Below are 57,671 nucleotides of genomic sequence, written 5' to 3'. Positions count from 1 at the left end.
CCTCGCGTCGCGTCGGCGGGTGCTGACCGTGGTCAAGGACAAGGACGTGGTCTACGCCCTGTTCGACCAGATCGCGCCGCGGTACGCCAACCGGCCCGGCGGCTACACCCGGATCGTGAAGACCGGTCCGCGCAAGGGTGACGCCGCGCCGATGGCGATCATCGAGCTGGTCGAGGAGCTTCAGGTCGCCGAGCCGAAGGTGAACCAGAAGACCGCCGCCCGCAAGGCCGCGCAGCAGGACAAGGTCGAGGCGCTGGCCCCGACCGACGAGGCCCCGGCGAACCGGTCGGACGACCAGGACGCCGAGCCGCCGGTGTCGGCGTCCGGTGACACCGCCGCTGCCCGCGAGGACAGCGACCTGGCCACCGAGGAAGGCAAGGCCTGAGTCAGGCCGTCGTCGGGCCCGGCATCCCCACGGGGGTGCCGGGCCCGACTCGTCGAGGAGGTACGACGTGGAGGAGCGCACCCGGCTGCGGCTGGACGTCGCGTACGACGGGACCGGCTTCTCGGGGTGGGCCGCCCAGCCGGAGCGGCGCACCGTCGCCGGTGTGCTGGTCGAGGCGCTGGACCTGGTGCTCGGGGCCGGTGTCGCGGCCGGGCTGACGGTGGCCGGACGCACCGACGCCGGGGTGCACGCCACCGGGCAGGTCTGCCACGTCGACGTGCCCGGCGAGGTGTGGCGGGCGCACGATGGCCGCCTGCTGCGTCGGCTGGCCCGGCTGCTGCCGGGTGACGTGCGGGTGCGGGCGATGAGCGTGGTGCCGGAGAGCTTCGACGCGCGCTTCTCGGCGACCTTCCGGCGCTACGAGTACCGGGTGACCGACGCGCCCTGGGGCGCCGAGCCGCTGCGCCGGCACGAGATCCTGGCCTGGCCGCGCGCGCTCGACGTCGACCGGCTCGCCGCCGCGGCGGCCGGGTTGGTGGGGGAGCACGACTTCGCCGCGTACTGCCGGCGGAAGGAGAACGCCACCACGCTGCGGGAGGTGACCCGACTGGAGTGGCGACGCGAGGCCGACGACGTCCTGGTCGCCACCGTGCAGGCTGACGCGTTCTGCCAGGCGATGGTGCGCAGCCTGGTCGGCGCGATGCTGGTCGCCGGGGACGGGCGTCGTCCGGTCGAGTGGCCGGCCGGCCTGCTCACGCGGCGGGAGCGGTCCAGCGAGGTGACGGTGGCACCGGCGCACGGGCTGACCCTGGTGGCGGTCGGCTACCCGGACGATCCGGCCGAGTACGCCCGCCGGGCCGAGACCACCCGACAGCTGCGGGTGCCGGCCGAGGCCTGAGCCGCTTCCTTAGTTTCCGTTGTCGGGGCCCTGGTCGCCGGTGTCGTCGGTGGGCGTCGGGTTCGGCTGGGTGGCCGTTCCGCCGGCCGCCCGCCGCTCCAGCACGTCGCGGCTGAGGTGCATCTCCAGCATGTCGAAGAGGATCTCGCGGACCGTGGTGTCGCCGGAACGGACCGCCGCGCCGTCGGTGCGAACGACCACCGCGTAGCCGAGGTAGTGGCCGCGTACCTGCCAGCCGACCCGGGCGGGCGCGGAGGTGATGACGTCGGTCCCGTCGCCGGCCGACATGCCCCGGAACCGGCCCTGCCGTGCGTCGAGCGCCTGCCGGATGCGGTCCCGGGCCCGTTCCGCGCTGGACCGGTCGGTCAGGTTGAACAACCCGGTGGTGACCAGGTGCTCGCCGTCGGGCGTGCGCAGCGTGGCCCGGACCACCTGGTTACAGCCGAGCAGGGTCAGGGACTCGGCGACCTCGCCGGTGGCCGCGACCGCGCAGCTCGCGCTGGACTGGGTGCGCAGTACCTCGTAGCCGGCGGTGCTGCCGTCGATCGACAGGGTGCTGGCCGGGAAGACCTCGCGGGCGGACAGCGGCGCGGAGTCGGTGTCCCGGGAGTCCAGGTCGCTGGCGGCGGGCTCGGTGCCCTGGGTGTCCTGCGACTCGGGGGTGGGTGCCGCCTGCTGGCCGATGAGTTGTCCACCGTCCATCAGGGCGCCGGCGGTGAGGCCGCAGAGCCCGAGCAGCACGAGCGCGGCGGCACCGCCGATCAGCACCTGCCAGGTGCGGTTGCCGCCGACGCGCGGCGGCGGCGGGCTCACCGGTGTGGACGGTGGCGCGGCGGCGGTCGGCTCGTACCCGGTGAGAGACGTCGAGGCCGGTGCGGCGGTGCTCGACGCGTACACCCCGGAGGGCAGGGCCGGGTCGGGCTCCGGCGGGTGGGGCGCCTGCGGGCCGATCGGCTCCGGCGGTGTGGCCAGCTCGGGCGGAGGCGAGGGTTCCGCGTCGGGGGACGTTGCCGCCGAGGGCAGCAGGAGCTGGTTGGGGCGCGCCAGCGACGGTGTGGGGAAGCGCGACGGGGAGGGACCACCCGGACGGCGGGCGTCGCCGGCCGGGACTGACTCGGCATCGTCGTCGCCGTACTGGAGGTATGCGTCCTCATCGGAGTCGTACCGATACATGGTGACCAGAGTAAGGATTTTTACCCCATTAGTGGGCGTTTTGCCGGATGTGCCGACGGTACGGGCCACTCCCGTCGGTCCGGTCGGTTCCGGCTCGGTGCGAGAATGGCCGGCGTGACCGGGGACCACTACTTCACCGCCGAACCGAGCACGCCCGCCCAGGCGCGCGAGGTGCAGTTCAGCGTCGCCGGCCGCGACTACGCCCTGGCGTCGGCGGGCGGGGTGTTCTCGGCCACCCGGCTGGACCCCGGCACCGCCGTGCTGCTGCGCAAGGCCGAGCTGCCGACGTCGGCCGCCGGTCCGCTGCTCGACCTCGGCTCCGGGTTCGGGCCGATCGCCTGCGTCCTGGCCAGCGTGGCGCCCGAGGCGACCGTCTGGGCGGTGGACGTCAACGAGCGGGCCCGGGAGCTGACCGCCGGGAACGCGCAACGGCTCGGCGTCGCGGACCGGGTACGGGTTGCCGCTCCCGAAGACGTGCCGGCGGACCTCGACTTCGCGCAGATCTGGTCCAACCCGCCGATCCGGATCGGCAAGGAGGACCTGCACCAACTCCTCGGCCGCTGGCTGCCGCGACTGGCCCCGGGCGGGGTGGCCTGGCTGGTGGTGGCCCGTCACCTCGGCGGCGACTCGCTGCACCGCTGGCTGGTCGAGCAGGGCTGGCAGGTCGAGCGGCACGCCAGCCAGAAGGGCTTCCGGGTGCTCCGCATCACCCGCTGACCGTTCGGCGCGACTAATCGGTTGGCCACCCGGCCCCGCTCCGGCAGGATGCCGGCGTGGGATACGTCGACGTGGCAGCGGTCGGACACGTACTACCGGACGGGCGGGAACTCTTCACCGACGTGTCGTTCCGGGTCGGTGAGGGCGCCAAGGTGGCACTGGTCGGGCCGAACGGCGCCGGCAAGACCACGCTGCTGCGGATGGTCGCCGGTGACCTGCCGGTCCGCACGGGCACCATCGCGCGAGCCGGTGGCCTGGGCGTGATGCGCCAGTTCATCGGCATGATCGGCGACGAGTCGACGCTGGCCGACCTGGCCCTGTCGCTGGCTCCGCCGCCGCTTCGGGACGCGGGCCGCCGGCTGGCCGAGACCGAGGCGGCCATGCGCGCGGCCGAGCTGCGCGGCAAGTACAGCACCACCGCGGGCAAGGCCCAGCTCGCGTACGCGGACGCGCTGGCCGCCTGGGGTGAGACCGGCGGGTACGACGCCGAGGTGCTGTTCGACACCGTCGCCACCATCGTGCTCGACCTGCCGTGGGACACCGCCCGGCAGCGTCCGGTCCGCACCCTCTCCGGTGGACAGCAGAAGCGTTTCGCGCTCGAACTGCTGCTGCGCGGCCCGGAGGAGGTGCTGCTGCTCGACGAGCCGGACAACTTCCTCGACGTGCCCGCCAAGCGCTGGCTGGAGGCGCGGCTGCGGGAGTCCGCCAAGTCGGTGCTCTACGTCTCGCACGACCGGGAGCTGCTGGCGCACACCGCCGACCGGGTGGTCGCGGTGGAGGGCGGCAGCGCCTGGGTGCACCCGGGCGGCTTCGCCAGTTGGCACGAGGCTCGGGTGGCCCGCCACGCCCGCCTCGACGAGCTGCGCAAACGGTGGGACGAGGAGCACCACAAGCTGCGCGAGCAGATGCTGATGTACAAGCAGAAGGCGGCGTACAACTCGGACATGGCCTCCCGGTACCAGTCGGCGCAGACCCGGTTGCGCAAGTTCGAGGAGGCCGGGCCGCCGCCCGTACCACCGAAGGACCAGGACATCCGGATGCGGCTGGCCGGCGGCCGGACCGGCAAGCGGGCCCTGGTCTGCGAACAGCTCGAGATCGACGGCCTGACCTACCCGTTCGACCTGGAGGTCTGGTATGGCGACCGGGTGGCGGTGCTGGGCGCCAACGGCACCGGCAAGTCCCACTTCCTGCGCCTGCTGGCCCGAGGGGGCACCGACCCGGACCCGGCCAACGGCCCGGTCGACGGGGCGGCGGCGCTCGCGCCGGTGGCGCACGACGGGACGGCCCGGCTCGGTGCGCGGGTGCGTCCCGGGCACTTCTCGCAGACTCACGACCGGCCGGAGCTGATGGCGAAGACACTGGCCGAGATCCTGTGGCGGGGCGACGAGCACCGCGCCGGCATGGACCGGCACGCGGCCATGGCCGCGCTCAGCCGGTACGAGTTGGCCGGGCAGGGCGACCAGCGCTTCGGCACACTCTCCGGCGGCCAGCAGGCCCGTTTCCTGGTGCTGCTGCTGGAGTTGTCCGGGGCGACCCTGCTGTTGCTCGACGAGCCGACGGACAACCTCGACCTGGCCTCGGCCGAGGCGTTGGAGGCCGGGTTGGCCGCGTTCTCCGGCACCGTGCTGGCGGTCACCCACGACCGCTGGTTCACCCGGACCTTCGACCGCTTTCTGCTGTTCAGAGGTGACGGTGAGGTGGTGGAGACGCCGGAGCCGGTGTGGGAGGTCGGGCGATCGACATAGGGTTGATCTCGTGACTGAGATGACCTATCGCCGGTTGGGCGACTCCGGGCTCGTGGTGTCCGTCGTGGGGATCGGCTGCAACAACTTCGGCCGCAAACTCGATCTGGACGGCACCCGCGCGGTGGTCGACGCCGCCCTCGACGTCGGGATCAACTTCTTCGACACCGCCGACATCTACGGCGAGCCGCACGGCGCGTCGGAGGCTCAGCTCGGCGCGGCCCTCAAGGGCCGTCGCGACGACGTGGTGATCGGGACCAAGTTCGGCATGTCGATGGGTGGCGACAACGGGCGCGACTTCGGCGTGCGCGGCTCGCGGCGGTACGTCATCCGGGCGGTGGAGGCGTCGCTGCGTCGCCTGGACACCGACTACATCGACCTGTACCAGTTCCACGAGCCCGACCCGGGCACCCCGATCGAGGAGACGCTCGCCGCCCTGGACGACCTGGTCCGCGCCGGCAAGGTGCGCTACCTGGGCAACTCCAACTTCGCCGGCTGGCAGATCGCGGACGCCGACTGGACGGCGAAGACCCGGGGGACCGCCCGCTTCGTCAGCGCCCAGAACCACTACAGCCTGCTCAACCGGGACGCCGAGATCGAGGTGCTGCCCGCCTGCGAGCGGTTCGGCCTCGGCATGCTGCCGTTCTTCCCGCTGGCCAACGGGCTGCTCACCGGCAAGTACAAGCGTGGCGAGGCGCCGCCGGCCGGCAGCCGCCTCGCCGGTGGCGGCCGGTACGCCCAGCGGCTCGCCGCCGCCGACTGGGACACCATCGAGGGCATCGAGGCGTACGCCGCCGAGCGGGGTGTGTCGATGCTGCACGTGGCGATCGGCGGACTGGCCGCCCAGCCGGCGGTGACCTCGGTCATCGCCGGAGCCACCACGCCGGACCAGGTGCGCGCCAACGCCGAGGCGGGCAACTGGCAGCCGGGTGAGGCGGACCTCAAGGCGCTGCGCGCGGTGCTCGACCGGTAGGGGGCAGCGCACGCGAAGGGGCCCCGCCCGGCGGACAGCCGGACGGGGCCCCGAGAACTCGCTTACAACTTCCGGCCGGGCGCGAGCCGGGTGGGATCGCCACCCAGCCGTCCGGTGCCGGCGACGGACTCGCCGTCGTTGGCGCGTACGCCCGCCTTGCTGGCCGTGCCGCCGAGCCGGACGATCATGGCATCGGTGTCCCGGACCAGCACGTCCCGGATCTCCGCCTCACCGACGAGCGTGGCGTCGGCGGCCAGCCCCCGGAACGCGGTGAGCTGGTTGATCGCCCGCTGGTCGTTACCGGCGGCCTCCGCCGTACGGGCGTTGGAGAGCCGGTTCGACAACTGGGTGTGCGCCCGAGCGGAGAGCCGACCCGTCGCCTTGAACCGGTCCAGCAGGTTCTGCATGTCCCGGAACGAGGTGGTGACGAAGAACCGGACCGTCGTGGTGGTGGCGTTGCCTGCCTTGTCGGTCGCGGTCACGGTCAGCTCGTGCAGCCCCAGCGGCAGCTCGTACATCGCCTGGAGGGTGCCGCTGACGTACGGGCGGTCGTCGAGCCGGCCGACCACGGTGGCGATCCCCGAGGTCGGGTCCACCGCCTGCCAGGACACCCGAACGTCCTGGCTGTCGCCGTAGAGCTGGCCGTCGGCGATGCCGGAGACCAGCAGCGTCGGCTTGGTGCCGTCGATCCGGACCACCGCCGACTTGAGCGTCTCGGCGTTGCCGACGTTGTCGGTGGCCCGGTAGAGCAGCTCGTGGGCCCCGTCGCCGCTGATCTCCACCGGCTCGGTGTACGGCGTCCAGTCGCCGCCGTCCAACGACCACTCCAGCGACCTGACCCCGGACCCGGCGTCGGTCGAGGAGAGCACCACCGGAACGGTGCCGTCGTGCCAGCCCGCGTCGTTCGCCGGGGCGAACGCCGCGGTGCTCACCGGCGCGGTGGTGTCGATCCGGACGTCGACCGTCCGGGTCTCCTCCACGTTGCCGGCCTCGTCGACCGAGCGGAACCGCAGCTCGTGCTCGCCGTCCCCGGAGACCGCCACCGGAGCCGTGTAGGCGGTCCAGGTGTCGGCGTCGTCGAGCTGGTACTCGGTGCGGGCCACCCCGCTGCCGCCCTCGTCGGTGGCGGTCAGCGTGACCGTGGTCGGGCCGGTGTACCAGCCCTCCACCGGCGTACCGGCGACCTCGGCGGTGGTCACCGGCGCGGTGTCGTCGACCGTGCCGGTGCTCAGCCGGAAGTAGTCGAACGACACCTGCTTCGAGGCGGTCTGGTTGCCGCCGAGGGAGAACAGGCCGACCTTCGGGGTCGGTCCGACCGCCGCGTTGGTCAACTCGGTGAGCGTCGTCCAGGTGGTGCCGTCCGCCGAGTACGACGCGGTGAAGGTGTCACCGCTGCGGGCCAGCCGCAGGTGCCACACCGACTCGGTCAGGCCCTCCGCGCCGGGCTGCGGGTTCTGCACCGCCCCACCGATCTCGCTGCGGAACTCGATCCGCCGCGACACCGGTGATCCGGCCTGGTTGTCCACGATGAAGTCGAACTTGACGTAGTTGTCGTCGTCGCCGTGCACGATCAGGCCGGCCTGCTGGTACTGCTCGTTCAGCAGGCTGCCGTCGACCTTCGTCTCCAGCGTCCAGTCGCCGTTCGGCGCGTTCTGCAGGATGAAGTTCGTCGGCCCGGTGTTGTCGGTGCCGTAGATGTCACCGTTGGGTACGTCGATGCGCAACGCCCCGTCGGCCACCAGGTACGCGGTGGCGTCCTCCCGCAGGATCGCGTTCCACCGGCACTTGTCCAGCGCGGTGCCGGTGAACTCGTCGGACGGGTCGACCGGCCCGGCCGGCTCGTCCGGCGTCACCTGGAACCAGTCGAACGCGGCCTCGACCACCGGCGCGGTGGTGCCGCCGTTGAGGGCGAACAGACCGATCCGGGGGTTCTCGATGCCCTCCAGCGCCGCCGCCCGACCGACCGGGGTGAAGGTCAGCCCGTCGGACGAGAGCGCGGCGGTCAGGCTGGTGCCGTCGCTGCTGATCCGCAGGTGGACGGTGTCACCGGCCGGAGCCGCCGTGCTGTCGGCACCCTCGTTGCGGGGCGTACCCGCGGTCTCCCGGAGGAACTCCACCCGCCGGCTGCCGTTGTAGAGCAGGTCCAGCTTGGCGTAGTTGTCGTCGTCGCCGTAGACCAGCAGACCGGCCTGCTGGTAGTCGGCCGTCACCGGCAGGGTCACCTTGGTGGTCGCCGACCATGCACCCGACGGTGCCGGCTGGAGCACCAGGTTGGTGGCGTCGTTGCGGCTGCCGTACAGGTCACCGGCCGAGGTGGGCAGGCGCAGCGCGCCGTCGCTGACGGACAGGAGCTGGTTCTCCCGTACCACGCTGGTCCAGCGCTCCCGGTCCAGGGTGGTGCCGCCGAAGTCGTCCGAGCGCGTGCCGACGCAGGAGGTGTTGGGCGCGTCGACCCGGACCGGCACGGTGGCGTACGAGAACGCGCCCCGGCTGTCCGTCACCGTCAGGGTGGCGGTGAAGTTGCCGGGCCGCTCGTACGTGTGCTCCGCCTGGAGCGTGTCGGCGGTGCCACCGTCGCCGAAGTCCCACTCGTACGTCAGCGGGGTGTCGCCCTCCGGGTCCACAGCCGTACCGCCGAACGCGATGGTGACCGGCGCGGTGCCGCTGCCCGGCGTGGCGGTGGCGGTGACCGTCGGCGGGGCGTTGTCGGTGACGCCCTTGCCGACGAAGTCCGCCCAGTTGACGTTGAACAGCGAGCCGGAGCCGCCGCTCGGGTGCCGGGCCACGAAGAACAGCGATCCGCTCGCCGGCCCGGTGACCTCGGCGGTGACGTCGGTGTACGTCTGCCAGTCACCGGTGCCCGGGACGGTGGCCGTGGCGACCACCGGTCCGTCGACCGCACCGGCCCGGACCTCGATCACACCGCCCTGAACGCCCGAGGAGGCGCGGAACCGGATCTCGTCGATCTCGGTCAGGTCGGCCGGGTCCACCGACCACCAGTCGCCGTCCTCGATGAAGCTGATGTTCTCGCCGCCGCCCGCAGTGTCGCCGGTCGTCTCGCGCTGCACGCCGGGCTCACCGCCGCCGGTGCCGTCCGCGGTGCGGCCGGTGTCGCTGAAGTACTCGGCCTGCTTGCGCTTCGGCTGGAGGATCTCGATGACCCGGCCGGTCAGCGGGCTGGCGCCGCCGGAGCCACCCTTGTCGGTGTAAGTCGCCTCCAGGACGGTGAAGACGTCCGCTTCGGCGCCGTGACCGGCGGCGAGCTGGGTCTGCACCGTGCCGCTGCACCCGGTGTGCTGCTCCAGCGGGTGCGCGTGCTCGTCGTGTCCGAGCAGCACCTGGAGCTGCACGTCGGCGCAGTCGATCTCGCCGTCCTCCGGGTCGGTCACCTTGATCGAGTACTTGACCTGGTCGCCCCAGTTGAAGAAGCCACCGTTCGGCGGGAACTCGATCTCCACCGTCGGCGCGGTGTTGCCCACGGTCACCGGGACGTTCGCCACCGCCGTACGGCCGTTGGGGTTGGTCACGGTGAGCTGGGCGGTGTAGTTGCCGGCCTCGGCGTACGTGTGGGTGGGGTTCGCCTCGGTGGAGGTGCCGCCGTCGCCGAACGCCCAGGAGTACGTCAGCACGCCGCCGTCCGGGTCACGTGACCCGGCACTGGAGAACTCGACGGTCAGCGGCGCCGGACCGGAGGTCGGCTCGGCGGAGGCCACTGCGATCGGGGCCCGGTCACCGGCGATGTAGTCGATCCGGTAGACGCCGGAGTTGTCGTTGTTGCCGCCGAAGCCGCTGCCCCACTCGATCAGGTACATCGCGCCGTCGGGGCCGAACTCGAAGTCCATCGGCCGGATGAAGGTCATCCCGGTGAGCAACTGGTTGATGTCGACCAGTTCCCGCCCGTCGGCGCTGACCTGCATCGTGTACATCTTGGACTGGTTCCACTCGCCGAGCAGCGCCTTGCCGTCGTAGTACGCCGGCCACTTGCGGTCCGAGTCGAGGTCGGCGTCGTACCGGTAGACCGGGCCGCCCATCGGCGCGCCGCCGCCACCGATCTCCGGGAACCGGGGGTCACCCGCGTAGCCGTAGTCGACGGTGGCCGCGATGGCCGGCGGCAGGTTGGTCAGGCCGGTGTTGTTCGGCGAGTTGTTCACCAGGGCGGCGCAGTCGAACTTCGGCCCGCTCGGGCCGGACGGGAACTGGTAGTCGTTGTACGCCTGGTTCCCGCCGTGGCAGTACGGCCAGCCGTAGTTGCCGGCCTCGGCCACGATGTTCCACTCGACCAGACCGGCCGGGCCACGGTTCGGGTTGGCCGAAGCGGCGTCCGGACCGTAGTCGGCGACGTAGAGGGTGTCGGTGGCCGGGTCGATGCCGATCCGGAACGGGTTGCGGAAGCCCATGCCGTAGATCTCCGGCCGGGTCTTCTCGGTGCCCGGCGGGAACAGGTTGCCCTCCGGGATGGTGTACGTCCCGTCGTCCTCCGGGTGGATTCGCAGGACCTTGCCGCGCAGGTCGTTGGTGTTGCCGGAGGTGCGCTGCGCGTCGTAGTCTGCACGGCCCGGACGCTCGTCGATCGGCGTGTACGCGTCCGACTGGAACGGGTTGGTGTTGTCCCCGGTGGCCAGGTAGAGGTTGCCGGCCGAGTCGAACGTCATGGTGCCGCCCGCGTGGCAGCAGGTGTTGCGCTGGGTGTCGACCTGGAGGACGACCTTCTCGGAGGCCGCGTCGATCGCGTCACCGCTCACCGTGAACCGGGACAGCACGTTGCGCGCCACCCCGTCGTTCGGCGCGTAGTAGAGGTACACCCAGTTGTTCGTGGCGAAGTCCGGGTCGAGGCGGATGCCGATCAGCCCGTCCTCGTTGCCGGTGAAGACGTCGAGGTCGATGGCGGTGACCGTGTTGCCGGTGTCCGGCTTGACGATCTGCACCCGGCCGTCGCGCTCGATGTAGAAGACCCGGCCGTCCGAGGCCACGTCCAGCTCCATCGGGTTGCTGGTGTTGCTGTCCAGCGTCACCTTCTCGAAGCTGGCGGTCAACGAGGCGCCACAGTCGGCGTCCTGCACCCCGGCCGCGGTCCGGATGCCGCCGAGCAGGTGGCCGAGGAACTGCGGCTCCGCGTACGACTCGTTGGTGTGGCCGCCACCGGTGTACCAGGCCCGGCCGCCGTCGTAGTCCTGGCACCAGGCGATCGGGTGGTCGTGACCCATCGCGCCCGAACCGGGGGAGTAGCTGGTCTCGTCCAGCGTGGCCAGCACGTGCACCTTGCCGCGCGGGTTGGTCCGGTAGTTGTACCACTCGTCGAACCGGGACCAGCGATCCGGCAGATCCGCCGTGGACGGGTGCGCCGGGTCCTCCACCTTGACCGTGGCCTGCTGGTTGGCCGGGTGACTGTTGAAGTACGCCCCGACCAGACCGCCGTACCACTCCCAGTCGTACTCGGTGTCGGAGGCGGCGTGGATGCCGGCGTACCCGCCACCGGCTCGGATGTAGCGCTCGAACGCCGCCTGCTGGTCGGCGTTGAGCACGTCACCGGTGGTGGAGAGCCAGATCACGGCCTGGTATCCGGCGAGGTTCTGGTCGGTGAAGGAGGTGCTGTCCTCGGTGGCGTCGACGGTGAACCCGTGTTCCGCGCCGAGCTGCTGGATGGCGGCGATGCCGACCGGGATCGAGCCGTGCCGGAAGCCCGCGGTCTTGGAGAAGACCAGCACCGAGAACGGGTCGGCGTCGGCCTGCGGCGCCGGTGCCTGGGCGACCGGGACGGTCCGGGCGGGGGCGGCCTGGGCGGCGGGTGCGCCGGCGAGCGTGGTCGCGGCCAGGCCGAGGGTGAGAAGGGTGGCGGTCAAGGGCACGCGCGTACGGCGTGGTCGGAACACTCCGGTCTCCTTTGTCCTTGCCGGACAGGGGTCGCGGGGGCCGGCTCGCCGAAGACCGTCCCTGATGGAGCCGCAGCCGGAGGGCCGTGCCAGGGCTTCCGTTGCGGCATTATGTCGAATCGCTGAACAAATTAATTCCGGTGAATCGGTTCATGGCAAGGTTTCGATGGATAACGTTTCGGCATCGGTGGGCTGTAATTACCGTTTATGTGTGCGAAGCACGCGTTTCCCGGGTGTAAGGAGGGGTCCCCTGCTAACGCCTGCGGTATAGGAAGGGACCCCTGCTAACACCTGAGGCAGAGCCGTCGTCCCTGCGGGACGCACCTTGGCAGGTCAGCGGATCTGTCGTACGGTGGCCACGCAAGTGACCCACGGGAGCCCGGTCGACCGGGCTGAGAGGGGGGCTGTGAGCCCCCGACCGTCGAACCTGATCCGGGTAATGCCGGCGCAGGGAGGAGAGTTGCCGTGCCGTCCCTGGGACGACTGCATCTGATCACCGACACCCGGCCCGGGCGGGATCCGCTCGCCGTGCTCCGGGCCGTACTCCCGGTGGCGCGTACCGAACTGCTGGTGCAGGTCCGGGTGGAGGACTCCGCCACCGACCGCGAGGCGTACGACCTGACCCGACGGGTGCTCGCTCTCTGCGCGCCGTACGCGGTCGAATGCCTGGTCAACGACCGGCTGCACGTGGCGTTGGCCACCGGTGCGGCGGGTGGCCACGTGGGTGCGGACGACCTGCCGGTCGCGGCGGCGCGGCAGGTGCTCGGCCCGGCCGCCGTGCTGGGCGCCACCGCCCGCGAACCGGCGACGGCAGCCGAGGCGGTCGGTGCCGGCGCGAGCTACCTGGGCGTCGGACCGTGCCGGGCCACCACCACCAAGGACGGGCTACCGCCGGCGATCGGCGTCTCCGGAGTACGGGCGGTGGCCGAGGCGGTCACCGTGCCGGTGATCGCCATCGGCGGGGTGACGGCGGCGGACGTGCCCGCGCTGCGCGCCGCCGGGGCGTACGGGGTGGCGGTGGTCGGTGCGCTCTCCGCCGCCGCCGATCCCGGCCGCGTCGCGGGCGAGCTGATCGGGGCGTTGACGTGTTAACAGGGGGCCCTTCCTATACCGGAGGCGTTAACAGGGGGCCCTTCCTTACACCCGACGTAGCGGTGATCGGCGCAGGACCGATCGGGCTCGCGATCGCCTGGCGGTGCGCGGCGCGCGGGTTGCGGGTGGTGGTGCACGATCCCGCGCCGGGCTCGGGCGCCTCGCACGTCGCCGCCGGGATGCTCGCGCCGGTGGCCGAGGCGTACTTCGGCGAGCACGAGCTGACCGCCCTGCTCACCGAGTCGGCCGCCCGCTGGCCGGCGTTCGCCGCCGAGCTGACCGGGGCGACCGGCGTCGACATCGGCTACCGCACCGAGGGCACGCTGATGGTCGGGCTGACCGCAGACGACCTCGCCGAGGCGCGTCGACTCTGGGCGTACCAGCAGGAACTGGGGTTGCCGGTGACGCCGCTGCGCCCCTCGCAGCTTCGCGACCGTGAGCCGGCGCTCGCCGTCCGGGTCCGGGGCGGTGCCTTCGCCGCTACCGATCACCAGGTCGACCCGCGCCGGTTGGTGCCGGCGCTGCGGCTCGCCGCCGAGCGGGCCGGTGCGACGCTGGTCCCCGAGCCGGTGCGGACCCCGGCCGACGCCGGGGCCCGGGTGACCGTGGTCGCCGCCGGCTGCGGCTCGGCCGCGCTCACCGGGCTACCGATCCGCCCGGTCAAGGGCCAGGTGCTGCGGCTGCGCGCGCCCGACGGCGGTCCGCCGGGCTTCCGGCACGTGATCCGGGGGTACGCCGACGGCGAGCACGTCTATCTGGTGCCCCGCGCCGACGGCGAGGTGGTGGTCGGGGCGACCGTCGAGGAGCGCTCCGACCTGGCGGTCGGTGCCGGCGCGGTGCTGCGGCTGCTGCGGGCCGCGATCGACCTGCTGCCGGAGCTGGCCGAGTACGACCTGGTGGAGGCGATCGCCGGGCTGCGCCCCGGCACCCCGGACAACGCCCCGATCCTGGGTCCGTTGCCGGGCCGGCCGGACGTGCTGGTCGCCACCGGCCACCACCGGCACGGGATCGTGCTCACCCCGGTGACCGCCGACCTGATCGCCGACCTGGTGACCGGCGGTTCCCCCGACGCGATCGGCAGCCCGTTCCGCCCCGAACGCTTCGTCACCGACGCTGCTGCCGACGTCGCCGCTGCCGACGCCACCGCCGCCGCCGATGCGATCGGCAGCCCGTTGCGGCCCGAGCGCTTCGTCGCCGCCGGATCGGGCGAGGGCTCCGGCGCGTCCGGCGACGCCACCCGACCCATGCAGTGAACGGAGGATGCCTGATGGAGTTGACGGTGAACGGTGTCGGGCGCAGCGTGCCGGACGAGGTCACGGTCGCCGAGCTGGTCCGGGACGTGACCCCGCAGCAGCGCGGTGTGGCGGTGGCGGTCAACGGCGAGGTGGTGCCGCGTACCGACTGGCCGGCGATGGTGCTGCGGGGCGGCGACCGGGTCGAGGTGCTCAGCGCCGCCCAGGGCGGGTGAGCGGGATGGACCGCACACCGTCGATCGACGGGCACGAGACGGACTCCGGGACGAAGGGCTTCGAGCTGGGCGGCGTCCGGTTCTCATCCCGACTGGTCCTCGGCACCGGCGGAGCCGCCAACCTGCACGTGTTGGAGCAGGCCATCCGCGCCTCCGGCACCGAGCTGGTCACGTTGGCGTTGCGCAGGGTGGACACCGTGGCGGTCGGCTCGGGTGGCCTGCTCGACCTGCTGGACCGCTGTGGCGTACGCCTGCTGCCGAACACGGCCGGCTGCTACACGGCAGGTGAGGCGGTGAAGGTGGCCCGGCTGGCCCGGGACGCGTTCGACACCGACTGGGTCAAACTGGAGGTGATCGGCGACGAGCGCACGCTGCTGCCCGACGGGGTGGAGTTGCTGCGCGCCGCCGAGGAACTGGTCGACGACGGGTTCACCGTGCTGCCGTACACGTCGGACGATCCGGTGCTGGCCCGGCGGCTGGCCGACGTGGGCTGCGCGGCGGTGATGCCGGCCGGCGCGCCGATCGGCTCCGGGCTGGGCGTCAACAACCCGCACCACATCCGGCTGATCCGTCAGGACGTGACGGTCCCGGTGATCCTGGACGCGGGCATCGGCACCGCCTCGGACGCGGCCCTGGCCATGGAGCTGGGCTGCGACGCGGTCCTGTTGGCCAGCGCCGTGACCCGGGCCGCGGACCCGGTCGCGATGGCCACCGCGATGCGGTACGCGATCGAGGCGGGCCGCCTCGCGTACGGCGCGGGACGCATCCCGCGTCGCTTCCACGCGCTTGCCTCCACCCCCGACGACGGTCGACCCGACCTGTGACCCGCCACCTCGCCGATCTCGGTGCGAAACCGCCCCTCCAGGGGCCGTTTCGCACCAGGATCCAACCGGTCTCGGGTGTGGTGCTGCTGACGGATCGTCGGGCGGTGCGGGGGGACCTGTGCGATGCGGTGGCGCAGGCGGTGGCCGGGGGAGTGCGGTGCGTGGTGCTGCGCGAGAAGGACCTGCCGCGCGCCGAGCGCCTGGTACTCGCCGCCGAGCTGCGACCGATCCTGGCCGAGGCGGGCGGCACCCTGATCGTCGCCGGCCCCGACCCGCTCCTGCCCGAGACCGAGCCCGCCCCACGGATCCCCAGCACCTTCGGCGGGGCATTCGTCGCGCTCCACCTTCCGGCCGCCGGTCCGTACCCGCCACCCGTCGCCGACCTGGTCGGCCGCTCCTGCCACGACGAGGCGGAGTTGGACCGACTCACCACCGAGGACTATGTGACCCTGTCACCGGTCTTCCCCACCCGCAGCAAACCCGGCTACGGCCCACCGCTGGGCCCCGACGGTCTGGCCGCCTTGGCGAGTCGCAGCCCGGTGCCCGTTCTCGCTCTCGGCGGCATCGAGACTCCCGCCCAGGTCCGCGCCTGCGTGAGGGCCGGCGCCACCGGCGTGGCCGTCCAGGGCGCCATCATGCGCGCCCGAAATCCCCACCAGGTCGCCACCACCCTCACCACCGCCCACCACGAGCTTCTCCAGACGAGTTCGCCCCAGACCCCCCACCGCACCGGCGCCGCCCACGGCGGCACCTCCCAAAGCCCCGCCCCCACCATCCCGGCCAAGCGATGACCCCCACCCCGCCGGCCACCCCCACCGCGCCACCCGATGCCCCCACCAGCCCCTCGACGGGCGTCGCCCACGAAGCCCCACCCCGCCGCCTTCCCCAGGGCAGGGCACCCGAGCCGCCACCAGCCCTTCGACAGGCGTCGCCCACGAAGCCCCACCCCGCCAGCCTTTCCCAAGGCAGGGCACCCGAGCCGCCACCAGCCCTTCGACGGGCGTCGCCCACGAAGCCCCACCCCGCCGCCTTCCCCAAGGCGGGACACCCGAAGCCGCCACCGATCCGTCTCGACGGGCGACGACCACGACGGGGCTGCGGCCGACCGTGCCCACGCAGGGATCAAGCCTGACCGCCCGGAGTGGGCACGGTCGGCCGCAGCCCCAAACCGCAACCCCGAACAAGCAAGAACAAACAAGAACAAACAAGAACAAGCCAAGAGGAGACACGTGAGAACCCCAACGACCGTCCTCACCGTCGCCGGTTCGGACTCCGGTGCCGGTGCCGGCATCCAGGCCGACCTCAAGGTCTTCGCCGCGCTCGGTGCGTACGGCACGAGTGTGCTCACCGCCGTGACCGCGCAGAACACCCGGGGGGTGGACGCGGTGCTGCCGTTGCCGCCGCAGACGGTCAGCGACCAGTTGGACAGCGTGTTGTCCGACTTCACCGTGCGCGCGGTCAAGACCGGGATGCTCGGTACGCCGGCCGTGGCGGGTGCGATCGCCGAGGCGGCGGCGGCCGGTCGACTGCCGCAGCTCGTGGTCGATCCGGTGCTGGTGGCCACCAGTGGACACCGACTCGGGGTGGTGGAGGCGGTGGAGCGGCTGCTGCCGTACGCCCGGGTGGCGACGCCGAACAGCGCGGAGGCCGCCGCCCTCACCGGGGCGCCGGTGACCGGCGTGGCGGAGATGACGGCGGCGGCGCGGGCGCTGGCGGCGGGCGGGGCCGAGTGGGTGATCGTGACCGGCGGTGACGTGGACACCGGCGACGAGGCGGTGGATGTGCTGCACGGCCCGGACGGCACGACGGTGCTGCGGGCCCCCCGGGTGCCGACCCGGCACACGCACGGCACCGGTTGTTCGTTCTCGGCGGCGACCGCCGTGCGGCTGGCACTGGGCGATCCGGTGCCGGTGGCGGTCGCCGCCGCCAAGGAGTACGTGACCCGCGCGCTGGCCGGTGCGCGGGACTGGGAGTTGGGCGCGGGACGCGGCCCAATGGACCACTTCGGCTGGTCCGCTTAGGCGAGGGAGGCTGTCATGCAGGCACGTCGCAAGGTCTATGTCGAGGGTTCACGACCGGACGTCCGAGTGCCGTTCGCGGAGGTCGAGCTGACCGGGGACAACCCGCCGGTCCGGCTCTACGACACCGCCGGGCCGGGCTCGGACCCGGAGGTCGGCCTGCCGCCGCTGCGGGGGCCGTGGATCGCCGAGCGGGGAGACGTGGCCCCGGTACGCGGTGCCGGCACCCCGTTGGGCGGGGTGGAGGGCAAACGGCCGACGCAGCTCGCGTACGCGCGGGCCGGGGTCGTCACCCCCGAGATGGAGTTCGTGGCGATCCGGGAGGGGATGGCGCCGGAGTTCGTCCGGGACGAGATCGCTGCGGGTCGGGCGGTGCTGCCGCTGAACATCAACCACCCGGAGTGCGAGCCGGCGATCATCGGCAAGGCGTTCCTGGTCAAGGTCAACGCCAACATCGGCACCTCGGCGGTGACCTCCTCGGTGGCCGAGGAGGTGGAGAAGCTGACCTGGGCCACCCGGTGGGGCGCGGACACCGTGATGGACCTGTCCACCGGCAAGCGGATCCACGAGACCCGCGAGTCGATCGTGCGCAACTCGCCGGTGCCGATCGGTACGGTGCCGATCTACCAGGCGTTGGAGAAGGTCGGCGGCGACCCGGTGAAGCTGACCTGGGAGGTGTTCCGGGACACCGTGGTCGAGCAGGCCGAGCAGGGCGTGGACTACATGACGGTGCACGCCGGGGTGCTGCTGCCGTACGTGCCGCTGGCGGTCGACCGGGTGACCGGCATCGTGTCGCGGGGCGGTTCGATCATGGCGGCCTGGTGCCTGGCGCACCACGAGGAGAACTTCCTCTACACGAACTTCCGGGAGTTGTGCGAGATCCTGGCCCGCTACGACGTGACGTTCTCGCTCGGCGACGGGTTGCGGCCCGGTTCGATCGCGGACGCCAACGACGAGGCGCAGTTCGCCGAGCTGCGGACGCTGGGCGAGCTGACCCGGATCGCCTGGGAGTACGACGTGCAGGTGATGATCGAGGGTCCGGGCCACGTGCCGATGCACAAGATCAAGGAGAACGTGGACCTGCAGCAGGAGTGGTGCCACGAGGCGCCGTTCTACACGCTCGGTCCACTGACCACCGACATCGCGCCCGCGTACGACCACATCACCTCGGCCATCGGCGCGGCGATGATCGGCATGTTCGGCACCGCCATGCTCTGCTACGTCACGCCGAAGGAGCACCTGGGGCTGCCGGATCGCGACGACGTCAAGGCGGGGGTCATCGCGTACAAGATCGCGGCGCACGCGGCGGACCTGGCCAAGGGGCACCCGGGTGCGCAGGCCTGGGACGACGCGCTCTCCAAGGCGCGGTTCGAGTTCCGGTGGGAGGACCAGTTCAACCTCTCGCTCGACCCGGAGACGGCACGGTCCTACCACGACGCCACGCTGCCCGCCGAGCCGGCGAAGACCGCACACTTCTGTTCGATGTGCGGGCCGAAGTTCTGCTCCATGAAGATCAGTCAGGACCTCAAGGAGTACGCCGCCCGGGGGATGCAGGACAAGTCCGAGGAGTTCGTCGCCTCCGGCGGGCGGGTCTACCTGCCGTTGGCCTGACGGTCGCGGCCGGCTACTCCCGATGGTGCCGGCCGGTCGACCGCAGCCGTCGGCGCAACTCCTTCGGGAGCGGCTCGTCGTCGGACGACGGGCGGCCGAGTCCGGCCACCCAGTCCACGTACTCCTCGTCCTGCTCGGCCAGCGGTTCCTCCTGCTCCGCGGGGTCGGTCTCCGCGGGGCGGGGCCGGCTGCGCCGGAACAGGCCCCGCCGGCCCTTCTCACGGTCGTGCTTCTGCGGGGTCGGCTCGGCGCGCGGGGTCGGCGGTTTGGTGAACGCGGCCGTCAGGTCACGGGCGGCCGTCGCCGGGTCGGTGGAGACAGCCGGTGCCGAGCTGGCGAAGGCCGCCGAGACGTCCTGGGCGGCGGTCGCCGGGTCGGGGCCGGCGCTCGACTCGACCCGGTCGGTGTCGCCGTCCGCATCCGACGGTCCGTCGGTACCCGGCCCGGTCGGTGACGCGGCCTCGTCCGCCGGGTCGGGGCGGCGGGCCGTCGCGAAGGCGTTCCAGGTCTCCGTCGTGTTGAGGTCGGGCATCGGGAGCCGGTGCCGCGGCCAGGGCGCGGTCTCCGGCCCTTCGACGGGACGGGCGGCCGGTGCCACGGCGCTGCCCGGCAGACCGCCGCTGCCCGGCGCGTCGTCGTGGACAGCCGGACCGGGATCGGTTCCCGGGGGTACGGGCGTGGCGTCGGCGGCATCCGTACCCCCGGCCTGACTGGGTACCACCGAGGTCCGGTCCGTGTGCTCGGTCGGGCTCGGAGCGTCGAACGGGCTCGGCGATCGGGTCTGGTCGCCGGCCCGGGTCGCGGGCCCGGCCCGGTGCGGCGCCTCGACCAGGGGGCGCGTTGTGCGGGTACGCCGGGGTGCCCGTTCCGCCGTGCCCGTCGCCGGGGTGAGGTCACCGCCGTCGCCTACCGGGTCGGGTCCGGTCGCACCGTTCGCCGCCGGGTCCGTCGCCTGCACCGCGAGGGCCGGCGTCCCGACGACGGCGGGACTGACAGTGTCGGGGCGGACAGTGTCGGGGCCGCCGACGGTGGGCCCGCTACCGGTTGGTCCGGCGGCGGTGGGTCCAACGGCGGTGGCTCCGACGGCGGTGGGTCCGACGGCGGTGGGTCCGACGGCGGTGGGTCCGACGGCGGTTGGGCCGGTACCGGCTGGTCCGACGGCGGTGGCCGTGTCGAGATCAGAGGTCGTGGCCGCGTCGTGGTCGGTGGTGTCTGCGGCGCTGGTGGCGGAGCCGGGGTCAGCGGCGGGGGAGGTGCCGGACGCGGTGTCGACGGAGGCGGGGTCGGCCGCAGTGGGACCGGCGTCGACGTCCGACTCGTCCGGTCCGCTGACGCCCTTGTTCGGGGCGCCGGTGAGCGAGTCCTCGGATGCCGCGAGGGAAGCGGTGCCGTCGACGGCCGGTGCGACGTCACCGTCGATGGTCGGGCCGGTGGCGAGCGGGAGTCCGGGCCCCGGCGCGGTTTCGGATGCCGGGGTGATCGGCACGCTGCCCGGCGCGGCGGGCACGGGGGGAGCCGGCTCGCCGGGCCAGTGCCAGTGGGGCGGCGACGTGTCGCCGGTGCCCGGCAGGTCGGGGCTGGTGTGCGTACCGCCGGGCCGGTCGTCCACCACGACGGCACCGGCACCGGCAGCGGCACCTGTGCCGGCCGGGCGGTCGGCCGACGTCGGCAGGGTGGGGGAGGCCGGCAGGGGCTGGAGGATCGCGGTCGGTTCGATGGCGGTCCCGGCGGTGTCGCGGTCGAGGGCGGTGTCGCGGTCGAGGGCGGCGACGGGGAGCAGCGCGGCGGCGGCCGACCCGAGGGCACCGACCGCGACCGCGATCAGAGCGCCGTAGTAGGGCGCGAGCTGGTACCGGTCGCTCGCGTCACCGGGCCCGGCGGCCAGGTAGGCGAACGCCACCAGGATCGGCCCGGCCACCCCGCTCGGCCCGCTGATCAGCGGCGGCTGGCCGCGCCACCGGGCCAGGGCACCGGTCGCGGCACCGGCCAGCAGGCTGAGCAGCGGCAGGAGCAGCAGGGCCAGGCGCTGCGCCGCGTCGGCGGAGAGCCAACTCGGTTCCAGCACGCCGAGGCGTATCGGGGTCAGTGGCCCGGTCGCGGCGAGCGACGGTGCGACGGACAGCAGCGCGAGCACCCAGACCGTGCCGGCGATGCCGGCCATGTTCCAGGCGAAGGCTCGCCGGAGCAGGGCGGCCAGCGCGGCGCCCGCGCCCACCACCGCACCGAGGACGGCGCAGATGGCGACGGCCCAGACCGGGTCGACCGAGACGAGTTCGACAGCGCGGGCCGGTCGCATGCACAGCGGTGCCACCACGACGGCGCCGAGCGCGGCGCTGCACGCCACGGCCAGTTGGCGATGCGTACCGGTGAGCCCACCATGGCGCTCGGCGAGACGTTCGGTGAGTACCGCTCCGACGACGGCGGCGTTCGCCGCGAACCAACCGGCCCAGACGAGTTGAGCCGGCCACTGGTTGACGGTGGCGCCGGTGAAGGTGCCGGTGAGTCGGAGGATGCCGAAGCCGAAGGCGACTCCCAACTGACCGGCGGCGGCCAGCAGGCTGACGCCGAACGCCGTGAGCAGTAGCCGGCTCAAGGTCCGATGGGCCATGGTCGGCACGTTACGGTCCGTGGCGACCGATCGCCACCGGCGCGCCGTGGGACGGCTGCTACCTGCGCCCGGCGGGTCTACTTGAGCTCGACCAGGTGGGCCGGGTATGTCGGGTCGCCGACGTTGGTCAGCATGTGCGGCGCGCCCGGGTCGCGGGAGACCACCCCGCCGGTCGGCTCGTCCGCGTCGATCCTGCGCGGGTCGAGGGGGGTCTCGGTCATCGGGTTCCGGCCAGTCGGGGCAAAACCTCGGCCGCGATCAGCTCCAGGTGGTCCAGGTCGTCGAGGTCGACCAGCCGCAGGTGTACGCGGGTGGTGCCGACCGCCGCGAACTCGCCGATCCGGTCGACCAGTCGTTCCGGCGAGCCGACCACCGCCTCCTCGGGCGGCAGGGCGCTGGTCACGTGCAGCGGTGCCGCCCGTCGCCGGGCCTGGGCGTCGGTGCGTCCGATCGCCACCGCGATGCCGGCGGAGAGCACCAGCGGTGCCCGTCCGGTGTCGGCGCGGTCGACCCGGTCGCACGCCTCGCGTACCCGCTCGTAGGCCTCTGCGGTCCGGGCGACGTCGGTGAAGGGCACGTTGAACTCGTCGGCGAAGCGGGCCGCCAGGTCCGGGGTGCGCTTGGGGCCGCGTCCGCCGATGATGATCGGCGGCCCCGGGGTCTGCACCGGCTTCGGCAACGCCGGGGCGTCCATCAGCCGGTAGTGCTGCCCGGTGTAGCTGTACGTGCTGCCCGACGGGGTGCGCCACAGTCCGGTGAGTACGTCGAGCTGCTCGGTGAGCCGGTCGAAGCGTTCGCTGGTGTTGGGGAACGGGATGCCGTACGAGGTGTGCTCGCGGGCGTACCAGCCGGCGCCGATGCCCAGCTCGACCCGGCCGCCGCTCATCTGGTCGACCTGGGCCACCAGCACCGCGAGCGGACCGGGCAGCCGGAAGGTCGCGGAGGTAACCAGGGTGCCGAGTCGGATCCGGCGGGTCTCCCGGGCGAGCGCGGCGAGCGTCAGCCAGGCGTCGGTCGGGCCGGGCAGCGCCGGACCGTCGCTCATCGACTGGTAGTGGTCGGCGCGGAGGAAGCCCTCGAAACCGCCGTCCTCGGCGAGTCGGGCGAAGCGGAGCTGGTCGTCGTAGCTGGCGCCCCGGTGCGGCTCGGTGAAGACGGTGACCCGCATGGCTACCTCGGCGTGCCGGCGGTCGCCGGGTGGTCCCGCTCCATGAGTAGCTCGTGCAGGTCGGCGCTGACCTGGGCGACCTCCGCCAGGTGCGCGTTGCGGCCCAGCGTACGGGGGCGGGGGATGGCCACGTCGACGATCTTGCGGACCCGGCCGGGGCGCGGGCTGAGCACGATCACCCGGTCGGCCAGCAGCACCGCCTCGTCGATGGAGTGGGTGACGAAGACGATGGTGGCCCGGTTGCGCATGTGCACCCGCTGCAACTCGCCGGACAGCTCCTCCCGGGTGAGCGCGTCCAACGCCGAGAAGGGCTCGTCCATCAGCATCACGCGGGGGTCGCCGATCAGGGACCGGCACAGCGAGACGCGCTGCTGCATGCCGCCGGAGAGTTCGTGCGGGAGCCGCTTCTCGAAGCCGGCCAGCCCGGCCACGTCGAGTAGTTGCCGGGCGCGCTCCCGGTAGTCGTTCCGCTTCCAGCCGAAGATCTCCACCGGCAGCAGGACGTTGTCCAGCACCGTGCGCCACGGCAGCAGGGCCGGCCGCTGGAACAGCATGGCGATGTCCCGGCGCGGGCGGGTGACCGTCTCGCCGCCCACGGTGATCTCACCCGAGGTGACCGGGATCAGTCCGGCGATCAGTCGGAGCAGGGTCGACTTGCCGCAGCCGGAGCGGCCGAGTACGGCGATGAACTCGCCGTCGGCCACGTCGAGGTTGATGCCGCGCAACGCCTCTACGCGGCCACTACGGCCGTCGAAGGTGCGCGACACCTCGGACAGGCGGATCATCTCCGGCGGCCTCCCTGAGTGGGTAGTCAGGATTCGGCCCCAAAGGTTAGCGGTCTCCACCGTTATCTCACCGTCCGGGGTGGAGATGAGTTGTTTCCGTTCCGCAACCCGGTATGCCTGGCGTCGCAAAGGTGGGGTTCTCGTACGCTGTGCCCGCGAAGAGTCCCCTCGATACGCGGTGTCGGCTTCCGTCCCAGGCTGCCGGTACCGCCCCAACATCCCCTCCCGGAGGCCCGCGACGCCCCGGTGGGAAAGGACAAGGTGTACTGATGAGAAGGCTGACCCGTACGGTCGCCGCGGCCACGATGGCCACCGCGCTCGCCCTGGTCTCCGCGTGCAGCAGCGGCTCGGACGATGCCGACGAGAATGTCGGGTCCTCGCTGGAGCAGGTGACCTACCTCACCTCGTTCGGCAACTTCGGGCGTGACTCCTACGCCTGGGTGGCGAAGGAGAAGGGCTTCTTCAAGGACGCCGGTTTCGACGTCGAGATCAAGCCCGGCCAGGGCACCAACGGCGTCATCCAGACGATCGTCGGCGGCCAGGCACAGTTCGGTCCGATCGACCTGACCGGTGGTCTGCTCGCGCTCGGCAACGGCCAGGCCAAGGACTTCGTCGCGGTGGCGGCGATCCAGCAGCGCACGATGGCCGCCATCGCGACCGTCGAGGGCACCGGCATCAGCACGCCGAAGGACCTGGAGGGCAAGAAGCTCGCCGACACCCCCGGCTCGGTCGTCCGGAACCTGTTCCCGACGTACGCGCGCCTGGCCGGCATCGACTACAACAAGGTGACCTGGGTCAACGGTGACGCGCAGACCCTGATGGGCACGCTGGCCTCCGGCTCGGTCGACGGCATCGGCCAGTTCGTGGTCGGCCAGCCGACCATCGAGGCGGTGACCAAGAAGAAGGCCGTCCTGCTGCCGTACAGCAACGTCATGCAGGACCTCTACGGCATGGTGCTGGTCACCTCGAAGCAGATCGCCGCCGACAAGCCGGACATGGTCAAGCGGTTCACCGAGGCGCTGCTCAAGGGCCTGGAGTACGCCCTGGAGAACCCGCAGGAGGCCGCCGAGATCCTGGCCAAGAACGTCGAGGCCGTGGTGCCCGCCGCAGCCGCCGCCGAGCTGCAACTGATGGCCGGGTACGTCCGCTCCAGCAACTCCGGCACTGCCCTGGGCGCGCTGGACAGCGGTCGGGTGGCCAAGAGCATCGCGATCCTGCGCGGTGCCGGTGCCCTGGAGTCCGACCTCACCCCGGACCAGATCGTCGACTTCAACCTGGCCCCCAAGGCCTGACTCCAGTTCACACCAGTTCCACCGCGGGGTACGCCGTGCCGGTCAGCCGGTACGGCGTACCCCGATCCCGCGTCTGACCACCCGAACCGCAGGAGGATCCGATGACCGACGTCCGCTCACGGCAGCCGGAGGCGGCACCCGCCCCGGAGCCGGCCCCGGCCGCACCGCGGGGCCGGCGGTGGCGGCCGGCAGACCTGCGGGACGGCGTGACGGCCGCGCTGCTGCCGGCCGCCGGCCTGCTGATCGCGTTCAGCGTGTGGTGGCTGGTCGCCCGGCTGGAGCTGGTCCACCCGGCCGCCCTGCCGCCGCCCGGCGACGTGCTGACCGCCTTCCGGCTGGGCCAGGACCGGCTGCTCGAACACACCGTCACCACCACCGGCGAGATCCTGCTCGGCTTCCTGCTCTCGGCGGTGGCGGGTGTGCTGATCGGCCTGTCGCTGGCCGCCTCGCGGACGGTCGAGCGGATGTTCACCCCGCTGCTGGTCGCCGTCAACGCGGTCCCGAAGATCACCCTGGGCCCGCTGTTGGTGGTGGCGCTCGGTTGGGGTCAGAAGCCCATCCTGACGATGGTCTTCCTGCTCTGCTTCTTTCCGATCGTGCTCTCCACCGCGACCGGCCTGACCACCACCTCGGCCGAGTTGGCCGAACTGGTCCGTTCCTGGAACGCCTCCCGCTGGCAGGCGTTCCGCAAGGTCCGCTTCCCGGCCGCGCTGCCGCAGATCTTCGTCGGGCTCAAGGTCGCCATGCCGCTGGCCGCGATCGGCGCGGTGATCGGCGAGTTCCAGGCCGGTGAGGGTGGTCTCGGCTTCGTCATCCAGCAGTACGCGGGCATCGGCGACACCGCCACGGCGTGGGCGGCGATCATCCTCGTCGCCCTGGTCAGCATCCTGCTTTACGCCGTGCTGGTGCTCGTTGAGCGGCGCAGCCTGCCGTGGGTGCGCGAGACCACCTCCAGCCGCTGAGCGAGATCAACCCGCCAGGCGCCACCGGCCGTTACGGGCGACCAGCGTGGTGAGCGCCTGCGGCATCAGCCCGGAGTGGTTGTCCGGCGTCATCCGGATCGGTCCGGACAGGCCGTCCAACTGGGACGTCTCCAGCACGTCGCGGAGGCCCTCGCGGTCGACCTGTCCGGCCGGTCCGCCGGAGCGCAGTTCGGCGTCGGCGATGAGCTGGACGGCGTCCGCCGCGAAGGACGACGAACCGTGGTAGCCGCCGAAGCGGGCGGTGTAGTCCTGGAACCACTGGCGGCGGGCCGCCTTGGCCGGGGTGGTGGCGATGACGTCGTCGATCACCATGGTCTGGGTGAACACCAGGGTCGCCCGCTCCGCCGCCCGGGAGGCCGACCCGAGGAAGAGGTCGCCGGCAGCGGCGGCGTCGAGGTACAGCGCCCCGGTGAAGTCGGCCCGCTTCACCGCTGCGGCGGCGAGCATCGCCTGCTCCGGCGAGGTCCAGATGATGACCCCGTCCGGGTCGGCCGCGGCCAGCGTGGCGGCCTGCCCGTCCACATCGGTGTCCGTGCCCCGGACCGAGGCCTGGGCTACCACCCGGATACCGGCGTTGTCGAACTCGCGCTGGAGCGCGGCGACGCCCTCCCGGCCGTACGTGTCCTCGGTGTGCAGAATGCCGACCGTTTCGATGTTCCGCCGACTCAGTTCGACGGTGAGCGCGTCGGCGCTGTCCGCTGCGTTCGGTGCCAATTTGAACACGTACCGTCGTTCTGCGACCGGACTGGTGATGGCACCGGCGGCAGCGAGCGCGATGGTCGGGATCTGCTTTTCGTTGATGGTGCGCACCGCGCCGACCGCACATTCGTTGCAGCCGCCCATGATGATGGCGCTGACCGCCGAATCGTTGCTGAAGTCCGCGATGTTTCGCAGCGACTCGCTGGCGTCGGAACGATTGTCCTTCACCCGCAGATCGATCGAACGGCCGTTCAACGCACCCGACGCGTTCAACTGCTCGACCTTGAGTTCCAGCGCCTGCCGGTACGCCTTGCCGACTCCGGCCGCCGCTCCGGAGAGCTCCAGGTCGGCGGCGATGACGATCGGGCTCGTGTCCGTTGCCTCCCCGCCGAACTGGCAGCCGGCGAGCAGGGAAGCCAGCAGGGTGGATGCGAGCGCCGTGGCGGTCGCGGAGCGGAAGGGGGTCAACTCAGTCCTCCTGGTGTGGCGCGGGCGGGGCCCGGTCACTGGTGGCGGCGACCGTCCACAGTGGATAATTGGGAAGGGTCTGCCGTACCGTGTGCGCGAAGCCTGCAAAACCTTGCCAATGCCGGGCGCTGCGGTCAAGCGGGACCACTGGAGGCGTTTCGGGACGCCGATCCCACATGTTGGGGTAACCAGATGTTTTCCGTTGCTCACTGTGGCGACATGCTTCGCCACTCTGGAGTTACATGCCCTGTTCAGGGCGCTGTGGAAATGTAGGTATTAGTTGACCGGATCACGGGATGCGCGACGTCCGACCGATTCCTGCCCGCCTGCGGCTTCCCAAACACGATCTCGTCTGATGAAATCGCGGCCGTGCCGCGCGTGGCGCTGGCCGTCGCTCCATGCACGGATCGACGGGCCAGGCGTGGAGAAAACGACGGAGGCGATGTCGTGAGCACCGGACCGACGACCCTGCCCGCCAGCGGTGACGCCGTGCCGAAGGCGCCTCGCCGCCTGTTCCGGCTGCGTGACGCGCGGATCCGGTCCAAGCTGGCGCTGATCCTGGTCGTGCCGGTCGCCGCGGTCATCGCGCTGGCCACCGTCCGACTCGTCTCCGTCGGCGAGGGCGCCTACGACGCCACCCAGGCGCGGTCGCTGACCGCACTGTCCATCAACATCTCCGCGCTCACCAACGACCTGCACGCCGAACGGATGGCGGCGGCGGCCTATCTGGCCCAGCCGCAGCCGCAGGCCGACGCGTACAACCTGCGGGTCCGTCAGACCCAGCAACGGATCGACGCGTACCGCGCGGAGCGGTCCAAGATCGGTGAGGTGCCCAGCGCGGTCGGCGACCGCCTGCGGACCATCGACACGCACCTGGACACCCTGGACGGCACCCGGCAGGAGGTGCTCGACCGCTCCCAGATGGAGGTCGCCGAGGCGGCCCTGCGGTACGGCGTGGTCCTGGCCGACCTGGTCGCCTACGGCGACGGCCTGGCCCAGCTACCGGGCGAGGAGCAGTTGGCCGACAGCCGCCGCGCGGTGGCCGCCTTCGCCCGTGCGAAGGCCGCCGTCGCCGAGGAGCAGTCGATCGCGTTCACCGCGTTGAGCCGGGGCCGGCTCGACAACGAGCAGTTCTCCGCGTTCGTGGCCACCCTGACCGGGCAGCAGGAGGCGCTACTGGCCTTCTCGCTGGCCGCCGACCCCACTCAGCGGGCCCTGGTCGAGACCACCGTCTCCGGTGACGCGGTGGTGCTGGCCGACCGGATCGCCACCGACATCAGCCGCTCGGTGGGCAACCGCTCGCCGATCAGCGCCCAGGACGCCACCGCGGCGATCGGCGCCGTCAACGAGCTGATGCGATGGGCCGAGATCGAGCTCCAGGACCGGCTGCTCGCCCAGGCCGAGCAGGCTCGTACCGGCGTCATCCGGCAGGCCATCGTCGAGTCGACGCTGGTCCTGCTCACCCTGATCATCGCGGTGACGCTGGCCGTGGTGCTGGCCCGTTCGCTGAACCACTCGCTGCGGCGGCTGCGTGAGGGCGCGCTCTCGGTGGCCAACCACGACCTGCCCGAGGCGGTGCGCCGCCTCCAGGGCATGGGCAACGTCAGCGACGGCAGCGTCGACGAGATCGTCCGCGAGGTACGGGACCCGATCCAGCTCAACAACCGCGACGAGGTGGGGCAGGTCGCCCTGGCCTTCAACGTCGTACACCGGGAGGCGGTCCGGGTCGCGGCCGAACAGGCGGCCCTGCGGACCAGCGTCTCGGCGATGTTCCTCAACCTGGCCCGGCGTAGTCAGACCCTGGTCGACCGGATGATCGGCGAACTCGACGCGATCGAGCGTGGCGAGGAGGACCCGAAGCGGCTCGCCCAGCTCTTCGAGCTCGACCACCTCGCCACCCGGATGCGCCGCAACGACGAGAACCTGCTCGTGCTGGCCGGCGCGGACTCGGCCGTGCCGCGTCGCGACGACGCGTTGCTGGTGGACGTGCTGCGCGCCGCGCAGTCCGAGGTGGAGCTCTACAACCGGATCGAGTTCGGCACGGTCGACACCGACGTCTCGGTGGCCGCGCACGCGGTCAACGACGTGGTGCGGCTGGTGGCCGAGTTGCTCGACAACGCCACCCGCTTCTCGCCGCCGAACACCACCGTGGTCGCCGACGGCCGCCGCATCCGCGACTACGTGCTCATCCAGATCGAGGACCGGGGCCTGGGCCTGAGCGACGAGCAGCTCGACTCGCTCAACCGGCGGCTCGCCGCACCGTCGACCGTCGACGTGGCCGCCTTCCGGCTGATGGGTCTCGCGGTGGTCAGCCGGCTCGCGGCCCGCTACAACATCCGGGTCGAGCTGCGCCGCAACGTCGAGGGCGGCACCGTGGCGCAGATCACCCTGCCGGCCTCGACGGTGATCCTGCCGAGCCTGCGGGGCCGCGACCAGATCAACCGGCCGCGTCAGCCGCTCGCCGTCGAGCAGACCCCGACGACGCCACCGGCGGCCCCCACCGAGCCGCTCACCGGCGCCGGTCGCAGCAACCTCGCCACGTTGACGACCGAGCGGTGGCGCGACAGCACCCCCTCGTCGGCGCCGTGGCCGGCCGCGAACCCGGCCCCGACACCGGAGCCGCCCGCTCCGCCGGCCCGTACCGCGCCGCCCGCCTTCGCCGGTGGCTTCAACGCCGGTACGCCGACAGTCGCCCAGCCGTCGCTGGACCCGCTGCCGCAGCGCAGCGCGCCGCCCGCCGCCCGACCCGAGCCGGTGCTGCCGGCCGGTCCGGTCGCCGGAGCGCCGATGAGCGCGCCGACCGCGTTCGGTGTGGGTGCCACCCCGCAGTCCGAGACGCCCTTCCGTGGCCTGGGCGCCAGCCTGGCCGCCACCGCGCCACAGGCCACCGCGCCGATCACCGCCCCGCCGGAACCCCAGGCCGAGGCGCCGATCTTCCGCGAGATGGAGGCGGTCTGGTTCCGTTCACACGGCAACGACGCCACCGCCATCTTCAGCCGACCGCAGTTCGACGAGCCGCCGCAACCGGCTGCCGGCCCACCCACGCCGGCTGTCGAGCCGACTCGGGGACGGAGCCCGTTGCCCACTCGTACACCCGGTGCGGCAGCCGCCGCGCAGCCCGCGCCACCACCCCCGTACCAGTCGTCACCGGCTGCGGCGACCGCCGCGACCACGCAACTGCCCACGGTGACTCCGGCCGCCGCGCCGCCACCGCCGACGCCGCCGCGCGCCGCGCCGGCCACGCCGCCCCCGGCGGCGCCCCCCGCGGCGTCCCCGGCACCGGAGTCCGACGCCTGGCGGACCGCGGCCGACGAGGGCTGGACGCGGGCCAGCAAGGCGGCCGAGCCGACCCCGGCCGGCACCACCCGGTCCGGACTGCCCAAGCGGGTGCCGCAGCAACAGCTCGTCCCCGGTGGGATCGAGCCCCGGAGCGGACGTGAGCGCAGCCGCCGTACGCCGGACGAAGTACGCGGTCTGCTCTCGGCCTACCACCGTGGCGTGCAGCGCGGACGGACGGCCGGAGCGAGTCAGGACAGCACCTCGACCAAGGAGACGAGCCGATGAACAGGCCAGCGGCCATGCAGGACATGGGTTGGCTGCTCACCAACTTCGCCGACAGCGTGGCGGGTATCGCCCACGTGGTGGCGGTGTCCGCCGACGGACTGCTACTCGCTTCCTCCCGCGACCTGCCGGGGGACCGGGCGGACCAGCTCGCTGCGATCACCTCCGGCGTGGTGAGCCTGACCGAGGGTGCCGCGCGGATGTTCAGTGCCGGCGGGGTGCTGCAGACGGTCATCGAGATGGACAGCGGCTACCTGTTCCTGATGTCGATCAGCGACGGGTCGTCGATGGCCGTGCTCGCGGCGCGTAGCTGCGACGTCGGGCAGGTGGGTTACGAGATGGCACTGCTGGTCGAGCGGGTCGGAGCAGCGCTGGTGCCGCTGCCCCGGGACGCGGTGCGGTCATAACAGGGACAGCACCGGCGCAATCCCGCGTCGGTACGGAGGAGATCCGGTGGCGACATGCCGGCGGAGGGGAGAGGAGGTGATCGCGGATGGAGCAACACCGACGTGACCCGCGTGGTGCACTGGTGCGGCCGTACGCGGTCACCCGGGGACGGACCGAGCCGCGGCAGGACATCGCCTTGGAAGCGGTGCTGGTAGCCAGCCCCACCCAGATCGCCGAGTCGCGGTTTGCCGGGCATGACAAGCATCGCATCGCCATGGTCTGCGAGAGCCGGCCCGAATCGCTGGCGGAGATCGCCGCGTACACCCGGCTACCGCTGGGTGTCGCCCGGGTGTTGGTCGCCGACATGGTGGCCGAGGGCCTGTTGACGCTTCAGACGGCCGCTCCCGCCACAGGTTTCGAGGAGCGGATGGAAATGCTGGGAAGGGTGCTGAGTGGACTTCGCGAGCTATGACCCCGCCGGGGCCCGCCAGAGCCGGGGAATCATCTCCGCGAAGATCGTCGTCGCGGGTGGCTTCGGTGTCGGCAAGACCACGTTGGTCGGCGCGATCTCGGAGATCACACCGCTGACCACCGAGGCGGTGATGACCGCGGCGGGCGTCGGGATCGACGACCCGTCCAAGGTGCCGGGCAAGGAGACCACCACGGTCGCCATGGACTTCGGCCGTATCACCATGGCGCAGGACCTGATCCTGTACCTCTTCGGCACACCCGGGCAGACCCGGTTCTGGTTCATGTGGGACGAGATCATTCGGGGCGCGGTGGGTGCCACGGTGCTGGTGGACACCCGCCGGATCACCGACGCGTTCGCTCCGCTCGACTACTTCGAGAGCCGCCGGCTGCCGTACGTGGTGGCGCTGAACCGGTTCGACGGCGCGCAGCAGTACGAACTGGAGGAGGTCCGCGAGGCGCTGGCCATCTCGCCGGACGTACCGCTGGTGCTGACCGACGCCCGGCAGCGCGACTCGGTCAAGCGGGTGCTGATGACCGTCGTCGAGCACGCCATGGCGCGGTTGCAGGCCGAGCACGACCGGGGCTTTCCGACCCCGGTCGGCTGAGTGTCGGCGGGAGCCCGTCGGTGGATCTCCACCGGCGGGCTCCTTCGTGCGGTCAGTGCGGCAGTGCGGTCAGTGCGGTCAGTCGACCCGCAGCCGGTAGCCGCGTTTGACGACCGTCTGCACCACCCGGGGGGCCTTGAGGCCGGCGCGCAGTCGGGCCACCGCCATCTCCACCGCGTGCTCGTCGGCGCCGCGCGGCAACGTCCGCAGCAGGGCGGTACGCGACAGCACCCGGCCCGGCGTCTGGGCCAGCGCCCGCAGCACCGCCATCGGCGCCGGGGCGAGCGGTCTCAGCTCGCCGTCCATCACCGCCGCGTGTCCCCGCAGGGTGAGCAGGTGTCCGGCGGCCTTGATGGTGACCGTCCGGCGGGGCAGTTCGTCGACGATGGTGCGGACCAGCGCACCCAACCTCGCCCGGCTCGGCGCGCTCACCGGCACGCCCCGGCGCACCAGCGGCTCGGCGGTGACCGCGCCGACACAACTGGCCAGCACGTCACCGCGCAGGGCCTCCAGCACCGTCTCCGTGCGGTCACCGGCGGCCCGCAGCAATGCCTCCGCGGCCGGTGCCGAGGTGAACGTGACCGCGTCCACCAACCGGCCGGCCACCAGGTCGACCAGCCGGTGCAGCGGGGCCGGGTCGGTCGGCGGGGCCCACCGGTAGACCGGGATCTCGATGACCGTGGCCCCGGCGTCCTCCAGCGCGCGGGTGCACTCCGGTTGCCGCTCGCCGTGCAACTGCATGGCGATCACCTGCCCGGCCACGCCCCGCCGACGCAGGTGGTCGACCACCTCGTCGCAGCTCTCCGACTCCGGGGACCACTGGTCGTGCAGCCCGGCGGCCCGGATCGCGCCCCGGGCCTTGGGGCCCCGGGCCACCACGTACGCGCCGCCGAGCACCGAGCGCAGCGGCTCGGCCAACCCCCAGCCCTCGGCGGCCTCCAGCCACCCGCGCATACCGATCCCGGTGTTCGCCATCAACACGTCCGGTGGACGGTCCAGACAGGTCCGGGTCGCCTCGCGCAGCTCGGTGTCGTCGGCGAGCGGCACGATCCGCAGGGCGGGAGCGAGCACCACCCGGGCACCGCGCCGTTGCAACAGCGCGGCGAGTTCGTCCCGCCGTCGGTCGGCGGTCACCCCGATGGTGAAGCCGGCCAGTTCCTCGCCCATTCACCCCTCCTGTCGCAGCCGCACCTCGACCATGCCGTCCCGGCAACGGATCTCGTGCCGGGCCACGGCGACGCCGGGCAGGTCGAGACAAACCCCCGTACGCAGGTCGTACACCTGCTTGTGCAGCGGCGAGGCGACCGTGGGCACGCCCTGCCGGCTGCCCACGATGCCCCGGGACAGCACGTACGCCTCGGCGACCGGGTCGCGGTTGTCGATCGCGTACAGCCCGTCCTCGGTGCGGAAGAGCGCCACCTGCACCCCGTCGACGAGGGCGGCGACGCCCCGGTCCGGGTCCAGCCGGTCCAGCGGGCAGACCGCGTGCCAGCGCCGCGTCGTCGTCGCGATGCTCATCGCCGCACCTCCGGCAGTCCGAGGGTGACCGGCTGGCGGGCGTCGGATGCGGGTGATCGGCCGCCGACCGGGACGGGTTGTCCGCGTTCGGTCGCGAAGGTGATCGACGGGTCGGGTACGTCCGGCGCGTTGACGAAGGAGGTGAACCGGCGCAGCCGGTCCGGGTCGTCGAGCACGTCCCGCCACTCGTCCGAGTAGGACGTGACGTGCCGGGCCATCGCGGCGTCCAGGTCCGCGCAGAGGCCGAGCGAGTCGTCCACGATCACCGACCGGAGGTGGTCGAGTCCGCCCTCCATCGCCTCGATCCAGGCGGCGGTGCGTTGCAGCCGGTCGGCGGTGCGGACGTAGTACATCAGGAACCGGTCGATCGTCCTGATCAGCGCCTCGGTGGACAGGTCGGTGGCGAACAGGTCGGCGTGCCGGGGCCGGAAGCCTCCGTTGCCGCCGACGTAGAGGTTCCAGCCGGTCTCGGTGGCGATGATGCCGAAGTCCTTGCTGCGTGCCTCGGCGCACTCCCGGGCACAGCCGGAGACCGCTGACTTGATCTTGTGCGGGGCGCGTAGTCCCCGGTAGCGCAGCTCCAGGGCGACGGCCAGGCCGACCGCGTCCTGTACGCCGTACCGGCACCAGGTGGAGCCCACGCAGGACTTCACCGTCCGCAGCGCCTTGCCGTACGCGTGCCCGGACTCGAAACCGGCGTCGACCAGTCGACGCCAGATCTGCGGCAACTGGTCGACCCGCGCGCCGAACAGGTCGATCCGCTGCCCGCCGGTGATCTTGGTGTAGAGCCGGAAGTCGCGGGCCACCTCGCCGATCACGATCAGCTTCTCCGGGGTGATCTCCCCGCCCGGGATCCGCGGTACCACCGAATAGCTGCCGTCGCGTTGCAGGTTCGCCAGGAAGTGGTCGTTGGTGTCCTGCAACGACGCCTGCTCGCCGTCGAGGATGTGCCCGTTGCCCAGCGACGCGAGGATCGAGGCGACGACCGGTTTGCAGATGTCGCAGCCCCGCCCCCGACCGTGCTCGGCGATCAGCCGGGAGAACGTCCGGATGCCGCGTACCCGGACGATGTCGAACAGCTCCTGCCGGCTGACGTCGAAGTGCTCGCACAACGCCCGGGACTGGACCACACCGGCCGCGTCGAGCAACTGCTTGAGCATCGGCACGCACGAGCCGCAACTGGTGCCGGCTCGGGTGCACGCCTTCACCGCGGGCACGTCCGCGCAGCCGGCCGCGATCGCCGCGTCCACGTCGCCCCGGGTGACCGCGTTGCAGGAACACACCTGGGCGGACGCGGGCAGCGCGCTCGCCGCCGCACCCGCCGCCTGCTCGGGGGCGAGCAGCGCCAGCGGCGCGGCCGGCAACGGCCCGCCGACGCTGGCCCGCAACGTCGGGTACGCCGACGCGTCGCCCACCAGCACCCCGCCGAGCAGCGTCGTCGCGTCGTCGGAGAGGACCAGTTTGGCGTAGACCCGGGTGGCCGGATCGGTCCAGGTCACGTCCAGGCACCCGGGCGTGGTGCCGTGCGCGTCACCGAAGGAGGCCACGTCGACACCGAGCAGCTTGAGCTTGGTGGCGGTGTCCGCACCCGGGAAGGTGGCCTCCCCGCCGACCAGCCGATCGGCCACCACCTCGGCCATCGCGTACCCGGGGGCGACCAGCCCGTAGCAGGTGCCCTGCACCGCCGCGCACTCGCCGACCGCGTAGATCCGCTCGTCGGAGGTCCGGCACGCGTCGTCGACCAGTACGCCGCCGCGCGGGCCGACCTCCAGCCCGGCCGCGCGGGCCAGCTCGTCGCGGGGCCGGATGCCGGCGGCCACCACCACCAGGTCGGTGTCGAGCAGCGAGCCGTCGGCCAGCTCCAGGGCGCCGACCGTGCCGTCCGGGCCGGGCCGCAACGCGGTGGTCGCCACCCCCAGGTGACAGGCCACGCCCAGCTCCTCGACGTAGCGGCGCAGCATCGCGCCACCGGCGGTGTCGACCTGCACCGGCATCAGCCGGGGCGCGAACTCCACCACGCGCGTGGCCAACCCGAGCAGGCGCAGCGCGTTCGCCGCCTCCAGGCCGAGCAGACCGCCGCCGATCACCGCGCCGGTACGTCGGCCCCGCGCGTGCTCGCGGATCGCCGCGAGGTCGTCGAGCGTCCGGTAGACGAACACCCCCGGCAGGTCCGTACCCGCCACCGGCGGCACGAACGCCGACGACCCGGTGGCCAGGACCAGCACGTCGTACGGGTGCTCGCCGCTCGCCGTGGTGACCACCCGACGGGCCCGGTCCACCCTGACGGCCGGCTCGCCGAGGCGCAACTCGACGCCGTCGTGCGGGGTGTGCAGGTTCAACTCGTCCGCGTCGGCCCCGTCGAAGTACGCGGAGAGCCGCACCCGGTCGTACGCGGGTCGGGTCTCCTCGGCGAGGACGGTGACCCGCCACCGTCCCTGCGGATCGCGCGACCGCACCGCGTCGACGAACCGTTGCCCGACCATGCCGTTGCCGATCACGACCACGCTGCCGCCGGTCATCGTCCCACCTCCACCGGATCCGATCTGGACAACCAGTCGACGATGCCGGCGACCGCGTCGCGGCATCCGCCGCAGCCGGTCCCGGCTCTGGTCCCGGCGACGACGTCGTCGACGGTGCGGGCTCCGCCGCGCCAGCAGGCCACCAGGGCGCCCTTGCTGACCGTGTTGCACTGGCACACCGTGGCCGCGTCCGGCATCAGCGCCGGGGACGCGGCCGGAGCGGCGACGGCACCACCGAGCGACCGGCCCAGCAGCAGCGCCCGCCGGTCGGCGGGAACCGGTTGGCCCCGGTCGAAGAGCTGGACCACGGTGCCCACCGACGGGTTGTCGCCGAGCAGGATCGCCCCGGCCAGCCGCTCGTCGTGGATCCGCAACCGCGCGTACGTGCCCCGGGCCGGGTCGGCGAAGGTCAGCTCCTCGCCGGGGCCACCGGTCGGGTCACCCATCGAGGCCAGGTCGATGCCGGCCGCCTTGAGCCGGGTCACCACCGGCCGGGGCCGGTACCGGGCCGACGGGTCCTCCCCGGTCAGCAGGTGGGCGACCACCCGGGCCTGCGCCCAGGCCGGTGCCACCAGCCCCGTCGGTGCGGCGCCGTGCTGGGCGCAGTCACCGATCGCCGAGATCCGCTCGTCGTCGGTACGCAGCCGGTCGTCGACCAGCACACCCCGGTCCACCGCCAACCCGGCCGCCTCGGCCAGGGCGGTCTCCGGGCGTACCCCGCACGCCAGCACCAGCAGGTCGGCGTCGAGGGACCGCCCGTCGGACAGCTCCATGCGTACCCCGGTGGCGTCCGCCGCGAGCGCCGTCGGGGTGACGGCCAGATGGGTGGTCACCCCCAGGCCGGCGAGCGTGCCGGCCAGCATCGTGGCGGCCACGGCGTCGAGCTGCCGCTCCATCAGGTACGGCACCCGGTGCACCACCGCGACGTCGAGTCCTCGGGCGGCGAGTCCCCGGGCCGCCTCCAGGCCGAGCAGCCCGCCACCGAGCACCAGTGCCCGCCGGGCGCCTCGGGCCGTCGCGATGATGCGCCGGCAGTCGTCCAGGGTGCGGAACGCGATCACCCGGTCCGGCAGGTGCGCCGGATCGAGCCCGGGCAGCGGCGGCACCACCGCCCGCGCACCCGTGGCGAGCACCAGGTGGTCGTAGCGGATCCGGTCGCCGTCGTCGGTGCGTACCTCCCGGGCGGCCCGGTCGACGGCCCGGACGGCGACCCCGGTGCGGACGTCGACACCCCGCCCGGCGGCCTCCGCCAACTCCACGTCCAGCTCGCTGATCTTGCCGGTGAGCAGCGTGGACAACATGATCCGGTTGTACGCCCGGTGCGGCTCCGCACCGAGCACGGTGACCTTCAGGTCCCCGCCCCGCCCGCGTAGCTCGCTCGCCAACCGGGCACCGGCCATCCCGTTGCCGACCACGACCACCCGATCGCCGCTCATGCCGACGCGGAGCTGCTGATCCGTTCGCTGGCGCTCGGTCATGTCACCGCTCCGCTGCGCTCCGCGTCGCCATGACGTCCGGCGTCCTGCTCGGTCGCTCGCTGGTGCTCGCTTGCCACCGCTCCGCTGCGCTCCGCGCCGCCATGCGGGACCTTCTCCAGGCGGACGGCGCAGATCTTGAACTCGGGCATGCCGGAGATCGGGTCGACCGCGTCGTTGGTGACGGAGTTGGCCCGTGCCGCGCCGCCCCAGTGGAACGGCGCGAAGACGGTGTCCGGCCGGATTGCCGGGCTCAGCCGGGCGGGCGCCCGGAACTCGCCCCGCCGGGAGACCACCCGGACCGGTTCGCCGTCGGTCACCCCGAGCCGGTCGGCCAGGTCGGGGTGCAACTCCACGAACGCATCGGGAGCGGCCCGGCGCAGCGCCGCCACCCGGCGGGTCTGGGTGCCCGACTGGTACTGGGCGAGTACCCGGCCGGTGGTGAAGTACAGCGGATACTCCGGACAGACCTCCTCGGTCGCCGGCCGGTGCTCCACCGGGTGGAACCGGGCCAGCCCGTCCGGGGTGGCGAACCGGTCCGCGAAGAGTCGGGGCGAGTCCGGCTCGTCACTGCGCGGGCAGGGCCAGAACACCCCGTCCGCTTCGTCGATACGGTCCCAACTGATCCCGGCGTAGTCGGCGAGCCCGCCCGCCGAGGCCCGCCGAAGTTCCTCGAACACCGCCTGCGGATCCGCTCCCGCCGGACCCGCAGCCGCGCCCGCACCTGCGTCGGCACCCGCACCCGCACCCGTGCCCGCGCCCGCGCCCACGGCGGATGTTAGGAGGGGACCCTTGCTATGCACGAGGCGATGGGAAGGGTCCCTTCCTTTCACAGCTAGGCGGGTGGTGAGGTCGGCGAGGATGGCGAGGTCGGTGCGGACGCCGGTCGGCGGGGGGCGGAGCGCGCGGCGGCGCAGCACCCGTCCCTCCAGGTTGGTCATGGTGCCGTCCTCCTCGGCCCACTGCGCGGTGGGCAGTACCACGTCGGCCAGCGCGGCGGTCTCGGAGAGCAGGAAGTCGGCGACGACGAGCAGGTCCAGGTCGCGCAGCCGGTTCTCGATCCGGGCCGCGCGCGGCGCGGAGACCACCGGGTTGGAGCCGAAGACGAGCAACGCCCGGGGCCCGTCCGTGGTGCCCAGCGAATCGAGCAACTGGTACGCCGGTACGCCCGGACCGGGCAACTCGTCCTCGGGTACGCCCCAGACCTCCGCGACGTGCGCCCGGGCCGCCGGATCGTCGATCTTGCGGTAACCGGGTAGCTGGTCGGCCTTCTGCCCGTGCTCCCGGCCACCCTGGCCGTTGCCCTGCCCGGTCAGGCAGCCGTACCCGGAGCCGGGCCGTCCCGGCAGCCCGAGGGCGAGCGCCAGGTTGACGAAGGCGGTGACCGTGTCGACGCCCTTGGCGTGCTGCTCCGCGCCTCGGGCGGTGAGGATGATCGCCCGTTCGGCGGTGCCGAGGGCGCGGGCGGTCGCCTCCAGGTCTGCCACCGGCACGCCGGAGAGCGCCTCGGCCCGGACCGGCCACCAGCCCGCCACGGTACGGCGTACGTCGGTGAAGCCCCGGGTTCGGGTGGCGACGTACGACCCGTCGACGTAGCCCTCGGTCAGCGCGATGTGCAGCAGCGCGTTGGCTACCGCCAGGTCGGTGCCGGGCAGGGGTTGCAGGTGCAGGTCCGCCTGGCGGGCGGTGGCGGTGGCGCGCGGGTCGACCACGATCAGCGTGCCGCCGCGTTGCCGCTGCTCGGTCAGCCAGCGCACCAGCGGTGGCATGGTCTCGGCCGGGTTCGCGCCGACCAGCAGCAGGGTGTCCGCCCGGCCCAGGTCGGCCAGCGGGAACGGCAGTCCCCGGTCGACCCCGAAGGCCCGCATTCCGGCGGCGGCGGCCGAGGACATGCAGAACCGCCCGTTGTAGTCGATGTGCCGGGTGCGTAGCGCCACGCGGGCGAACTTGCCCAGCGCGTACGCCTTCTCGTTGGTGAGCCCGCCGCCGCCGAAGACGGCGACGGCGTCGCGGCCGTGCCGCTGCTGCACCTCGCCCAGTCCGGTGACGATGCGGTCCAGCGCGGCGTCCCAGCTCGCCGGTTGCAGTCGGCCGGTGGCCGGGTCGCGCAGCAGCGGGGTGGTCAGCCGGTCGGGGTGGTCGAGCAGTTCGGCGGAGGTCCAGCCCTTCTGGCAGAGGCCGCCCCGGTTGGTCGGGAAGTCCCGGGGGAGTACGGAGACCTGGTCTTCTTCCTGGCGCAGGGTCATCCCACACTGGAGGGCGCAGTACGGGCAGTGTGTCGCCACCTCCCGGGGCGCTCGCCCCGGTCGAGTCGCGAACCGTGCACCGTCTGTCATGTCGGCAAAGCGTGCCGTTGGGCGGTTTCCGGCCAGCGTCCCGTTTGTTTCGGCCCTGTCAAGAGCGCCTCACACCGCACGTCGGCTGCGCGCGGGGTCGAGGGGTCTAGAATATGGGACAAGAATCCTGATATTCGGGAAGGCTTCGGCGAAGGGGATCGACATGGATGTGGCTCAGGCGTTCGACGCGGTGGCCGGCAGCTACGACGCCGCGCGGCGGCGACTGGTGCCCTGTTTCGACGGGTTCTACGGCACCGCCGTCGAGGTCGTCGAGCCGGCGCTGCGCGCCGCCCGCGCCGCCGGGCGTACCCCCGAGGTGTTGGACCTGGGCGCCGGGACCGGTCTGCTGTCGTCGCTGGTCGCCGCCGCCGTGCCCGGAGTCCGGCTGACCCTCGTCGACGCCGCGCCGAAGATGCTGGCCGTCGCCGCCGAGCAGCTCACCAGCCGTGGGGTGCCGCACCGGGTGGTGGTGGCCGACCTGACCGACCCGCTGCCCGACGGACGCTACGACGCCGTGGTCAGTGCGCTCGCCGTCCACCACCTCGACGACGCCGGCAAGCGGGACCTCTACCGGCGGGCCGCCGAGGCCCTGGTGCCCGGTGGCGTCTTCGTCAACGCCGAGCAGGTCGCCGGGCCGACGGCCGAGCTGGACCGGTGCTACCACGAGGTCTGGTTGGCGCAGATCACCGCGCGCGGCTCCGACGCCGACGAGATCGCCGCCGCCGCGCAGCGGATGGCGTACGACCGGCCCGCGTCCGTGGGGGAGCAGTGCCGCTGGCTGTCCGAGGCGGGGCTGACCGAGGTGGACTGCTTCTTCAAGGCGTGGCGATTCGCCGTCTTCGGCGGCCGAGCCCCGGGCGTCACCGGCCCGACCGTCGGGTGACCGCTCGCGGTATCCGACGGATGACTGATGGTCATACCGGCGGGTAGTCTGACCGGCATGACAGCCAAGGTGACTCTGTCGTTCTCCGACGAGACGATCGCGGAGGCCCGGCGGTTCGCCAAGCGCGAAGGGCTCTCCCTGTCGGCCTGGATGGACCAGGCGGCCCGGGAGAAGGCCCTGCGTGAGGTCTTCGCGGCGCACGCCGCCGCGGTCGGGCGGGCGGGACTGGACCTGGAGTCCGCCTCGCTGGCCGACGCGCAGGAGGTGGGCATGGTCGACGACCTGCTCTTCGGCGGTCGCCCGCGTGCTGCGTAGGGGCGAGGTCTGGCGGATCGCCGGGGCCCGTGAGCGACTCGGGCTCGTGATCAGCTCGGACGTCTACAACTCCACTGCGGTGCCCATCGTGATCGTCGCCGAGGTGGTCGAGGCGGCGCTGCTGCGCGACTCGCCCCTGGCGGTGCCGATGGGCGGCTGGGTGGTGATGCCGGACCGGATCTCGTCACCGATGAAGAAGTGGTTCGCCGAGTGTGTGGACGTGGCCGACGCCGAGACCATGCGGCAGATCGACCGGGCGCTGCGCATCCTCCAGCAGCTCTGACCGGGCCCGTTCCTCACCACCGGCGCGCGGCGCCGGTGCGCTCCCCGTTGCGCCGCCGACCCCGAGGACGAACGCCACGGTAACGCTCGATTCCTAACTTCGGCGCATGACCACCACGAACGCGCGCCCCGAGGTTATCGAGGACAAGCCGGACCTGGACCGCCGGCCCGGTCGCTGGATCGGGCACTGGACGCCGGAGGATCCGGGATTCTGGCGTACGACCGGCAGCCGGATCGCCCGGCGCAACCTCATCTGGTCGATCTTCGCCGAGCACATCGGCTTCTCGGTGTGGCTGCTGTGGAGCATCGTCGTCGTCCGGCTCGGTGACGCCGGATGGCAGTTGACCACCAGCCAGGCGCTCTGGCTGACCGCCGTACCGAGCGGGGTGGGCGCGCTGCTGCGGTTGCCGTACACCTTCGCCGTGCCGGTGTTCGGCGGACGGAACTGGACGGTCGTCTCCGCGCTGTTGCTGATCGTGCCCTGCGCCGGTCTGGCCTGGGCGGTCGAGCATCCCGAGATCGGCTTCCTGCCGCTGCTGCTGATCGCCGCCAGCGCCGGCCTCGGTGGCGGCAACTTCGCCTCCAGCATGGCCAACATCTCCTTCTTCTATCCGGAACGCGAGAAGGGCTGGGCGCTGGGGCTCAACGCGGCCGGCGGCAACATCGGCGTCGCGGTGGTGCAGTTCGTCGTGCCGCAGGTGATCGTGCTCGGCGGTGGGCTCGTGCTGGCCCGGGCCGGGCTGATGTACATCCCGCTCGCGGTGATCGCCGCGGTCTGCGCGTACCTCTTCATGGACAACCTGGTCGAGGCCAAGGCGGACGTGGGGCCGGTCTGGTCGTCGTTGCGGCACCGGGACACCTGGGTCATGTCCCTGCTCTACATCGGCACCTTCGGCTCGTTCATCGGCTACTCGGCGGCCTTCCCGACGCTGCTCACCTCGGTGTTCGGCCGACCGGACACGGCGCTGGCCTGGGCGTTCCTCGGTGCCGCGGTGGGCTCGTTCTGCCGGCCCTTCGGCGGTCGCCTGGCCGACCTCGTCGGTGGCGCCCGGGTCACCGTGGTCAGCTTCGTGCTGATGGCCGTCGGCGCGCTGGCCGCCCTCTGGTCGGTGGAGCGGCGCAGCATGACCCTCTTCTTCGCGGCCTTCCTGCTGCTCTTCGTCGCCACCGGGGTGGGCAACGGCTCGACCTACCGGATGATCAGCAAGATCTTCCGGGTCAAGGGCGAGGACCTGGGCGGTACCCCGGAGGTGATGCTGGCGATGCGCCGGCAGGCCGCCGGCGCGCTGGGCATCATCTCCTCGGTCGGTGCCTTCGGCGGCTTCCTGGTGCCGATCTGTTACGCCTGGGCCCGGTCGACCTACGGCGGGATCCAGCCGGCACTGCGCTTCTACGTGGGCTTCTTCCTGGTGTTGCTGGCGGTCACCTGGGTGGCGTACCTGCGGCCGGGATCCCGGATGGCGCGGGCGCGGGTCTGAGGGGTACGCTCCGCCCGTCCGGCGCGCCCGCCGGACCCCCGTTTTGACCGGCCGACGGGGCTGCGGGTATCGTTGCCTGCTGTTGTACGACATCTGTGGGCGTGCCGCCTAAGGTACGCTTGGTCGTTCGTGCGCGCTGGTCCGGCCGGGAAGCCCTGGTCACCTCGGCGCGCTACCCCAGACCGACGACGAGACAAGGTAGACCTGTGCGTACGTACAGCCCGAAGCCGGGTGAGATCGAGCGTCAGTGGCACGTCATCGACGCCTCTGATGTCGTGCTGGGCCGCCTGGCCACCCACGCCGCCACGCTGCTGCGGGGCAAGCACAAGCCGACTTTCGCGCCGCACGTCGACACGGGCGACTTCGTCGTCATCGTGAACGCGGGCAAGGTCGCGCTGACCGGTAACAAGCGTCAGCAGAAGATCGCCTACCGCCACTCCGGCTACCCGGGCGGCCTGAAGCAGGTCGGCTACGAGGAGCTGCTCGCCAAGCGCCCCGAGCGGGCCATCGAGCTGGCTGTCAAGGGGATGCTCCCGCACAACAAGCTCGGCCGTCAGCTGATCAAGAAGCTGAAGGTCTACGCCGGTGCCGAGCACCCGCACGGCGCGCAGCAGCCGGCGCCGTTCGAGATCAAGCAGATCGCGCAGTGAGCGCGGGCGAAGGAAGCAGCATGACCGACATCACCGCCACCGAGGTCGCCCCCGAGGCCACCGAGGCGCCGGCGCCCGTCGCCCGCGCGCCTCGTGGTGACCGCCCGATCCAGACCGTGGGTCGGCGCAAGGAGGCCATCGTCCGAGTCCGGATCGTGCCGGGCACGGGCAAGATCACTTGCAACGGGCGCGACCTCGAAGCGTACTTCCCGAGCAAGGTGCACCAGCAGCTCATCAAGGACCCGCTGGTCACCGCCGAGAAGCCCGAGGCGTTCGACGTGATCGCCAACCTGCGGGGCGGCGGCACCACCGGCCAGGCCGGTGCGCTGCGGCTGGCCATCGCCCGGGCGTTGATCGTCAACGAGCCCGACGACCGCCCGGCCCTGAAGAAGGCCGGCTTCCTGACCCGTGACGCCCGGGTCAAGGAGAGCAAGAAGTATGGCCTCAAGAAGGCCCGTAAGGCTCCTCAGTACTCGAAGCGCTGATCTCCAGCCGCACCTTGTACTTCTGACGGACGGCCGGTCCACCTCCCTCGACACGGGGAGGTGGACCGGCCGTCCGCTTTTCACCTACAACGGCAGTTTCATCGGAGGTTGGTGGGTATGGGCCGCTTGTTCGGCACGGACGGCGTACGCGGGCGGGCGAACGTCGACCTCACCCCGGAGTTGGCGCTCTCGGTGGCCGTCGCCGCCGCGCACACCCTCGCCGAGTCGGATCGCAGTCACGCCCCGATCGCCGTGGTCGGTCGGGACACCCGCGCCAGCGGCGAGATGCTGGAGGCGGCCGTGGTCGCCGGACTGACCAGCGCCGGTGCGACGGTGGTCCGGGTCGGCGTGCTGCCCACCCCGGCGGTGGCGTTCCTCACCGCCGAGGCCAAGGCGGATCTCGGGGTGATGCTCTCCGCCTCGCACAACCCGATGCCGGACAACGGGATCAAGCTCTTCGCCGCCGGTGGACACAAGCTGCCCGACGAGATCGAGATGCGGATCGAGGCGGCCATCGAGGCCAACGCCACCACCGCCTGGAAGCGGCCGGTCGGCGCGGGGGTGGGCCGGGTGCACGACCTGCTCGACGGCGCCGACCACTACGTGCAGCACCTGGCCGGCACCGTGCCGCACCGGCTCGACGGGATCAAGGTCGTGGTGGACTGCGCCAACGGCGCCGCCGCCGAGGTCGCCCCGGCCGCCTACCGGGAGGCCGGTGCCGAGGTCGTCGCGATCTACGCCGAGCCGGACGGGCTCAACATCAACGACGAGTGCGGCTCGAACCACATCGCCGCCCTGCAGCAGGCCGTGGTCGAGCACGGCGCGCACCTCGGCATCGCGCACGACGGCGACGCCGACCGCTGCGTGGCGGTCACCGCCGACGGCGACGAGGTCGACGGCGACCAGGTCATGGCGATCCTGGCGCTGGCCATGCGGGAGGCCGGCACGCTGACCGGGGACACCCTGGTCGCCACCGTGATGAGCAACCTCGGTCTGCGCCTGGCCATGTCGGGCGAGGGCATCCGGCTGATCGAGACCAAGGTGGGCGACCGGTACGTGCTGGAGGAGCTGCGCGCCTCCGGGCTGGCGCTGGGCGGCGAGCAGAGTGGACACATCGTCATGCCCGCGTACGCCACCACCGGCGACGGGGTGCTGACCGGGCTGCACCTGATGGCCCGGATGGCCGCCACCGGCCGTACCCTGGCGGACCTCGCGGCGGTGGTGACCAAGCTGCCGCAGGTGCTGATCAACGTGCCGGTCGGTGACCGCACCGTCGGTGCCGCCGCGCCCGCCGTACGCGCCGAGGTGGAACGCGCCGAGGCCGAGCTGGGGGAGACCGGACGGGTGCTGCTGCGTCCCTCGGGCACCGAGCCGCTGGTGCGGGTGATGGTCGAGGCGGCCACCGAGGCGACCGCGCGGGAGGTCGCCGAGCGGATCGCCGAACACGTCCGCACGGCCAGCCCGGCCTGACCGAGGCGACGGCCGAGCCGCTACACGCGGCATGACGGCCGTGCTGCCCCCTGCCCCGAGGTGTGTCGTGCGACCATGACGACCGCCGTCCCGCCCGACCGCCCCCATCCTGGAGGTGACCGTGTCTCACCCCGGCTCCCTCGGCGCCGTCGACCAGCCCGCCGACCTCCCGTCGGACGCGACCGCGTCGGACGCGCCGGAGAGCTGGCTCGGGGCCCGCTGGGGACGGCTGCTCGCGATCCTGCTGGCGTTGGGGCTGATCGCCGCCTCGGTCGCGGTGCCGTGGTCCGAGGTGTCGCTGCGGGTGCTGGGCAGCCGGGACGACTCGCTGATCCACCAGGACTCCACCGCCGCGCTCAGCCTCACCGAGATCGGCGGCTGGGGCTGGGCCTACCTGGCCGTACTGCTGCCGCTGATCATGCTGGCGTTGGCCGCGACGGTGCTGGACGGGCGGGCCGGACGCGCGGCGGCCGTGGCGGCGGGCGGCGCCCTGCTGGCCATGTCGACGGTGCTGGTCGGTGCCGCCCACCGCGTCTCGTCCGGGCCGGACGAGACTGCGGCCCGCTGGGCGGAGGTCGTCCGGCGGCTGACGCCGGTGCTCGACGACGACTACGGGGCGATCCGGTTCGGCTACGACAGCATGGGCCTGACGTTCGCGGTGCTCGGCGTGGCGACCCTGGCGGGGGTCGTCCTGGCCAGTTGGTGGCCGGGTGCCGGCCGGTTCGTGGTGGCGGGCGCCGGCACCGTGGCCCTGCTCGCCGGCCTCGCGGCACCGTGGGTGACCGTGTACGGCGCGAGCGCCACCGAGCTGGACCGCAGCACCGTCCGATGGTTCGGCCTGGGCACCGCCTCGGTGGTCGTCATGGTCGGCACCGTGGCGCTGGCCGCCCTGGTCTGGTGGGCCGCGGCGCGCCGGTCGACCCGGTGGCGGCTGCCGCTGCTGCTCGTGACGGTGCCGGTGGCGCTCGCGCTCTTCATCGCCCACGACTTCCTCCAGCTGAACCCGGAGCAGTGGCAGGACGCCGCCGAGCGGGCCCGCTTCCTCGCGGTCACCCACGACGTCCGGTCCGCCGCCGAGCTGGCTCAGCTCGCGCCGCTGCTCCTTCTCGTCGCGATGGTGCTGACCTGGTCGGCGGCGCGCCGCCGGGCCCGGGCGCAGTGACCGCCGGGTCAGGCGTGCGCGCCTGCCCGGCGTAGGCGGGCCACCGCCTCGGTCAGCACCTCGGGGCGCTTGCAGAACGCGAACCGCACCAACCGCCGGCCGGCCTCCGGGTCGTCGTAGAAGACCTGGGTGGGTACGGCCACCACGCCGCAGCGGTCCGGCAGCGTACGGCAGAAGTCGACGCCGTCGGTGCCGCCGAGCCCGGTGATGTCGGTGGTGACGAAGTACGTCCCCTCCGGCGTGAGCACGTCGAAGCCGGCGTCGCCGAGCCCGCTGATCAGTTGGTCGCGGCGGGCCTGCATGCCGGCCCGGAACTCGGTGAAATAGGCGTCGGGCAGGGCGAGGGCCACCGCGACGGCCGGTTGCAGCGGCGCGGCGTTGACGAAGGTGAGGAACTGCTTGACCCGCAGCACCGCCGAGACGAGGGCTGCCGGACCGCTGACCCAGCCCACCTTCCAGCCGGTGCAGGAGAAGGTCTTGCCGGCCGACGAGACGCGCAACGTGCGCTCGCGCATCCCGGGCAGCGTGGCCAGCGGGACGTGCCCGGTCGACGCGTCGGTGAAGACCAGGTGCTCGTACACCTCGTCGGTGACCGCGTACGCGCCGTGCTCCTGGCACAGCTCGGCGATCAGCGACAACTCGGCCGGAGTGAAGACCTTGCCGGTCGGGTTGTGCGGGGAGTTCAGCAGCACCAGTCGGGTCCGGGGCCCGAACGCGGCCCGCAGCTCCGCCGGGTCGAAGGCGTACCGGCCGTCGTCGGCGGGCCGTAGCGTGACGGGTCGCCGGACCGCGCCGGCCAGGGTGACCGAGGCGGCGTACGAGTCGTAGTAGGGCTCGAAGCAGACCACCTCGTCGCCCGGCTCGCAGAGGCCGAGGATCGCCGCGGCGATCGCCTCGGTGGCGCCGGCGGTGATCACCACCTCGCCGTCCGGGTCGTACTCCAGACCCCAGAAGCGACGTTGGTGTGCCGCTACGGCCGCGCGCAACTCCGGGACGCCGGGGCCGGGTGGGTACTGGTTCCGTCCGGAACGCAGCGCCTCGGCGGCGGCGGCCAGCATCTCGGGCGGGCCGTCGGTGTCCGGGAAACCCTGCCCGAGGTTCACCGCACCGGTACGCACGGCCAGAGCGGACATCTCGGCGAAAACCGTCGTCCCGAACGGGCGCATCCGGCTCACCAGCGGGTCGACATCGGTGCTCGTCACACCGTCAGGGTACGGGTGGGCCCGGTCGTCCCGCCCCGGCCCGGCTGGGTGCTCGGTGACGCCGATCACCGGTGTTGCGCTAATCGCTCAAATTCAGTGTTTGTTTACCCCGCTTTCGCGCAGACATCGTGAGCGGATCTAGTTAGGCTGCCACCCATGTGTGGAATCGTGGGGTACGCCGGCAGTCGGCCGGCGCTCGGTATCGTGCTCGACGGCCTGCGGCGGCTGGAGTACCGCGGCTACGACTCGGCGGGCGTCGCCGTGGTCTGCGACGGGCAACTGCTGACCGAGAAGAAGGCCGGCAAGCTGGCCAACCTGGAGAAGGTGCTCTCGGAGCGCGCCGCCGAGGACCCGGACGCCTGCGGAGCCAGCCCGATCGGCATCGGCGACGGCACCACGGGCATCGGACACACCCGGTGGGCCACCCACGGCGGCCCCACGGACCGCAACGCCCACCCGCACCTGTCGCCCGACGGCCGGGTCGCGGTGATCCACAACGGCATCATCGAGAACTTCGCCAAGCTCCGCGCCGAGCTGGAGGACGACGGCGTCCAGTTCGCCAGCGACACCGACACCGAGTGTGCCGCGCACCTGCTCGCCAAGGCGCTGGCCGAGCTGCGGGCCGCCGGCCACCCGGACGGGCCGCAGTTGCTCGCCGCCGCCATGCGGGTGGTCTGCCAGCGGCTGGAGGGTGCCTTCACGCTGCTCGCGGTGGACTCCGGGGTGCCCGGGGCCGTCGTCGGCGCGCGGCGCAACTCGCCCCTGGTGGTGGGACGCGGCAACGGGGAAAACTACCTCGCCAGCGACGTGGCCGCGTTCATCGAGCACACCCGCGAGGCGGTCGAGCTGGGCCAGGACCAGATCGTCCTGATCACCGCCGACACCATCGAGATCACCGACTTCGCCGGTCAGCCGGCCACCGGCAAGGACTTCCACATCGACTGGGACTCCTCGGCGGCGGAGAAGGGTGGCTACGACTGGTTCATGCTCAAGGAGATCGAGGAGCAGCCGCAGGCCGTCGCCGACACGCTGCTGGGCCGGATGACCGAGACCGGCGAGATCATGCTCGACGAGGTCCGCCTCAGCGACCAGGACCTGCGCGACGTCGACAAGATCTTCATCGTCGCCTGCGGCACCGCGTACCACTCCGGCATGGTCGCCAAGTACGCCATCGAGCACTGGACCCGGATCCCCTGCGAGGTGGAGCTGGCCAGCGAGTTCCGCTACCGCGACCCGGTGCTGGACCGGTCCACCCTGATCGTGGTGATCTCGCAGTCCGGCGAGACCATGGACACCCTGATGGCGTTGCGGCACGCCAAGGAGCAGAAGGCCCGGGTGCTGGCCATCTGCAACACCAACGGCTCCACCATCCCCCGGGAGTCCGACGCGGTGCTCTACACCCACGGCGGGCCGGAGATCGCCGTCGCCTCGACCAAGGCGTTCCTCACCCAGTTGGCCGCCTGCTACCTGATCGGCCTGCACCTGGCGCAGGTGCGGGGGGTCAAGTTCGCCGACGAGGTGGCGGCCGTGCTCGACCAACTGCACCAGGTGCCGGACAAGCTGCGGGAACTGCTCGGGCGGATCGAGCCGGTCCGGGAGCTGGCCCGGGAGCTGAAGTCCGCGCCGACGGTGCTGTTCATCGGCCGCCACGTCGGCTATCCGGTGGCGCTGGAGGGTGCGCTCAAGCTCAAGGAGCTGGCGTACATGCACGCCGAGGGCTTCGCGGCGGGTGAACTCAAGCACGGCCCGATCGCGCTGATCGACCAGGGCACGCCGGTGATCTGCGTGGTGCCGTCGCCGGTCGGTCGGGGGCTGCTGCACGACAAGGTCGTCTCCAACATCCAGGAGGTACGCGCCCGGGGCGCCCGCACCATCGTGATCGCCGAGGAGGGCGACGAGGCGGTCGTCCGCTACGCCGACCATCTGATCTACGTGCCGCGTACCCCGACGCTGCTCGCCCCGCTGGTGACCACCGTGCCGTTGCAGGTGCTCGCGGCCGAGATCGCCGCCGCTCGGGGACACGACGTCGACCAGCCGCGCAACCTGGCGAAGTCGGTCACCGTCGAGTAGCACGCGGACGCTCACCGGCCGAGCACCACTCGCGCCATGCCGTCCAGGGCGGGGTTGGCCGGGTCCCAGTAGCCGGTGTGTCCGTACCGGCCACTGGGGAACGTCCGGCCCCCGAAACCCGGCTCGGCCGGGTCGCGCCCGAACCAGCGTTCGTCGCGCGGCCCGGCCAGCCAGTCGACGATCGTGCCGACCGGGGAGGCACCGAGCACCGACTGCCGGGCCAGCTCGTCCGGTGGGCGGGTCAGCCGGATCACGTCGTCCGGCGCGGTGCTGGCCCACACCTGCTCGGGCGGTACGCCCAGCTCGGAGGCGTGCCCCACGCCGACGCCGGGCGAGCCGACGAAGACCAGCGCGTCCGCAGCGAGCCCGTGGTCACGGGCGGCGGTGCCGACCACCAGCGACCCGTAGCTGTGCCCGAGCACCGTCTGCCGGGCCGGTGTTTCGTCGTGGGTGGCCCGCAGTCCCTCCTGGAACCGGTGCAGCGCGTCGCCCGCGTCGCGGGCCTGCCCGTCCCGGGCCGCCTCGTGCAGGAAGTCCGGTGCGTCGTAGTCCAGCCAGAGCACCGCCGAGGTCTCCTGGCCCGGTGCCAGCTCGGCGCAGCGGGACAGCACCCGGGCCGCCCGGCCCAGCTCGCCGGTGGCGTCGTCCAGCCCGGCGGTCATCCCCGGCACGTACGTGACCACGCCGGCGGCGCGGTCCGGGTCGCCCAGCGCCACCACCGTGCGTCCCTCGCCGCCCACGTCCAACCCGAGCAGGTACGCCCGGGGCGACTCCGTCGCGTCGAGCCGGGTGGCGAGCGCGTCCAGCCCGGTCAGCGCGGCGTCCACCGCCCGCAGCCCGGCCACCTCCGCCGGCCCGCGCGGCACCCGGGCGAGCAGCCGTTCCCAGCGTGCCCGTAGCTCCTCCCGCCGCGTGCCCAGCAACGACCGGTTGGCCTGGTCCCGGTCGGCTGCCGGCACCCCGTCGAGCCGACCGACCAGCTCCGGCTCGTGCAGCACCAGCCAGCGGCGCTGTGCCGTGCTGAGCCCGGCCCACCAGAGCCGCACCCGGCCCGGGTCGGTGTGTGGTGCGGGTCGGCCCGGTGGTGGCGGGACCACCCAGCCGGCGGCGGCGTCCCGCGACAACTGCCCGAGGCGTCCGGCGGCCTCGCGGTCGGCCGCCCCGGCCAGGTCGAGCGCGCCCCGGAGGCCGGTGGCGACCGGGGCCACCGTGGCGGCGGCCCGCTCCGGCGGCACCCGGGTCGGGTCGGGGCGCACCCGACCCGACCGGTCGATCAGCACTCCGGTGGCGGCGGCCAGCTCGACGGCCGAGGAGAGCCGGGCCCGGGCCGCCGCGAGCCGGGCGGCGAACCCGGCGAGCACCTGGTCGACCTCGACGGCGGCCGGGACGAGCGCGGTCAGCTCGGTCCGCAGCCCGCCCAGCCGGGTCCCGGCCGACCCGGCGGCCCGACCGGACCAGCCGGTGCGCAGTGCCGTCGTACCGTCGGCGAGTTCGTCGGCGCGTCGCCGGGCGAGCCCGGCCAGGCCCGACCAGGCGGTGCCGGTGGTCCGCCAGCCGCCCGGGTCGGCCGTGGAGAGCTGGACGTAACCGACGGCCGTGGGCCGGGTCGGCGTCGAGCCGGTCACCGGGTCACCGCAGAGAGCCGGGTGGCGGCCCGACCGTCCACCGACTCGTACGCCCCGGCGGCGGCGCGTACCGCGTCCCCGGTCTCGGCCACCTGCGCGCCGAGCCGCCCGCACCAGGTGTGCACGGACCTCTCCAGCGCGGCCAGCGCCCCCGCCGCCGCCCACTGGCGGTCCGGTGCCGCCAATCCCGGTACGCCCGCCGGCCCGTGGGCCAGCCGGTAGGCGGTGTCGCCCAGCGCCCGCCCCACCCGGTGCAGCGTCTCCGGCCGCACGGTCAACTCCTCCTGCGCCATCGGCCCTCCCGCCCTCGGCTCCCGCACGGGGCAGACGCTAGGCGGGGCCGGGCGTCGCACGCGTGCCCTGTGGACGACGGCGGCAGGCGTACCCGACCGTCGTCCACAGGGGCCGCCGGGTATGTGGACAAGGGGCTATCCTGCGGCCCGCCCGCCGGTAGGGTGGCGCGTGATCGTCGGTATCGATCGCGTGCGGGGCGCGGGAGACGGGGTGTGACATGCGGCCGGTCTGGCGGGTGGCGGAGGTACGCGCGGCCGAGAAGGCACTGATGGCCGAGCTGCCTTCCGGCACGCTGATGCAGCGCGCCGCCGCCGGGCTGGCCCGCCGCTGCGCGTTGCTGCTCGCCGACCGGGGCGGGGTGTACGCGGCACCGGTGCTGCTGCTCGTCGGCTCCGGCGACAACGGCGGCGACGCCCTGTACGCGGGCGCCCGGCTGGCCCGGCGCGGTGCGGCCGTGTCGGCGTTGCTGCTCGACCCGGAGCGCGTACACGCGGCGGGGCTGGCCGCGTTGCGGGCCGCCGGTGGCCGGGTGGTGGACCGCCCGCCGGTCGTGGTCGACCTGGTGCTCGACGGGATCGTGGGCATCGGCGGGCGTGGCGGGCTGCGGGAGACCGCCGAGCAGTTGGCGGCGAGCCTGCTGCGGCAGCACGGGCGCGACGGCGGCCGGGCGACGGTGGTGGCGGTGGACGTGCCCAGCGGTGTCGAGGTGGACACCGGGGCGGTGCCGTTGACCTCGTCCGGTCGGCCCAAGGCGGTGCGGGCCGACGTGACGGTGGTCTTCGGCGCGTGGAAGCCGGCCCTGGCGGTCGGCCCCGCCGCCGCGCTGGCCGGGCAGGTGGAGCTGGTCGACATCGGGCTGGGACCGTGGCTGCGGGGCAGCCCGGCGCTGCACGTGGTGGAGGAGTCCGACGTCGTCGACTGGTGGCCCCGGCTCGGCGCGGCCTCGGAGAAGTACACCCGGGGCGTGGTGGGGGTGGCCACCGGGTCGGCGACGTACCCGGGTGCGGGGGTGCTGTCGGTCGGCGGCGCGCTCGCCGGCCCGACCGGCCTGGTCCGCTACGCGGGAGGCGCCCGCGAGGAGGTGGTGCGCCGCTACCCGTCGGTGATCGCCACCGACCGGGTGGTCGACGCGGGCCGGGTGCAGGCGTGGGTGTGTGGCTCGGGCCTTGGTACGGACGAGCGGGCCGCCGCCGAGCTGCGGGCGGTGCTCGCCGCGCCGGTGCCGGTGGTGCTCGACGCCGACGCGCTGACGCTGCTGGTCGACGGTCGGCTCGCCGACCAGCTCCGGCGCCGTGACGCGCCCATCGTGATCACCCCGCATGACCGGGAGTTCACCCGGCTCTGCGGCGAGGAGCCCGGCGCGGACCGGGTCGCCGCGACGCTACGGCTGGCCGCCTGGACGAACGCGGTGGTGCTGCTCAAGGGGAACCGCACGGTGATCGGCACGCCGGACGGCCGGGCGTACGTCAATCCGACCGGAACTCCGGCCCTGGCCACCGGCGGCACCGGGGACGTCCTGGCCGGGCTGCTCGGTTCGCTGCTCGCGTCCGGCCTGCCGGCGGAGCGTGCTGCCGCCTCGGCGGCGTACCTGCACGGGTTGGCGGGTCGCGAGGCGGCGCGGGGCGGTCCGGTGGCCGCTGCGGACGTGGCCGGCGCGCTGCGGCCCGTACTGGCCCGGATCACCTGACTTCGGTCGTCGCGGGACCCGCCCGACACCCCGTACTCGGCCGGGGCGACCCCGGGTGATCAGCGCGGAAGTAGGGTGGGAGGCATGTGGCAGGCCGAGGTACGCGTCGACCTCGACGCGATCCGGGAGAACGTGGACCGGTTGCGCACCGGCACCAGCGCCGAGTTGATGGCGGTGGTGAAGGGTGACGGCTACGGCCACGGCATGGTCCCGGCCGCCCGTGCCGCCCTGGAGGCGGGCGCGGACTGGCTCGGGGTCTGCACCCTGGACGAGGCGTTGGGCCTGCGCGCGGCGGGCATCGACGCCCCGGTGCTGGCCTGGCTGCTGGCGCCCGGGCTGCCGCTGCACACCGGCGTCGCGGCCGGCGTCGACCTGGGGGTGGCGAGCCTTGCGCAGCTCGACGAGATGGTCGAGGCGAGCCGGCGTGCGGAACGCCCGGCCCGGCTGCATCTCAAGATCGACACTGGGTTGGCCCGGGGCGGCGCGACCGTCGCCGACTGGCCGGCACTGCTCGACGCCGCCGCCAAGGCCCAGGCCGACGGGCTGGTCGAGGTGGTCGGGGTGTGGAGCCACTTCGTCTACGCGGACCTGCCCGGCCACCCCACCACGGACCGGCAGTTGGCGGTCTTCCACGAGGGGCTGGCCATGGTCGAGCGGGCCGGACTGCGCCCGCGCTACCGGCACCTGGCCAACTCGGCGGCCACGCTGACCCGGCCCGACACCCACTTCGACCTGGTCCGTCCCGGGCTGGCCGTGTACGGCCTCTCCCCGGTGGCCGGGCAGACGTACGGGCTGCGGCCGGCGATGACCGCCCGGGCCCGGGTGATGCTGACCAAGCGGGTACCGGCCGGTGCCGGTGTCTCCTACGGGCACACCTACCTCACCGAGCGCGACGCGACGCTGGCCGTGGTGCCGCTGGGCTACGCCGACGGGGTGCCCCGGCACGCCTCCGGCACCGGCCCGGTGCAGCTCGGCGGGAAGCGGCGGACCGTCGCCGGCCGGGTTTGCATGGACCAGTTCGTGCTGGACTGCGGCGACGATCCGGTGGTCGCCGGCGACGTGGTCACCCTCTTCGGCGACGGCACGGACGGCGCGCCCACCGCCGACGACTGGGCCGAGGCGGCCGGCACCATCAACTACGAGATCGTCACCCGGTTCGGCAGCACGCGGGTGCCCCGGATCTACGACGGTGGGTCGGCGTGAGGGTGCCCCGACCGCGTTCCGCCGTCGGCCGGGCCGCCGGGCTGGTCGGCGCGGCGCTCGGCGTGGCCGCCGCCGGGCTCGCCGCCGGTGTCGCCACCGAACGGGCCCTGGTCCGCCGGCTCAAGGCCGACCCCGCCGACCCGTACGTCGACGAGGTCTTCGGCGAGCAGCACTACGACGCGGCGTACCGGCTGGAACTGCCCGACGGCACCGACGTGCACGTGGAGGTGGTCGAGCCGATCCGCCCCGTCGCGGGCAACCCGACGGTCGTGCTGGTGCACGGCTTCTGCCTGGACATGGGCACCTTCCACTTCCAACGCAAGATGCTGGCCGGGCGGGGCGAGCACCGGATCGTCGCGTACGACCAGCCCGGGCACGGCCGCTCGGGGCGGCTGGAGGGCGGCGAGTACGACCTGGTCGCGCTCGGCCACACGCTGCGCCGGGTGATCGACGAGGTGGCACCGGACGGGCCCCTGGTGCTGATCGGGCACTCGATGGGCGGCATGACCATCATGTCGCTGGCCGAGCTGTACCCGGAGATGTTCGACGACCGGGTGGTCGGCACGGTGCTGATGGCCACCTCCGGTGGTCTGCTGGCGGAGACGAAGCTGGTCGCGCCCGCCCTGCTCGGGCGCGTCGGCGCGCCGGTGCTCTACACGGCCGGCTACGTCACCCGGTACGGCGGGACGGTGATCGACCGGGCCCGCAAGTCCACCAGCAACGTGGCCTGGCTGCTCACCCGCAGGTACGGCTTCGGCACCCGCAAGCCGAGCCCCTCCCTGGTGTCGTACGTGGAGGAGATGAACTCGCGTACCTCGGCCGACACGGTGACCCGCTACCTGCGTACGCTGGCGACGCACTCGCGGTTCCCGGCGCTGGCCGCGTTGGAGGACACGCCGGTGTTGGTGATCGTCGGAGACAAGGACATGATCACGCCGGTGACGCATTCCGAGGAGATCGTCCGGCGGCTGCCGCACGCCGAGTTCGTCAAGATCCACGACAGTGGGCACGTGGTGATGCTGGAGCACGCCGACGAGGTCAACATCGCGGTCAGCCGGTTCCTCGACTCGTGCGAGCGGGACCGCCCGTGACCCGCGTGGAGCTGCCGACCGTCGCGGACACGCACGCCTTCGGGCGGCGCCTCGCGCAGGTGCTGCGCGCCGGTGACCTGGTGCTGCTGACCGGCCCGCTGGGCGCCGGCAAGACCGCACTGACCCAGGGGATCGGTGCCGGGCTGGGCGTGCTCGGCGACATCACCTCGCCGACGTTCGTGATCGCCCGGGTGCACCGGCCGGACCCGGCTACCGGGCGCGGGGTGGCCCTGGTGCACGCCGACGCGTACCGGCTGGGGGCGGCGAGCGATCCTCGGGCCGAGATCGACGACCTGGACCTGGACGCCTCGGTGGAGGACTCGGTCACCGTGGTCGAGTGGGGCGAGGGGCTGGTCGAGCAGTTGGTCGACGCGCACCTGCGGGTCCGCCTCGACCGGCGCGACGACGACACCCGGGTCGTCGAGCTGGAGCCGGTCGGCGGCGACTGGGCGACGCGACTTGCCGCGCTGACCGTGCCGCGCTGACCGCCCTGCGCCCAGCGCTGTCGTACCCACTGCCTACAGTGCCCGGAAACGATCCGACCGGTGAAAGGCCGCCGATGCCCGACGACACCCCCGCTCTCGACCTGCCGGCCCTGCTTCCCGAGCAGTGGCGCGAGGTGCTCGCCCCGCACCTCGACCCGGCCCGTACGGCCGCGCTGGCCGACTTCGTCGCCGGGGAGTACGCGACGCAGACGGTCTTCCCACCGGTGGAGGACCTCTTCTCCGCCTACCGGCTCTGCGCGCCGGCGGCCTGCCGGGTGCTGATCCTCGGGCAGGACCCCTACCACCGGGTCGGCCAGGCGCACGGGCTGAGCTTCAGCGTGCGCGAGGGGGTCTCGGTGCCGCCGTCGCTGCGCAACGTCTTCAAGGAGTTGGGCGAGGACCTGGGCGTGCCCAAGCCGCGCAGCGGCAACCTGGACGGCTGGGCGGCACAGGGGGTGCTGCTGCTCAACTCGGTGCTGACCGTGCGGCAGGGAACTCCCGGCTCGCACGCCAACCGGGGGTGGGAGGAGTTCACCGACGCCACCATCCGGGCGCTGGACGCCCAGCAGTCGCGGGTGGTGTTCCTGCTCTGGGGCGGTTACGCACGCAAGAAGGCGGCGCTGGTGACCAACCCGCAGCACGTGGTGCTGGAGGCGGGGCACCCCAGCCCGATGAACCCGCGTGGCTTCCTCGGCAGTCGTCCGTTCAGCGCGGCCAACAAGGCGCTCGCCGACGCCGGCCTGCCCACCGTCGACTGGGAGCGCAGCGCCGGCTGAGCCGCCCGCGTTCCCGATGGACGCGACGGTGCCCCTGCACGTCACCGGAGGGCGACGTGCAGGGGCACCTCGGTGTCAGCCGATCCGGTACGCGCGAACGACCGTCTCGGTCAGGGTGGCGGCGCTACCCCTGGCGGTGACCTGCACGGACACGTACCCGGGGGTGGCCGGGTGCCGGACCGTGCCGAGGAAGGTGCCGGCGCCGGTGCGGACGACCGTGGCCGACTTCCAGGTGACGCCGTCGTCGTAGGAGATCCGCAGTCCGACCGAGTTGGCGTCGGCGCTGCTGATCGGGATGGTGAAGGACCGGCCGGCGGGTGCCGTGCCGGTGGCGTCCAGGGTCGGTGCCATGCGGACCGCCATCAGGCGCGACGCGGTCACCGGCCGGGTGAACGTCCAGTCGGCGGTGACCCGGGTGGACAGGCCGAACGAGGCCGCCCGGGTGGACTCCACGTGGAGCCGGTAGTTGCCCGGTACGGGCCGGATGGTGAACCGGGCGTGACCGGGCAGGTCCGAGGTGGCCACCTCGGTGCCGTTGCGGTAGAGGGTGGTCGTACCGGAGAGGGCTTCCTGCTCGACGTGGCCGGGGTGGCCGGCGCTGTCGCAGTAGGGGGCGACCCGCACGACCAGTTGGTCGCCGGACCACCCGCCACCGGCGGTCGGGCAGGGCGCGACGATCGGGGCGTTCCAGGTGGAGGTGTAGGTCCGCCCGGCCCGGTAGTGGATCGGCGGTCCGCTCGTGGTGACGGTGTAGTAGTCGACGGCCTCGTCCGAGTACTGGAACACCCGCGAGGCCCACCTGATGCCGCCGTCGGTGTTGAAGTAGCGGGTCTGCGCCAGCGGCGTGGAGGCGTACGCGGGGGTCAG

General features: G+C 72.9%; 47 protein-coding genes, 1 pseudogene and 1 riboswitch (2 of these 49 only partly in view). Of the genes and pseudogenes, 32 read left to right on the top strand and 16 right to left on the bottom strand.

Features of this window, described 5'->3' with window-relative positions; all coding sequences use genetic code 11:
- Positions 1-385 carry the 3' portion of a 50S ribosomal protein L17 gene (gene rplQ, locus ABT008_RS02120; protein ID WP_350692862.1) on the top strand. Its footprint begins 176 nt before the window's first position, so 385 of the gene's 561 nt are visible here — the last part of the coding sequence; its start codon lies beyond the left edge, outside the window; its stop codon occupies positions 383-385.
- Between the two features lie 67 nt (positions 386-452).
- Entirely contained in the window at positions 453-1,283 is an 831-nt protein-coding gene (gene truA, locus ABT008_RS02115) for a tRNA pseudouridine(38-40) synthase TruA (RefSeq protein ID WP_350692860.1), read from the top strand.
- A 9-nt stretch (positions 1,284-1,292) separates the two neighbouring features.
- On the opposite strand, the gene ABT008_RS02110 is transcribed toward truA, so the two are convergent.
- Positions 1,293-2,456, bottom strand: coding sequence for a hypothetical protein (locus ABT008_RS02110; RefSeq protein WP_350692858.1), 1,164 nt, complete (start codon positions 2,454-2,456; stop codon positions 1,293-1,295).
- Positions 2,457-2,570: 114 nt separating this feature from the next.
- Between ABT008_RS02110 and ABT008_RS02105 the strand changes: the two genes are divergently transcribed.
- Genes ABT008_RS02105 through ABT008_RS02095 form a run of 3 tightly spaced genes read left to right on the top strand, consistent with a single transcriptional unit; the run spans position 2,571 to position 5,888 of the window.
- Positions 2,571-3,173, top strand: a complete 603-nt coding sequence (locus tag ABT008_RS02105) for a class I SAM-dependent methyltransferase (protein WP_350692857.1) — start codon at positions 2,571-2,573, stop codon at positions 3,171-3,173.
- Positions 3,174-3,229: 56 nt separating this feature from the next.
- On the top strand, positions 3,230-4,918 hold the full coding sequence (locus ABT008_RS02100) for an ABC-F family ATP-binding cassette domain-containing protein (protein WP_350692855.1): 1,689 nt from the start codon (positions 3,230-3,232) through the stop codon (positions 4,916-4,918).
- Positions 4,919-4,937: 19 nt separating this feature from the next.
- Positions 4,938-5,888 (top strand): aldo/keto reductase, encoded by a 951-nt coding sequence (locus ABT008_RS02095; protein ID WP_350693179.1) that lies wholly within the window; start codon positions 4,938-4,940, stop codon positions 5,886-5,888.
- 62 nt (positions 5,889-5,950) lie between these two features.
- Here the strand turns inward: ABT008_RS02095 and ABT008_RS02090 are convergent, their stop codons facing one another.
- On the bottom strand, positions 5,951-11,728 hold the full coding sequence (locus ABT008_RS02090; protein ID WP_502890320.1) for a ThuA domain-containing protein: 5,778 nt from the start codon (positions 11,726-11,728) through the stop codon (positions 5,951-5,953).
- 391 nt (positions 11,729-12,119) lie between these two features.
- Positions 12,120-12,229, top strand: a riboswitch (TPP riboswitch).
- Here ABT008_RS02090 and ABT008_RS02085 point away from each other — a divergent pair.
- From ABT008_RS02085 to thiC, 7 genes are all read left to right on the top strand, one after another.
- Positions 12,224-12,850 carry a thiamine phosphate synthase gene (locus ABT008_RS02085; RefSeq protein ID WP_350692852.1) on the top strand — a complete coding sequence of 209 codons (627 nt, stop codon included), beginning with the start codon at positions 12,224-12,226 and terminating at the stop codon, positions 12,848-12,850. Its footprint overlaps the riboswitch before it by 6 nt.
- Positions 12,844-14,103 carry a glycine oxidase ThiO gene (thiO, locus tag ABT008_RS02080; protein WP_350692850.1) on the top strand — a complete coding sequence of 420 codons (1,260 nt, stop codon included), beginning with the start codon at positions 12,844-12,846 and terminating at the stop codon, positions 14,101-14,103. Before ABT008_RS02085 ends, thiO begins: the two co-directional genes overlap by 7 nt.
- 14 nt (positions 14,104-14,117) lie before the next feature.
- Positions 14,118-14,318, top strand: coding sequence for a sulfur carrier protein ThiS (gene thiS, locus ABT008_RS02075; RefSeq protein ID WP_350692848.1), 201 nt, complete (start codon positions 14,118-14,120; stop codon positions 14,316-14,318).
- Positions 14,319-14,323: 5 nt separating this feature from the next.
- Positions 14,324-15,142 (top strand): thiazole synthase, encoded by an 819-nt coding sequence (locus tag ABT008_RS02070; protein WP_350692847.1) that lies wholly within the window; start codon positions 14,324-14,326, stop codon positions 15,140-15,142.
- A gap of 59 nt (positions 15,143-15,201) precedes the next feature.
- Positions 15,202-15,933 carry a thiamine phosphate synthase gene (locus ABT008_RS02065; protein ID WP_350693178.1) on the top strand — a complete coding sequence of 244 codons (732 nt, stop codon included), beginning with the start codon at positions 15,202-15,204 and terminating at the stop codon, positions 15,931-15,933.
- A 438-nt stretch (positions 15,934-16,371) separates the two neighbouring features.
- Entirely contained in the window at positions 16,372-17,163 is a 792-nt protein-coding gene (gene thiD / locus ABT008_RS02060; protein WP_350692845.1) for a bifunctional hydroxymethylpyrimidine kinase/phosphomethylpyrimidine kinase, read from the top strand.
- A 15-nt stretch (positions 17,164-17,178) separates the two neighbouring features.
- Complete coding sequence (gene thiC / locus ABT008_RS02055) at positions 17,179-18,771, top strand: phosphomethylpyrimidine synthase ThiC (protein WP_350692844.1); 1,593 nt, start codon at positions 17,179-17,181, stop codon at positions 18,769-18,771.
- Positions 18,772-18,784: 13 nt separating this feature from the next.
- On the opposite strand, the gene ABT008_RS02050 is transcribed toward thiC, so the two are convergent.
- The 4 genes and pseudogenes from ABT008_RS02050 to ABT008_RS02035 all read right to left on the bottom strand — a co-directional run bounded on the left by ABT008_RS02050 (position 18,785) and on the right by ABT008_RS02035 (position 23,332).
- The gene (locus ABT008_RS02050; protein WP_350692843.1) at positions 18,785-21,379 is read right to left on the bottom strand and encodes a hypothetical protein; all 2,595 of its coding nucleotides are present in this window, start codon (positions 21,377-21,379) and stop codon (positions 18,785-18,787) included.
- A gap of 77 nt (positions 21,380-21,456) precedes the next feature.
- Positions 21,457-21,573 (bottom strand): annotated as a pseudogene (locus ABT008_RS02045) (cupin); the annotation flags it as partial.
- A gap of 23 nt (positions 21,574-21,596) precedes the next feature.
- A complete protein-coding gene (locus ABT008_RS02040) occupies positions 21,597-22,547 on the bottom strand; it encodes an LLM class F420-dependent oxidoreductase (RefSeq protein ID WP_350692842.1) in 951 nt (316 codons plus the stop codon).
- Between the two features lie 2 nt (positions 22,548-22,549).
- Positions 22,550-23,332 carry an ABC transporter ATP-binding protein gene (locus ABT008_RS02035; protein WP_350692840.1) on the bottom strand — a complete coding sequence of 261 codons (783 nt, stop codon included), beginning with the start codon at positions 23,330-23,332 and terminating at the stop codon, positions 22,550-22,552.
- 269 nt (positions 23,333-23,601) lie between these two features.
- On the opposite strand from ABT008_RS02035, the gene ABT008_RS02030 reads away from it, so the two are divergent.
- Both ABT008_RS02030 and ABT008_RS02025 read left to right on the top strand, forming a co-directional pair.
- Positions 23,602-24,624: an ABC transporter substrate-binding protein gene (locus ABT008_RS02030; RefSeq protein ID WP_350692838.1), complete on the top strand. Its 1,023-nt coding sequence runs from the start codon at positions 23,602-23,604 to the stop codon at positions 24,622-24,624.
- Positions 24,625-24,725: 101 nt separating this feature from the next.
- Positions 24,726-25,586, top strand: a complete 861-nt coding sequence (locus tag ABT008_RS02025; protein WP_350692836.1) for an ABC transporter permease — start codon at positions 24,726-24,728, stop codon at positions 25,584-25,586.
- Between the two features lie 6 nt (positions 25,587-25,592).
- Here ABT008_RS02025 and ABT008_RS02020 read toward each other — a convergent pair whose 3' ends face one another.
- Complete coding sequence (locus ABT008_RS02020; protein WP_350692835.1) at positions 25,593-26,774, bottom strand: ABC transporter substrate-binding protein; 1,182 nt, start codon at positions 26,772-26,774, stop codon at positions 25,593-25,595.
- A 447-nt stretch (positions 26,775-27,221) separates the two neighbouring features.
- Between ABT008_RS02020 and ABT008_RS02015 the strand changes: the two genes are divergently transcribed.
- The 4 genes from ABT008_RS02015 (at position 27,222) to ABT008_RS02000 (ending at position 31,798) form a co-directional block, all read left to right on the top strand.
- Entirely contained in the window at positions 27,222-30,338 is a 3,117-nt protein-coding gene (locus tag ABT008_RS02015; RefSeq protein ID WP_350692833.1) for a sensor histidine kinase, read from the top strand.
- Positions 30,335-30,742 carry a roadblock/LC7 domain-containing protein gene (locus tag ABT008_RS02010; protein WP_007465177.1) on the top strand — a complete coding sequence of 136 codons (408 nt, stop codon included), beginning with the start codon at positions 30,335-30,337 and terminating at the stop codon, positions 30,740-30,742. Before ABT008_RS02015 ends, ABT008_RS02010 begins: the two co-directional genes overlap by 4 nt.
- A gap of 86 nt (positions 30,743-30,828) precedes the next feature.
- Positions 30,829-31,194: a DUF742 domain-containing protein gene (locus ABT008_RS02005; RefSeq protein WP_117226208.1), complete on the top strand. Its 366-nt coding sequence runs from the start codon at positions 30,829-30,831 to the stop codon at positions 31,192-31,194.
- The gene (locus ABT008_RS02000; RefSeq protein WP_117226207.1) at positions 31,175-31,798 is read left to right on the top strand and encodes a GTP-binding protein; all 624 of its coding nucleotides are present in this window, start codon (positions 31,175-31,177) and stop codon (positions 31,796-31,798) included. The genes ABT008_RS02005 and ABT008_RS02000 overlap by 20 nt, the downstream gene beginning before the upstream one ends.
- 78 nt (positions 31,799-31,876) lie before the next feature.
- Here the strand turns inward: ABT008_RS02000 and ABT008_RS01995 are convergent, their stop codons facing one another.
- From ABT008_RS01995 to ABT008_RS01975, 5 genes are read right to left on the bottom strand one after another with little or no spacing between them, the layout of a single operon-like run.
- Positions 31,877-32,965 (bottom strand): uroporphyrinogen-III synthase, encoded by a 1,089-nt coding sequence (locus ABT008_RS01995; protein ID WP_350692830.1) that lies wholly within the window; start codon positions 32,963-32,965, stop codon positions 31,877-31,879.
- Positions 32,966-33,316, bottom strand: a complete 351-nt coding sequence (gene nirD, locus ABT008_RS01990) for a nitrite reductase small subunit NirD (protein WP_350692828.1) — start codon at positions 33,314-33,316, stop codon at positions 32,966-32,968.
- Positions 33,313-35,835, bottom strand: a complete 2,523-nt coding sequence (gene nirB, locus ABT008_RS01985) for a nitrite reductase large subunit NirB (RefSeq protein ID WP_350692827.1) — start codon at positions 35,833-35,835, stop codon at positions 33,313-33,315. Before nirB ends, nirD begins: the two co-directional genes overlap by 4 nt.
- On the bottom strand, positions 35,832-37,271 hold the full coding sequence (locus ABT008_RS01980) for an FAD-dependent oxidoreductase (RefSeq protein WP_350693176.1): 1,440 nt from the start codon (positions 37,269-37,271) through the stop codon (positions 35,832-35,834). The genes nirB and ABT008_RS01980 overlap by 4 nt, the downstream gene beginning before the upstream one ends.
- 38 nt (positions 37,272-37,309) lie before the next feature.
- Complete coding sequence (locus ABT008_RS01975; protein WP_502890319.1) at positions 37,310-39,646, bottom strand: molybdopterin oxidoreductase family protein; 2,337 nt, start codon at positions 39,644-39,646, stop codon at positions 37,310-37,312.
- Positions 39,647-39,809: 163 nt separating this feature from the next.
- Between ABT008_RS01975 and ABT008_RS01970 the strand changes: the two genes are divergently transcribed.
- From ABT008_RS01970 to ABT008_RS01935, 8 genes are all read left to right on the top strand, one after another.
- Positions 39,810-40,529, top strand: a complete 720-nt coding sequence (locus ABT008_RS01970; RefSeq protein WP_350692826.1) for a class I SAM-dependent methyltransferase — start codon at positions 39,810-39,812, stop codon at positions 40,527-40,529.
- 27 nt (positions 40,530-40,556) lie between these two features.
- Positions 40,557-40,844 (top strand): hypothetical protein, encoded by a 288-nt coding sequence (locus tag ABT008_RS01965; RefSeq protein ID WP_387260316.1) that lies wholly within the window; start codon positions 40,557-40,559, stop codon positions 40,842-40,844.
- Positions 40,834-41,127 (top strand): type II toxin-antitoxin system PemK/MazF family toxin, encoded by a 294-nt coding sequence (locus tag ABT008_RS01960; RefSeq protein ID WP_350692824.1) that lies wholly within the window; start codon positions 40,834-40,836, stop codon positions 41,125-41,127. Before ABT008_RS01965 ends, ABT008_RS01960 begins: the two co-directional genes overlap by 11 nt.
- Before the next feature lie 106 nt (positions 41,128-41,233).
- Complete coding sequence (locus ABT008_RS01955; RefSeq protein WP_350692822.1) at positions 41,234-42,604, top strand: MFS transporter; 1,371 nt, start codon at positions 41,234-41,236, stop codon at positions 42,602-42,604.
- A 206-nt stretch (positions 42,605-42,810) separates the two neighbouring features.
- On the top strand, positions 42,811-43,254 hold the full coding sequence (rplM, locus tag ABT008_RS01950) for a 50S ribosomal protein L13 (RefSeq protein ID WP_350692820.1): 444 nt from the start codon (positions 42,811-42,813) through the stop codon (positions 43,252-43,254).
- Positions 43,255-43,274: 20 nt separating this feature from the next.
- The gene (gene rpsI / locus ABT008_RS01945) at positions 43,275-43,739 is read left to right on the top strand and encodes a 30S ribosomal protein S9 (RefSeq protein ID WP_102658823.1); all 465 of its coding nucleotides are present in this window, start codon (positions 43,275-43,277) and stop codon (positions 43,737-43,739) included.
- A 117-nt stretch (positions 43,740-43,856) separates the two neighbouring features.
- Positions 43,857-45,209, top strand: coding sequence for a phosphoglucosamine mutase (gene glmM / locus ABT008_RS01940; RefSeq protein WP_350692818.1), 1,353 nt, complete (start codon positions 43,857-43,859; stop codon positions 45,207-45,209).
- Positions 45,210-45,324: 115 nt separating this feature from the next.
- Positions 45,325-46,371 carry a hypothetical protein gene (locus tag ABT008_RS01935; RefSeq protein WP_350692816.1) on the top strand — a complete coding sequence of 349 codons (1,047 nt, stop codon included), beginning with the start codon at positions 45,325-45,327 and terminating at the stop codon, positions 46,369-46,371.
- 8 nt (positions 46,372-46,379) lie between these two features.
- On the opposite strand, the gene ABT008_RS01930 is transcribed toward ABT008_RS01935, so the two are convergent.
- On the bottom strand, positions 46,380-47,573 hold the full coding sequence (locus ABT008_RS01930; RefSeq protein WP_350692814.1) for a pyridoxal phosphate-dependent aminotransferase: 1,194 nt from the start codon (positions 47,571-47,573) through the stop codon (positions 46,380-46,382).
- A 156-nt stretch (positions 47,574-47,729) separates the two neighbouring features.
- Between ABT008_RS01930 and glmS the strand changes: the two genes are divergently transcribed.
- Positions 47,730-49,643 (top strand): glutamine--fructose-6-phosphate transaminase (isomerizing), encoded by a 1,914-nt coding sequence (gene glmS / locus ABT008_RS01925; RefSeq protein ID WP_350692812.1) that lies wholly within the window; start codon positions 47,730-47,732, stop codon positions 49,641-49,643.
- An 11-nt stretch (positions 49,644-49,654) separates the two neighbouring features.
- Here glmS and ABT008_RS01920 read toward each other — a convergent pair whose 3' ends face one another.
- The gene (locus ABT008_RS01920; RefSeq protein ID WP_350692810.1) at positions 49,655-51,268 is read right to left on the bottom strand and encodes an alpha/beta hydrolase; all 1,614 of its coding nucleotides are present in this window, start codon (positions 51,266-51,268) and stop codon (positions 49,655-49,657) included.
- Positions 51,265-51,588, bottom strand: coding sequence for a type VII secretion target (locus ABT008_RS01915; RefSeq protein ID WP_350692809.1), 324 nt, complete (start codon positions 51,586-51,588; stop codon positions 51,265-51,267). The genes ABT008_RS01920 and ABT008_RS01915 overlap by 4 nt, the downstream gene beginning before the upstream one ends.
- A 191-nt stretch (positions 51,589-51,779) precedes the next feature.
- Here ABT008_RS01915 and ABT008_RS01910 point away from each other — a divergent pair, with 191 nt between their 5' ends.
- The 5 genes from ABT008_RS01910 to ung all read left to right on the top strand — a co-directional run bounded on the left by ABT008_RS01910 (position 51,780) and on the right by ung (position 56,804).
- Positions 51,780-53,249 (top strand): NAD(P)H-hydrate dehydratase, encoded by a 1,470-nt coding sequence (locus ABT008_RS01910; protein WP_350692807.1) that lies wholly within the window; start codon positions 51,780-51,782, stop codon positions 53,247-53,249.
- An 84-nt stretch (positions 53,250-53,333) separates the two neighbouring features.
- Positions 53,334-54,452 (top strand): alanine racemase, encoded by a 1,119-nt coding sequence (gene alr, locus ABT008_RS01905; RefSeq protein ID WP_350692805.1) that lies wholly within the window; start codon positions 53,334-53,336, stop codon positions 54,450-54,452.
- Entirely contained in the window at positions 54,449-55,543 is a 1,095-nt protein-coding gene (locus ABT008_RS01900; protein WP_350692803.1) for an alpha/beta fold hydrolase, read from the top strand. The genes alr and ABT008_RS01900 overlap by 4 nt, the downstream gene beginning before the upstream one ends.
- A complete protein-coding gene (gene tsaE / locus ABT008_RS01895) occupies positions 55,540-56,028 on the top strand; it encodes a tRNA (adenosine(37)-N6)-threonylcarbamoyltransferase complex ATPase subunit type 1 TsaE (protein WP_502890318.1) in 489 nt (162 codons plus the stop codon). The genes ABT008_RS01900 and tsaE overlap by 4 nt, the downstream gene beginning before the upstream one ends.
- A gap of 74 nt (positions 56,029-56,102) precedes the next feature.
- Positions 56,103-56,804 carry a uracil-DNA glycosylase gene (gene ung, locus ABT008_RS01890; protein WP_350692801.1) on the top strand — a complete coding sequence of 234 codons (702 nt, stop codon included), beginning with the start codon at positions 56,103-56,105 and terminating at the stop codon, positions 56,802-56,804.
- Between the two features lie 75 nt (positions 56,805-56,879).
- Here the strand turns inward: ung and ABT008_RS01885 are convergent, their stop codons facing one another.
- Positions 56,880-57,671, bottom strand: the final stretch of a protein-coding gene (locus tag ABT008_RS01885) for a S8 family peptidase (RefSeq protein ID WP_350692800.1). It continues 2,445 nt past the right edge of the window; 792 of the gene's 3,237 nt are visible here — the last part of the coding sequence; the start codon falls outside the window, past its right edge — the gene reads right to left on this strand; it ends in the stop codon at positions 56,880-56,882.

The sequence above is a fragment of the Micromonospora sp. NPDC002389 genome (assembly GCF_040296095.1).
Lineage (GTDB): Bacteria > Actinomycetota > Actinomycetes > Mycobacteriales > Micromonosporaceae > Micromonospora.
Note: the sequence above shows the minus strand (reverse complement) of the source record. Positions and strands in the feature narration are given on the sequence as shown.

Coding starts and splice junctions, on each gene's coding strand:
- glmS (WP_350692812.1), top strand. CDS start 47,730: ATGTGTGGAATCGTGGGGTACGCCGGCAGTCGGCCGGCGCTCGGTATC.
- ABT008_RS01970 (WP_350692826.1), top strand. CDS start 39,810: ATGGATGTGGCTCAGGCGTTCGACGCGGTGGCCGGCAGCTACGACGCC.
- ABT008_RS02095 (WP_350693179.1), top strand. CDS start 4,938: ATGACCTATCGCCGGTTGGGCGACTCCGGGCTCGTGGTGTCCGTCGTG.
- ABT008_RS01910 (WP_350692807.1), top strand. CDS start 51,780: ATGCGGCCGGTCTGGCGGGTGGCGGAGGTACGCGCGGCCGAGAAGGCA.
- thiC (WP_350692844.1), top strand. CDS start 17,179: ATGCAGGCACGTCGCAAGGTCTATGTCGAGGGTTCACGACCGGACGTC.
- ABT008_RS02070 (WP_350692847.1), top strand. CDS start 14,324: ATGGACCGCACACCGTCGATCGACGGGCACGAGACGGACTCCGGGACG.
- ABT008_RS01965 (WP_387260316.1), top strand. CDS start 40,557: ATGGTCATACCGGCGGGTAGTCTGACCGGCATGACAGCCAAGGTGACT.
- nirD (WP_350692828.1), bottom strand. CDS start 33,316: ATGAGCATCGCGACGACGACGCGGCGCTGGCACGCGGTCTGCCCGCTG.
- ABT008_RS01975 (WP_502890319.1), bottom strand. CDS start 39,646: ATGACAGACGGTGCACGGTTCGCGACTCGACCGGGGCGAGCGCCCCGG.
- ABT008_RS02005 (WP_117226208.1), top strand. CDS start 30,829: ATGGAGCAACACCGACGTGACCCGCGTGGTGCACTGGTGCGGCCGTAC.
- ABT008_RS02110 (WP_350692858.1), bottom strand. CDS start 2,456: ATGTATCGGTACGACTCCGATGAGGACGCATACCTCCAGTACGGCGAC.
- ABT008_RS02035 (WP_350692840.1), bottom strand. CDS start 23,332: ATGATCCGCCTGTCCGAGGTGTCGCGCACCTTCGACGGCCGTAGTGGC.
- ung (WP_350692801.1), top strand. CDS start 56,103: ATGCCCGACGACACCCCCGCTCTCGACCTGCCGGCCCTGCTTCCCGAG.
- ABT008_RS02050 (WP_350692843.1), bottom strand. CDS start 21,379: ATGGCCCATCGGACCTTGAGCCGGCTACTGCTCACGGCGTTCGGCGTC.
- rpsI (WP_102658823.1), top strand. CDS start 43,275: ATGACCGACATCACCGCCACCGAGGTCGCCCCCGAGGCCACCGAGGCG.
- ABT008_RS01980 (WP_350693176.1), bottom strand. CDS start 37,271: ATGAGCGGCGATCGGGTGGTCGTGGTCGGCAACGGGATGGCCGGTGCC.
- nirB (WP_350692827.1), bottom strand. CDS start 35,835: ATGACCGGCGGCAGCGTGGTCGTGATCGGCAACGGCATGGTCGGGCAA.
- alr (WP_350692805.1), top strand. CDS start 53,334: ATGTGGCAGGCCGAGGTACGCGTCGACCTCGACGCGATCCGGGAGAAC.
- ABT008_RS01995 (WP_350692830.1), bottom strand. CDS start 32,965: ATGGGCGAGGAACTGGCCGGCTTCACCATCGGGGTGACCGCCGACCGA.
- thiS (WP_350692848.1), top strand. CDS start 14,118: ATGGAGTTGACGGTGAACGGTGTCGGGCGCAGCGTGCCGGACGAGGTC.
- glmM (WP_350692818.1), top strand. CDS start 43,857: ATGGGCCGCTTGTTCGGCACGGACGGCGTACGCGGGCGGGCGAACGTC.
- ABT008_RS01955 (WP_350692822.1), top strand. CDS start 41,234: ATGACCACCACGAACGCGCGCCCCGAGGTTATCGAGGACAAGCCGGAC.
- ABT008_RS02025 (WP_350692836.1), top strand. CDS start 24,726: ATGACCGACGTCCGCTCACGGCAGCCGGAGGCGGCACCCGCCCCGGAG.
- ABT008_RS02040 (WP_350692842.1), bottom strand. CDS start 22,547: ATGCGGGTCACCGTCTTCACCGAGCCGCACCGGGGCGCCAGCTACGAC.
- ABT008_RS02030 (WP_350692838.1), top strand. CDS start 23,602: ATGAGAAGGCTGACCCGTACGGTCGCCGCGGCCACGATGGCCACCGCG.
- ABT008_RS02010 (WP_007465177.1), top strand. CDS start 30,335: ATGAACAGGCCAGCGGCCATGCAGGACATGGGTTGGCTGCTCACCAAC.